The sequence below is a fragment of the Aeromonas sp. s8 genome, assembly GCF_040907785.1.
In the GTDB taxonomy this organism is placed as follows: domain Bacteria; phylum Pseudomonadota; class Gammaproteobacteria; order Enterobacterales; family Aeromonadaceae; genus Aeromonas; species Aeromonas veronii.
Genome location: NZ_JBFOCL010000047.1, coordinates 124,964 through 182,634 on the forward strand (window position 1 = coordinate 124,964; position 57,671 = coordinate 182,634).

General features: G+C 57.1%; 50 protein-coding genes, 3 tRNA genes and 1 pseudogene (1 of these 54 cut by a window edge). 39 read left to right on the top strand and 15 right to left on the bottom strand.

The features are described from left to right. Nucleotides 1-213: 213 nt before the first annotated feature. Nucleotides 214-603 carry a DUF6404 family protein gene (locus AB5Y86_RS16635; RefSeq protein WP_368193479.1) on the bottom strand — a complete coding sequence of 130 codons (390 nt, stop codon included), beginning with the start codon at nt 601-603 and terminating at the stop codon, nt 214-216. 195 nt (nt 604-798) lie between these two features. Here AB5Y86_RS16635 and AB5Y86_RS16640 point away from each other — a divergent pair, with 195 nt between their 5' ends. Beyond that, entirely contained in the window at nt 799-1,701 is a 903-nt protein-coding gene (locus AB5Y86_RS16640; RefSeq protein ID WP_005350862.1) for a LysR substrate-binding domain-containing protein, read from the top strand. A 171-nt stretch (nt 1,702-1,872) separates the two neighbouring features. Here the strand turns inward: AB5Y86_RS16640 and AB5Y86_RS16645 are convergent, their stop codons facing one another. From AB5Y86_RS16645 to AB5Y86_RS16660, 4 genes are all read right to left on the bottom strand, one after another. Further along, a complete protein-coding gene (locus AB5Y86_RS16645) occupies nt 1,873-2,106 on the bottom strand; it encodes a hypothetical protein (protein WP_005337550.1) in 234 nt (77 codons plus the stop codon). A 193-nt stretch (nt 2,107-2,299) separates the two neighbouring features. Then, nucleotides 2,300-4,276, bottom strand: coding sequence for a methyl-accepting chemotaxis protein (locus tag AB5Y86_RS16650; RefSeq protein ID WP_368193481.1), 1,977 nt, complete (start codon nt 4,274-4,276; stop codon nt 2,300-2,302). Between the two features lie 225 nt (nt 4,277-4,501). Then, nucleotides 4,502-6,004: a glycerol kinase GlpK gene (gene glpK / locus AB5Y86_RS16655; RefSeq protein ID WP_005337546.1), complete on the bottom strand. Its 1,503-nt coding sequence runs from the start codon at nt 6,002-6,004 to the stop codon at nt 4,502-4,504. A 54-nt stretch (nt 6,005-6,058) separates the two neighbouring features. After that, nucleotides 6,059-6,907, bottom strand: coding sequence for an MIP/aquaporin family protein (locus tag AB5Y86_RS16660; RefSeq protein ID WP_005350866.1), 849 nt, complete (start codon nt 6,905-6,907; stop codon nt 6,059-6,061). Nucleotides 6,908-7,396: 489 nt separating this feature from the next. Between AB5Y86_RS16660 and glpT the strand changes: the two genes are divergently transcribed. The 9 genes from glpT (at nt 7,397) to AB5Y86_RS16705 (ending at nt 17,310) form a co-directional block, all read left to right on the top strand. After that, complete coding sequence (gene glpT / locus AB5Y86_RS16665) at nt 7,397-8,755, top strand: glycerol-3-phosphate transporter (protein ID WP_115522284.1); 1,359 nt, start codon at nt 7,397-7,399, stop codon at nt 8,753-8,755. A gap of 102 nt (nt 8,756-8,857) precedes the next feature. After that, nucleotides 8,858-9,616: a DeoR/GlpR family transcriptional regulator gene (locus AB5Y86_RS16670; RefSeq protein ID WP_005347045.1), complete on the top strand. Its 759-nt coding sequence runs from the start codon at nt 8,858-8,860 to the stop codon at nt 9,614-9,616. Between the two features lie 319 nt (nt 9,617-9,935). Beyond that, nucleotides 9,936-11,423 carry a glycerol-3-phosphate dehydrogenase gene (glpD, locus tag AB5Y86_RS16675; RefSeq protein ID WP_005350869.1) on the top strand — a complete coding sequence of 496 codons (1,488 nt, stop codon included), beginning with the start codon at nt 9,936-9,938 and terminating at the stop codon, nt 11,421-11,423. 106 nt (nt 11,424-11,529) lie between these two features. Then, nucleotides 11,530-12,618: a glycerophosphodiester phosphodiesterase gene (glpQ, locus tag AB5Y86_RS16680; RefSeq protein WP_368193483.1), complete on the top strand. Its 1,089-nt coding sequence runs from the start codon at nt 11,530-11,532 to the stop codon at nt 12,616-12,618. A gap of 218 nt (nt 12,619-12,836) precedes the next feature. Then, nucleotides 12,837-13,319 (top strand): serine protease inhibitor ecotin, encoded by a 483-nt coding sequence (gene eco, locus AB5Y86_RS16685; RefSeq protein WP_005337529.1) that lies wholly within the window; start codon nt 12,837-12,839, stop codon nt 13,317-13,319. A 298-nt stretch (nt 13,320-13,617) separates the two neighbouring features. Then, entirely contained in the window at nt 13,618-13,989 is a 372-nt protein-coding gene (locus AB5Y86_RS16690) for a DUF413 domain-containing protein (RefSeq protein WP_005350885.1), read from the top strand. Then, nucleotides 13,989-14,861: an HTH-type transcriptional regulator HdfR gene (hdfR, locus tag AB5Y86_RS16695; RefSeq protein ID WP_005337525.1), complete on the top strand. Its 873-nt coding sequence runs from the start codon at nt 13,989-13,991 to the stop codon at nt 14,859-14,861. The genes AB5Y86_RS16690 and hdfR overlap by 1 nt, the downstream gene beginning before the upstream one ends. Before the next feature lie 171 nt (nt 14,862-15,032). Further along, a complete protein-coding gene (locus tag AB5Y86_RS16700; RefSeq protein ID WP_368193485.1) occupies nt 15,033-15,974 on the top strand; it encodes a hypothetical protein in 942 nt (313 codons plus the stop codon). Between the two features lie 145 nt (nt 15,975-16,119). Next, nucleotides 16,120-17,310 carry an amino acid aminotransferase gene (locus AB5Y86_RS16705; protein WP_005347039.1) on the top strand — a complete coding sequence of 397 codons (1,191 nt, stop codon included), beginning with the start codon at nt 16,120-16,122 and terminating at the stop codon, nt 17,308-17,310. A gap of 124 nt (nt 17,311-17,434) precedes the next feature. Here AB5Y86_RS16705 and AB5Y86_RS16710 read toward each other — a convergent pair whose 3' ends face one another. Together AB5Y86_RS16710 and AB5Y86_RS16715 are read right to left on the bottom strand one after the other, a co-directional pair. Next, the gene (locus AB5Y86_RS16710; protein ID WP_005359699.1) at nt 17,435-17,938 is read right to left on the bottom strand and encodes a DUF2062 domain-containing protein; all 504 of its coding nucleotides are present in this window, start codon (nt 17,936-17,938) and stop codon (nt 17,435-17,437) included. Beyond that, entirely contained in the window at nt 17,932-18,450 is a 519-nt protein-coding gene (locus AB5Y86_RS16715; protein ID WP_139411947.1) for a DUF2062 domain-containing protein, read from the bottom strand. Before AB5Y86_RS16715 ends, AB5Y86_RS16710 begins: the two co-directional genes overlap by 7 nt. A gap of 27 nt (nt 18,451-18,477) precedes the next feature. Here AB5Y86_RS16715 and AB5Y86_RS16720 point away from each other — a divergent pair, with 27 nt between their 5' ends. From AB5Y86_RS16720 to AB5Y86_RS16775, 12 genes are all read left to right on the top strand, one after another. Next, nucleotides 18,478-20,679, top strand: coding sequence for a DNA internalization-related competence protein ComEC/Rec2 (locus AB5Y86_RS16720; protein ID WP_368193487.1), 2,202 nt, complete (start codon nt 18,478-18,480; stop codon nt 20,677-20,679). Between the two features lie 104 nt (nt 20,680-20,783). Next, nucleotides 20,784-22,547 carry a lipid A ABC transporter ATP-binding protein/permease MsbA gene (msbA, locus tag AB5Y86_RS16725; RefSeq protein ID WP_075115539.1) on the top strand — a complete coding sequence of 588 codons (1,764 nt, stop codon included), beginning with the start codon at nt 20,784-20,786 and terminating at the stop codon, nt 22,545-22,547. After that, the gene (gene lpxK, locus AB5Y86_RS16730; protein ID WP_368193489.1) at nt 22,547-23,548 is read left to right on the top strand and encodes a tetraacyldisaccharide 4'-kinase; all 1,002 of its coding nucleotides are present in this window, start codon (nt 22,547-22,549) and stop codon (nt 23,546-23,548) included. The genes msbA and lpxK overlap by 1 nt, the downstream gene beginning before the upstream one ends. Before the next feature lie 120 nt (nt 23,549-23,668). Further along, nucleotides 23,669-23,857, top strand: a complete 189-nt coding sequence (locus AB5Y86_RS16735) for a Trm112 family protein (protein WP_005347033.1) — start codon at nt 23,669-23,671, stop codon at nt 23,855-23,857. Continuing rightward, the gene (gene kdsB / locus AB5Y86_RS16740) at nt 23,854-24,603 is read left to right on the top strand and encodes a 3-deoxy-manno-octulosonate cytidylyltransferase (protein WP_021229372.1); all 750 of its coding nucleotides are present in this window, start codon (nt 23,854-23,856) and stop codon (nt 24,601-24,603) included. Before AB5Y86_RS16735 ends, kdsB begins: the two co-directional genes overlap by 4 nt. 212 nt (nt 24,604-24,815) lie before the next feature. Continuing rightward, a complete protein-coding gene (gene uvrY / locus AB5Y86_RS16745; protein WP_005337448.1) occupies nt 24,816-25,460 on the top strand; it encodes a UvrY/SirA/GacA family response regulator transcription factor in 645 nt (214 codons plus the stop codon). A 127-nt stretch (nt 25,461-25,587) separates the two neighbouring features. After that, on the top strand, nt 25,588-27,441 hold the full coding sequence (gene uvrC / locus AB5Y86_RS16750) for an excinuclease ABC subunit UvrC (RefSeq protein ID WP_368193490.1): 1,854 nt from the start codon (nt 25,588-25,590) through the stop codon (nt 27,439-27,441). 199 nt (nt 27,442-27,640) lie between these two features. Further along, on the top strand, nt 27,641-28,195 hold the full coding sequence (gene pgsA, locus AB5Y86_RS16755) for a CDP-diacylglycerol--glycerol-3-phosphate 3-phosphatidyltransferase (RefSeq protein WP_031227442.1): 555 nt from the start codon (nt 27,641-27,643) through the stop codon (nt 28,193-28,195). A 181-nt stretch (nt 28,196-28,376) separates the two neighbouring features. Beyond that, nucleotides 28,377-28,452, top strand: a tRNA-Gly gene (locus tag AB5Y86_RS16760). Nucleotides 28,453-28,487: 35 nt separating this feature from the next. Then, nucleotides 28,488-28,561: transfer RNA gene (locus AB5Y86_RS16765), tRNA-Cys, on the top strand. A gap of 41 nt (nt 28,562-28,602) precedes the next feature. After that, nucleotides 28,603-28,689 (top strand) — tRNA-Leu (locus tag AB5Y86_RS16770). 161 nt (nt 28,690-28,850) lie between these two features. After that, nucleotides 28,851-30,164, top strand: a complete 1,314-nt coding sequence (locus AB5Y86_RS16775) for an integrase arm-type DNA-binding domain-containing protein (RefSeq protein ID WP_005350905.1) — start codon at nt 28,851-28,853, stop codon at nt 30,162-30,164. A 64-nt stretch (nt 30,165-30,228) separates the two neighbouring features. Here AB5Y86_RS16775 and AB5Y86_RS16780 read toward each other — a convergent pair. Next, a pseudogene (locus AB5Y86_RS16780) lies at nt 30,229-30,634 on the bottom strand (ATP-binding protein); the annotation flags it as partial. Between the two features lie 179 nt (nt 30,635-30,813). On the opposite strand from AB5Y86_RS16780, the gene AB5Y86_RS16785 reads away from it, so the two are divergent. From AB5Y86_RS16785 to AB5Y86_RS16850, 14 genes are all read left to right on the top strand, one after another. Further along, nucleotides 30,814-31,050 carry an AlpA family transcriptional regulator gene (locus tag AB5Y86_RS16785; protein ID WP_041980245.1) on the top strand — a complete coding sequence of 79 codons (237 nt, stop codon included), beginning with the start codon at nt 30,814-30,816 and terminating at the stop codon, nt 31,048-31,050. 10 nt (nt 31,051-31,060) lie between these two features. Next, nucleotides 31,061-31,393 (top strand): hypothetical protein, encoded by a 333-nt coding sequence (locus tag AB5Y86_RS16790; RefSeq protein WP_005350908.1) that lies wholly within the window; start codon nt 31,061-31,063, stop codon nt 31,391-31,393. Continuing rightward, a complete protein-coding gene (locus AB5Y86_RS16795) occupies nt 31,390-31,722 on the top strand; it encodes a hypothetical protein (protein WP_368193491.1) in 333 nt (110 codons plus the stop codon). The genes AB5Y86_RS16790 and AB5Y86_RS16795 overlap by 4 nt, the downstream gene beginning before the upstream one ends. Then, nucleotides 31,719-33,632 (top strand): DUF5906 domain-containing protein, encoded by a 1,914-nt coding sequence (locus tag AB5Y86_RS16800; RefSeq protein WP_368193492.1) that lies wholly within the window; start codon nt 31,719-31,721, stop codon nt 33,630-33,632. The genes AB5Y86_RS16795 and AB5Y86_RS16800 overlap by 4 nt, the downstream gene beginning before the upstream one ends. Before the next feature lie 646 nt (nt 33,633-34,278). Continuing rightward, nucleotides 34,279-34,830, top strand: a complete 552-nt coding sequence (locus AB5Y86_RS16805) for a hypothetical protein (protein ID WP_368193608.1) — start codon at nt 34,279-34,281, stop codon at nt 34,828-34,830. 43 nt (nt 34,831-34,873) lie between these two features. Next, nucleotides 34,874-35,248, top strand: a complete 375-nt coding sequence (gene rmuC, locus AB5Y86_RS16810) for a DNA recombination protein RmuC (protein WP_257687953.1) — start codon at nt 34,874-34,876, stop codon at nt 35,246-35,248. A 358-nt stretch (nt 35,249-35,606) separates the two neighbouring features. Continuing rightward, a complete protein-coding gene (locus AB5Y86_RS16815; RefSeq protein WP_257687952.1) occupies nt 35,607-39,053 on the top strand; it encodes a DEAD/DEAH box helicase family protein in 3,447 nt (1,148 codons plus the stop codon). A 42-nt stretch (nt 39,054-39,095) separates the two neighbouring features. After that, nucleotides 39,096-39,407 (top strand): hypothetical protein, encoded by a 312-nt coding sequence (locus tag AB5Y86_RS16820; RefSeq protein ID WP_257687951.1) that lies wholly within the window; start codon nt 39,096-39,098, stop codon nt 39,405-39,407. Beyond that, on the top strand, nt 39,404-40,957 hold the full coding sequence (locus tag AB5Y86_RS16825) for a class I SAM-dependent DNA methyltransferase (RefSeq protein WP_257687950.1): 1,554 nt from the start codon (nt 39,404-39,406) through the stop codon (nt 40,955-40,957). Before AB5Y86_RS16820 ends, AB5Y86_RS16825 begins: the two co-directional genes overlap by 4 nt. Then, nucleotides 40,957-42,156: a restriction endonuclease subunit S gene (locus tag AB5Y86_RS16830; protein ID WP_257687949.1), complete on the top strand. Its 1,200-nt coding sequence runs from the start codon at nt 40,957-40,959 to the stop codon at nt 42,154-42,156. The genes AB5Y86_RS16825 and AB5Y86_RS16830 overlap by 1 nt, the downstream gene beginning before the upstream one ends. Nucleotides 42,157-42,213: 57 nt before the next feature. Then, on the top strand, nt 42,214-43,656 hold the full coding sequence (locus AB5Y86_RS16835; protein ID WP_257687948.1) for a KAP family NTPase: 1,443 nt from the start codon (nt 42,214-42,216) through the stop codon (nt 43,654-43,656). Between the two features lie 269 nt (nt 43,657-43,925). Then, the gene (locus AB5Y86_RS16840) at nt 43,926-45,581 is read left to right on the top strand and encodes a DUF3696 domain-containing protein (protein WP_368193610.1); all 1,656 of its coding nucleotides are present in this window, start codon (nt 43,926-43,928) and stop codon (nt 45,579-45,581) included. After that, on the top strand, nt 45,581-46,495 hold the full coding sequence (locus AB5Y86_RS16845; RefSeq protein WP_257687946.1) for a hypothetical protein: 915 nt from the start codon (nt 45,581-45,583) through the stop codon (nt 46,493-46,495). The genes AB5Y86_RS16840 and AB5Y86_RS16845 overlap by 1 nt, the downstream gene beginning before the upstream one ends. 108 nt (nt 46,496-46,603) lie before the next feature. Then, entirely contained in the window at nt 46,604-48,490 is a 1,887-nt protein-coding gene (locus tag AB5Y86_RS16850; protein WP_368193494.1) for an NERD domain-containing protein, read from the top strand. A gap of 733 nt (nt 48,491-49,223) precedes the next feature. On the opposite strand, the gene AB5Y86_RS16855 is transcribed toward AB5Y86_RS16850, so the two are convergent. From AB5Y86_RS16855 to AB5Y86_RS16865, 3 genes are read right to left on the bottom strand one after another with little or no spacing between them, the layout of a single operon-like run. Then, nucleotides 49,224-50,756: a tripartite tricarboxylate transporter permease gene (locus AB5Y86_RS16855; protein ID WP_368193496.1), complete on the bottom strand. Its 1,533-nt coding sequence runs from the start codon at nt 50,754-50,756 to the stop codon at nt 49,224-49,226. Nucleotides 50,757-50,765: 9 nt separating this feature from the next. Next, a complete protein-coding gene (locus AB5Y86_RS16860; protein WP_005350923.1) occupies nt 50,766-51,197 on the bottom strand; it encodes a tripartite tricarboxylate transporter TctB family protein in 432 nt (143 codons plus the stop codon). Between the two features lie 11 nt (nt 51,198-51,208). After that, nucleotides 51,209-52,195 carry a tripartite tricarboxylate transporter substrate binding protein gene (locus AB5Y86_RS16865; RefSeq protein ID WP_005350924.1) on the bottom strand — a complete coding sequence of 329 codons (987 nt, stop codon included), beginning with the start codon at nt 52,193-52,195 and terminating at the stop codon, nt 51,209-51,211. Nucleotides 52,196-52,417: 222 nt separating this feature from the next. On the opposite strand from AB5Y86_RS16865, the gene tctD reads away from it, so the two are divergent. Then, the gene (gene tctD, locus AB5Y86_RS16870) at nt 52,418-53,092 is read left to right on the top strand and encodes a transcriptional regulator TctD (protein WP_005350926.1); all 675 of its coding nucleotides are present in this window, start codon (nt 52,418-52,420) and stop codon (nt 53,090-53,092) included. 43 nt (nt 53,093-53,135) lie between these two features. Beyond that, the gene (locus tag AB5Y86_RS16875; RefSeq protein WP_368193497.1) at nt 53,136-54,491 is read left to right on the top strand and encodes a sensor histidine kinase; all 1,356 of its coding nucleotides are present in this window, start codon (nt 53,136-53,138) and stop codon (nt 54,489-54,491) included. 65 nt (nt 54,492-54,556) lie between these two features. Here AB5Y86_RS16875 and AB5Y86_RS16880 read toward each other — a convergent pair whose 3' ends face one another. The 4 genes from AB5Y86_RS16880 to AB5Y86_RS16895 all read right to left on the bottom strand — a co-directional run bounded on the left by AB5Y86_RS16880 (nt 54,557) and on the right by AB5Y86_RS16895 (nt 57,044). Next, nucleotides 54,557-54,805, bottom strand: coding sequence for a GlsB/YeaQ/YmgE family stress response membrane protein (locus AB5Y86_RS16880; RefSeq protein WP_005350930.1), 249 nt, complete (start codon nt 54,803-54,805; stop codon nt 54,557-54,559). Between the two features lie 223 nt (nt 54,806-55,028). Further along, the gene (gene lpxH, locus AB5Y86_RS16885; RefSeq protein WP_368193499.1) at nt 55,029-55,763 is read right to left on the bottom strand and encodes a UDP-2,3-diacylglucosamine diphosphatase; all 735 of its coding nucleotides are present in this window, start codon (nt 55,761-55,763) and stop codon (nt 55,029-55,031) included. Continuing rightward, entirely contained in the window at nt 55,760-56,557 is a 798-nt protein-coding gene (locus AB5Y86_RS16890) for a DUF4269 domain-containing protein (protein WP_368193500.1), read from the bottom strand. The genes lpxH and AB5Y86_RS16890 overlap by 4 nt, the downstream gene beginning before the upstream one ends. Next, a complete protein-coding gene (locus AB5Y86_RS16895) occupies nt 56,547-57,044 on the bottom strand; it encodes a peptidylprolyl isomerase (protein WP_302246123.1) in 498 nt (165 codons plus the stop codon). The genes AB5Y86_RS16890 and AB5Y86_RS16895 overlap by 11 nt, the downstream gene beginning before the upstream one ends. Nucleotides 57,045-57,256: 212 nt before the next feature. Between AB5Y86_RS16895 and cysS the strand changes: the two genes are divergently transcribed. After that, nucleotides 57,257-57,671 carry the beginning of a cysteine--tRNA ligase gene (gene cysS / locus AB5Y86_RS16900; RefSeq protein ID WP_368193501.1) on the top strand. 962 nt of this gene lie beyond the right edge of the window, so 415 of the gene's 1,377 nt are visible here — the first part of the coding sequence; its start codon is at nt 57,257-57,259; its stop codon lies off the right edge, out of view.

Consider the following 57,671-nt stretch of genomic DNA (forward strand, 5'->3'; position numbering starts at 1 on the left):
GGGGGCGATGAGTCCTCATGGTGTATTGGTCAATTTGTAGTGGTCAACTAAATCCGGACACTGTGCCGGCGTTAAGTCTTTGATAGTTTTTAAGTTTTTAAGTTTTTAAGTTTTTAAGTTTTTAAGTTGATATTTTAATTACACTAGGGGCACAGCCTAGTTGCCGCAAGATCCCGCGCAGAAAACTCCACATAGTTCAGTTTTTCATGGATGTTAATGCCGTTTTTCTCCCTCATCATCAGCATCGGTGGGTTCAGCAAGTTGCTCCCACGGGGTCAGTTTAAGCTGCTTGCGCCGTAGCCAGAGCCAAGATGCCATGGTCAGGCCGCAGAATCCCGCAAACAGGGCTGTTTGGCGCAGGGCAAACAGCGGATCTATCCCCATGGGGTGCCAACTGAAAAACCACATCGCCATGCCCCATACCAGACCAATGCCTACCCCGAATACCAGAACGTTGGTTAGCCAACCTTCATACTGAGGCGGTTTGACGGGATAACCGAACCTGCGCAGCAGTCTGCACAGCGGTGGATTGTAGTTGGCATGCCATACCCCTTTGTTAGCCAGCTCCTGATGGGCGGCGGCCAGCCGCTCTTCAAATGTCATGGTATTCATCCTTGTGAAATAAGTGGTGCCATACGGTGCTTTTCAGGCTGCATTGTACTGACAAATCGCGGGCATGATGTGGGCTCGCGGTCACGTTCTTTTTCTGTAGAAAAAAAGAACTGGCCTCACCGCACGCTTGCCAATCCACAGCGGCTGCGCCTATAAAGGCCCATTACTCTTGTCCGGATAACAGCAATGAAGACCCATTCTGATGAACTGACCCTGTTTGTGGCGGTGGTGGAGGCGGGCAGTTTTCGCCAGGCGGCGGAGAACCTCGGCATGGACAACTCTGTGGTGAGCCGTGGCATCAAGCGGCTGGAGGAGAAGCTCTCAACCGTTTTGCTCAATCGCACCACCCGCCGAGTCAGTCTGACCGAGGAGGGGAGCTGGTTCTATCAGCGGGCGGTGAAGATCCTGACCGAGATGAGCGAGGCGGAGGGGCATCTGCTGATGCGCCGGGAACAACCCGAAGGGGTGTTGAGAGTCGATGCGGCCACCCCCTTTATCCTGCACCGGCTGGTGCCGATCATCGGCGAGTTTCGCCGCCGCTACCCTGCCATCGAGTTGCAGCTGCACAGCTCGGAGGGCTTTATCAATCTGATGGAGCGGCGGGTGGACATGGCCATCCGCATCGGCGAGCTGACCGACTCCTCCCTGCGCGCGCTGCCCCTTGGCCGTTCGCGGCTGCGGCTGCTGGCCTCTCCCGGCTATTTGAGCGAGCGCGGCACCCCGCGCCAACCGGCGGATCTGCTGAGCGGTCACGAGCTGCTCGGCTTTTTGCATCCCGATCACCTCAACCACTGGCCGCTGCTCAGTGCCGAGCAGGGGGATCGCTTTGCCATCACCCCCAGTCTGCGTGCCAGCAGCGGCGAAACCTTGCGTCAGCTGGCGCTGGCGGGGCAGGGGATCGTCTGTCTGTCGGATTTCATGACCGGGCCGGATCGGGAGAGTGGCGCGCTGGTGGAGGTGCTGGCGCGCAGCAACAGTGGCGCCTCGCGCCCCATCAATGCAGTCTTCTACTCCGATGCCCAGCGGGATATCCGACTGCGGGTCTGGCTCGATTTTCTCAAAGAGCAGCTGGGCAGCCATACTCTGTAGCACAGGTTGGTTTGTGCGGTTTGTTTGAACGGTGAGTCGCTGCGGTTTGCGTGGCGAAGAACAAGCCGCTCATTCGGTGCGGCCAATCAGCATTAGCCAGGTGGCAGATAAACAGACGGCCGACTTGAGGGTCGGCCGCCGGTTCGGGAAGGTGTGTGAGCTGAAGCGCAGTTAGCGGGGCAGTTTGCCCCATACTCGGCTGAGCAGGGCGCCACCGATCACCGGCGGAATGGCCAGCAGCAGGGTCCACTGCCAGGAGAGGCCGCCGACGGTGGCGGCCAGTACGATGCAGGTGAGCACCACCAGTTGGGCCACCATCATCAGGAAGGTGCCTTCGCGGGGAGTCAGGGTCTCTTTTTGAGTGGCGACGTGAGCTACGGGCGCTTGAGTGGTGGTCGGTTTCATGGCGATATCCCTCTGTTGAGTCTGATATCACTAAGCAATGGCCGTTCCACATTTTTTCATGTTAATTATCAATATCTTACGGTTTTTGTCGTCATTCCCGTTTCGAGAGCGCAGGCAAAATGATTTGCAAAATGAAAACGCCACCCTGTGGTGGCGTCTTGGTTATTGAGAGGGAGAGAGGGAAGCGCCGGGCCTAGCCAATCCGGTATTGGCGGATCTGCTCGTCGATGGCTTTGGCCAGTTCGAACAGTTCGCGGCTGGCGGCATTGCTCTCCTGCGCGTGTTCCCGCTGGTGTTCGGCCACCATGGCCAGCTCGTCAAGCGCCGTTCTGGCTTGCCCCATTTGTTGATTCTGCGCCTGCGCCAGCGCGCTGATCTCGTTGATCTCGAGGGCGGTCTGGTTGATCTGGCTGGTGGCATCAACCAGCACCTCTCTGGCCTGATTCATCCGGTTGTATCCCTCTTCGCTCAGGTTGCGGGAGTCTGCCATCGAGCTGCTGGCCTGCCGGGTTCCCTCCTGCAGGCGCAAGATAAGATCCTGCACATCCTTGGTGGCGGTCTGGGTACGCACCGCCAGTTGGCGTACCTCGTCGGCCACCACCGCAAAGCCCCGCCCCATATCCCCCGCCCGGGCCGCTTCGATGGCCGCATTGAGGGCCAGCAGGTTGGTCTGGTTCGAGACATCGCGGATGAGGTTCATGATCTGGGTGATGTTGTTGCTGTCTTTCACCACCTCATCAAGCAGGGCTGAGGAGCTGCCGATGCTGCTGCGCAAGGTGTCGAGTTGCGCGGCGCTCTGGGTCACATCCTGCTCGATGCTGAGCATATGGTTGGCGATGCGTTGGGTCACGTCGTTGACTCCTTCCGAGCGGCTGGCGATCTGCTCGGCGTTGTCGCCGATGGTGGTGACCACAGTGGTCAGCTCCTGAATGCTCTGGGCCTGCTGGCACGCTTCTCCTGCCAGTGCCTGGGCCTGCTGCATGGATTGGGACGACTGCGCGGAGAGGGCGCTGCCTGACTGCTGGAAGCGGGAGAAGCTCTGGTTCAGGCTCTGGATCAGCTGATTGAAACTCTGGGCCATCATGCCCAGCTCCGACTCGTCAGAGAAGTCGAGGCGGGTCGCCAGATCCCGATCGGCGGTGATGTGGTGCATGCCATCGGCTGCCTGACGAATCGGGCGACTGATGGAGTGAGCCAGCCAGGCGGAGGCCAGCATGGCGATCCCGCCGATGGCGAGCGACACCATGATGATGAGCTGGCGGGATTCCTGCAGTCCCTCTTCCAGCTCGGCGCTGTTTATCTCGCCAATCAGCAGCCGGTTGAGGGTGGGGATGTAACGCACCGCGATGAGGTAGGTTTGTCCCTCCAGTGTTAGCGCCTCTACGGCCACCTGTTCCCGGGCATTGGGAATAAGCCGTTTGACGGTATCGAGGAAGGATTGCTGGTGGTGGGCGGCCCCCTCCACCTCCTGCTCGGGGTGGATCTCGATATTGCCCTCCATGTCGGCCAGATAGACCTGACCGCTCTTGCCGATCCGGTAGCCGCTGATGAGCTTGCTCAGGGCGCTCATGTCGATGGAGGTGCCAGCCACCGCCAGGGTCTTGCCCTCGTGGGTGACGGCGGTGTTGATATAGAGGGAGGCGCGCTTGTCAAAATCCGAGATGTCGAGGTTCAGCTCATAGGGTCTGCTGCGTTTGAGAAAGCCGTAAAACCACCCATCTTTCGGGTCTGATTCGCTCAGCGATTTCTGGGCGATGGGGCCGCCGCTGAAGTTGATCAGGGTGTTGCTCTGGCGGGGTGCGATAAAGACGTTGCCGCCGATCCGCCGTTGCAGATCCTGAAAGTAGCGCTCCATGGCGGGCCACTCTTGCTCTGGCATGCCAGCGGTCAGCCAGTCGATGACAAAACGGTTGCTGGCCAGCGCTTGCGCCTCGGTCAGGTGCTGGATAAGCTGCGCTGTCAGCTGGTTGGCAATGCGATCCACGCTGCTTGGCAGCTCGTAGCGTTCGACCCGCTGCTGGGCCTGACTGTGGGATATCTGTTCGAGGATCAAGGTGATGCAGCTGATGGCGATGGCCATCAGTATCGCCACGCCAGCGAGGATCCGGGTGCGGATCCCGAGCCCTGACCAGAGTGAGTGCAGTGTAAAACGGTGTATCGCCCTCTCCATATCGCTCTCCTCATAAATAAGGTCGCATATGCGACCCAGATGATGATTATAGATAGAGAACTCAATTGCGTTGTGACGGATGGTAACAACAGAGGGCGGCAGAAAAAGGGAGGGAGCAATGAGCGGGGAAGGGGGCAGAAAGCGGCAAGGGAAAGCCTAAAAAGAGAGGCCGACATTGCGGTCGGCCTCTCTGGTGTTTATCTCAACGGAATGTCGGGTGCCCGATCAATCCTCTTCAGCCCAACGGCGTGAACGCTCAACCGCTTTCTGCCAGCCGCTGTAACGTTTGGCGCGATCGTCTCTGTCCATCTGCGGGATGAACTCGCGGTCCACGCTGAACTTGTCTTCCAGCTCGTCCGAGCTCTTCCAGAAACCGACGGCCAGACCTGCCAGGAAGGCGGCGCCCATGGCGGTAGTCTCGATGCGGGTCGGACGTACCACCGGGGTGTGCATCATGTCAGCCTGGAACTGCATCAGGAAGTCGTTGGCTACGGCGCCGCCGTCTACTTTCAGGGCTGCCAGCTTGATGCCGGAGTCCTGCTGCATGGCATCCAGCACATCGCGGCTCTGATAGGCGATAGATTCCAGCGCGGCGCGGATGATGTGGTTGCGGTTGGCGCCACGGGTCAGACCGACCATGGTGCCGCGAGCATACGGATCCCAGTAGGGCGCGCCCAGACCGACGAAGGCCGGTACCAGATAGACGCCGTTGGTGTCACCCACCTTGGAAGCGAAGTAGTCGGTATCGCGGGCATCGTGGATGATCTTCAGCTCGTCACGCAACCACTGGATGGTGGCGCCGCCCATGAATACCGCACCTTCCAGCGCGTAGTTCACTTCCCCTTTCGGGCCGATGGCGACGGTAGTCAGCAGGCCGTTGCTGGAGCGAACCGGCTCTGTGCCGGTGTTCATCAGCATGAAGCAGCCGGTACCGTAGGTGTTCTTGGCCATCCCTTTTTCAAAGCAGAGCTGGCCGAACAGGGCAGACTGCTGGTCACCGGCAATACCGGCGATGGGGATGCGGGAGCCGCCGCCACGGGTGGTGTAGCCGTACACTTCGGAAGAGGGTTTCACTTCCGGCAGCATGGACATGGGGATGCCCAGCTCGTCCAGCATCTTCTCGTCCCACTTCAGCTCGCGGATGTTGTAGAGCATGGTACGGGAGGCGTTGGTCGGGTCAGTGACGTGCACTTCGCCATTGGTCATCTTCCAGACCAGCCAGGTATCGATGGTGCCAAACAGCAGCTCGCCGTTCATCGCCTTCTCGCGGGCACCTTCCACGTTATCGAGGATCCACTTCACCTTGGTACCGGAGAAGTAGGCATCCAGCACCAGACCGGTGTTCTCGCGAACGTACTCTTCCAGACCGCGAGCTTTGAGCTCCTCGCAGATGGCGGCGGTGCGGCGGCACTGCCAGACGATGGCGTTGTAGATGGGCTTGCCGGTGGCCTTTTCCCAGACAACGGTGGTTTCACGCTGGTTGGTGATACCGATGGCGGCGATCTCTTCGCTGCGCAGGCCTGTCTTGGCCAGCACTTCGGTAAAGACGGAGGATTGGGTCGCCCAGATCTCCATCGGGTCGTGCTCTACCCAGCCCGCTTTCGGGTAGTGCTGGGTGAATTCGCGCTGGGAGGTACCGACAATGTTGGCATCCTGATCAAACACGATGGCGCGGGAAGAGGTGGTTCCCTGGTCCAGAGCGACGACATATTTCTTTTCAGCAGACATGATGTTCTCCACGTTTCTATTTTCCACGTTTTTATACGTTGGAGGGGGCCGCTCTTATGCGGCAGCCTCTTCTTTGGCGGTTTGGGTCGCTTGCTCGGTGGTGACGACACGGTTGCCCGGGACGCAGGGAGCCAGCACTTTGACATACAGAGCGGTACCAATCTGGGCGCCAACGATGGGGCCAAGGATCGGAACCCAGAAGTAGGGGTTGTCACGACCACCGGTCAGGGCAACATCACCCCAGCCAGCAAAGAACGCGAACAGTTTCGGACCAAAGTCACGGGCCGGGTTCATGGCAAAACCGGTTAACGGGCCAAGGGAGGCACCGATCACCGCGATCAGGATACCGATCAGCAGGGCGGCGGCGAAACCTTTGGGGGCGCCATTGTTGTTGTCACCCAGCGCCATGATGCCCAGCATCAGGACGGCGGTGATCACCAGCTCGACGGCAAAAGCTTGCATATTGGTCAGCAGGGCATTGGGGTAGGTGGAGAAGATCCCGGCGGTGCCGAGGCTCTCGACGCTACCGCGCACTACGTTATGGGTCACTTCCCACTGGGTGAAAAGGTTACCATAAAGGAAATAGACAAGGGCCGCGAAGCAGAAGGCACCGGCCATCTGGGCGATGATGTAGGGCACCACCTTGCGCTTGTCGAAACCGCAGAAGGTCATCAGCGCCAGGGTTACAGCCGGGTTCAAGTGGGCACCTGAAATGCCGCCGGTCACATAGATGGCAATGGCCACACCCAGACCCCAGGTAATGGAAATTTCCCACTGCCCGAAGTTGGCACCTGCCAGCACCAGTGCCGCCACACATCCGACGCCGAAAAATATCAGCAGGCCGGTTCCGATAAACTCGGCGATGCACTCGCCAAGCAGGGTATTGGGTCTTTGTATGCTCATACTTTTGTTCCTTATATCCACCCGTAGAGGTTTGATGTTCCGTTTTATCTTTTTGTGTCTATCCGTTGCTGCCGAAAACGTTTCCTTGTTGTTTTTGCGTCTTGCGCAAACGTTATGCTCGTTTGCGCTCGTTATCGGTCGTGACAGAAAATAACCCTTCCCAATAATTTCACCATCCCCCCTCCATAGGAAATGTGGACAAGATCCCACTCATTGCTAAGAAAATGTGACGTAAAGCATCTTGATAACCGCCAGTTACCACTTAGGGGGTAGCTCGCAACCCTTGCCACACAAGGGTTGGCGCTTGCTGAGTGATTTCTCATTTGGAGCTTTTATTTGTAATAAAACTGCAATATTTGAGCATGCATCACAGATTAAATGAGCGCATATGAGCACAATAGGCTCGCTTACGAATTAGTGGACTCACATGATTCGTTGGAATGGTCAGGGCATCCTCAACCGCCCATAACAACAATAAGGAAGCAGAACATGCTTAGTCTCTTCAGGCCTGCGGCGCACATCGACAGGCTCCCGGCTGACAAGGTCGACCCCTTCTACAAACGCATGCGTTGGCAGGTGTTTTTCGGGATCTTCTTCGGTTACGCCGGCTACTATCTGGTACGGAAAAACTTCAGTCTGGCGATGCCCTATCTGATCGAGCAGGGCTTCTCCCGTGGTGATCTCGGTTTCGCGCTCTCCGGGGTCTCCATCGCTTACGGTTTGTCCAAGTTCCTGATGGGGAACGTCTCTGACCGTTCCAACGCCCGTTACTTCCTCTCCGCCGGTCTGCTGCTCTCGGCTGCCATCATGTTCATGATGGGTACCATGCACTGGGCCACCTCCAGCATTGCCATCATGTTTGTGCTGTTGTTCCTGAACGGTTGGGCACAGGGCATGGGCTGGCCGCCCTGCGGTCGCACCATGGTGCACTGGTGGTCACAGAAAGAGCGCGGCGAAGTGGTTGCGGTCTGGAACGTGGCTCACAACGTGGGTGGCGGCATGATTGGCCCGCTGTTTATCCTCGGGATGGGCTGGTTCAACGACTGGCGCAGCGCCTTCTATGTGCCTGCGGCAGCGGCGGCCGCCATCGCGGTGATCGCCTTCTTCGTGATGCGTGATACCCCGCAATCGGTCGGTCTGCCTCCCATCGAGGAGTACAAGAACGACTATCCGAAGGATTACAACGAGAGCCACGAGCAGGAGTTTTCCGCCAAGGAGATCTTCGTCAAGTACGTGCTGCACAACAAACTGCTGTGGTACATCGCGATCGCCAACGCTTTCGTTTACCTCATTCGTTACGGTGTGCTGGACTGGGCGCCAACCTACCTGAAAGAGGCCAAGCACTTCACCGTCGACAACTCCTCCTGGGCTTACTTCCTCTACGAGTGGGCCGGTATTCCGGGCACCCTGCTGTGTGGCTGGATTTCTGACAAGATGTTCCAGGGCCGCCGTGCGCCAGCCGGTATCCTGTTCATGGTGCTGGTGACCGTGGCTGTGCTGGTCTACTGGTTCAACCCGGCCGGTAACCCGACCGTCGACATGATGGCACTGGTAGCTATCGGCTTCCTGATCTACGGCCCTGTCATGCTGATCGGTCTCTATGCCCTTGAGCTGGCACCGAAGAAAGCAGCCGGTACTGCGGCAGGTTTCACCGGTCTGTTCGGTTATCTGGGCGGCGCCGTGGCAGCCAACGCCATGCTGGGTTATACCGTTGACCACTTCGGTTGGGATGGCGGCTTCATGGTGCTGACCGTCTCCTGTGTGCTCTCCATCATCCTGCTGGCGATGACCCTCAAGCATGAGAACATTGCCGTTGCGGCCAAGAAAGCGGCTGCCCATAAGGCATAAAACGTGATCCTCAGCTTATTGATCCCAAAGGGGATCAGGTAAACTGCCAAAAGGCCCCGCATCTGCCGGGGCCTTTTTTTGTCTCATCATCGGAGTGCAAGCGTGAAGCAAACCCAACGACATCTGGAGATCCTGGACGTCCTGACGCGGCAGGGATTTGTCTCGACCGACGATCTGGTGACCCACTTTGACGTCAGCCCCCAGACCATTCGCCGGGATCTGAACGATCTCGCCGAACAGAACAAGATCCGGCGCCATCATGGCGGTGCCTCCCTGCATTCGAGTACCGTCAATACCGCCTACAGCGCCCGTAAAGTGATGCAACTCAAGGAGAAAGAGCGCATCGCCCGCGAGGTAGCGGCCAATATTCCCGACGGCTCATCGCTCTTTATCGACATAGGTACCACCACCGAAGCCATTGCCCGCGCCCTGCTCGATCACCGTGAGCTGCGCATCGTCACCAACAACCTCAACGTGGCCAGCATCCTGACGGCCAAGGATGACTTCACCGTCATCATTGCCGGCGGCGAGATCCGCAACCGCGATGGCGGCATCGTGGGGGAGGCGACCCGCGACTTTATCGGTCAGTTTCGCATGGACTATGGCGTCATCGGGATTTCGGGGATCGACAACGACGGCTCCCTGCTCGATTTCGACTATCACGAGGTGAAGATTGCCCAGGCCATCATCGCCCACTCCCGTCAGGTGTTTCTGGCCGCCGACCACACCAAGTTTGGTCGCAACGCCATGGTCAATCTGGGCAATCTCAGCCAGATCCACGCCCTCTTTACCGATCAGGAGCCACCGGAAAAGCTGACGCGATTGATGGCGCAACACCAGATCGCCTGCCACATCTGCTGACGGCGAAACACGCCAAGGCTGTGCCGGTCGCCCGTCAGGGCGGCCTCCTTTCTTTTTTTTTGTCTCCCATCCCTGCACCCATCTCACCCCTTTCTGGGTATTGCCAAAACCACTATTCAATCTGGTTTTTTTGGCTATTAACCCGCCGATGTTGGCCCGACGCCATTTGCTCAGCTGACCTGTCCTCTTTGCCACCTCTGGCGGGCTGTGGCGATCACACTTTCGCCATAAAATGTTCGTTTGTTGTATTTTCATGTTCTAAAATGAGCGAAATCAAACATTGCTGTTATAGCAATCATAAAAATGAAAGTAGGTGAACATGAGCGAACATTATGATCTGGTCGTCGTCGGTGGCGGCATCAACGGGGTCGGCATCGCAGCCGATGCGGCAGGACGGGGTCTGAAGGTTGCCCTGTTTGAGGCGCAAGATCTCGCCTCTGCCACCTCGTCCAACTCCAGCAAGCTGATCCACGGCGGTTTGCGCTATCTCGAGCATTACGAATTCCGGCTGGTGAAAGAGGCGTTGGCGGAGCGTGAGGTGCTGCTCGGTATGGCGCCTCACATCGCGCGTCCCATGCGCTTTCGCTTGCCGCATCGTCCGCACCTGCGTCCGGCCTGGATGATCCGCGCCGGTCTGTTCCTCTATGACAATCTGGCCAAGCGCGACAAGCTCAAGGGGAGCTGCGGCGTGCGCTTCCTGCCGCAGGATGGCTTGACCGCGGGGATCAACAAGGGATTTGAATACTCGGATGCCTGGGTCGACGACGCCCGGCTGGTGGTACTCAACGCCATGATGGCCCGTGATAAGGGGGCCGATGTGCAGACCCGCACTCGCTGCATCAAGGCGGTGCGCGGATCCAAACACTGGACGCTCACTTTGGAGCGGGAAGGGGGCGAGCAGTTCACCGTCACCTGTCGTGGTCTGGTCAATGCGGCGGGCCCCTGGGTCAAGACCTTCTACGACGAGAGCCTGCACGAGAAATCCCCCCGCGGCATTCGCCTTATTAAAGGCAGCCACATGATAGTGCCGCGCATCCACGAGCGCGAAGAGGCCTATATCCTGCAAAACGAAGACAACCGCATTGTCTTCGTCATCCCGTATCAGCAGGACTACTCCCTTATCGGCACCACGGATGTGGAGCACCACGGCAGCCCGCGGGAAGCGAAGATCAGCGAGGCCGAAATTACCTACCTGTGCAAGGTGGTCAACGCCCACTTCACTCGCCAAATTGCGCCGAAAGATGTGATCTGGACTTACGCCGGGGTGCGCCCGCTCTGTGACGACGAGTCAGATTCACCGCAGGCGGTGACCCGCGACTACACCCTCGAGCTCTCTGGCGAGTCTGACGGCGCGCCGCTGCTCTCGGTATTTGGTGGCAAGCTCACCACCTATCGCAAGCTGGCACAGGCCGCCTGCAACAAGCTCAAGCCCTGGTTCAGCCAGATGGGGGATGACTGGACGGCGACCAGCCGTCTGCCCGGCGGCGAGTTTGACTGCTCGGTACGCGAGCTGGCCCGCGCCTTTGCGCTGGAGTTTGACTGGCTCGATGATCGCAGCGCCCTGCGCATTGCCGAAGCTTATGGCGCCCATGCCCGTCTTTGGCTGAAAGAGGATCGCGGCATTCACTTCGGTGGCGGCCTCTACGAGTCGGAAGTGCGCTATCTCATCGAACGGGAGTGGGCCTGTTCACTGGACGATATCCTCTGGCGCCGCAGCAAGCTGGGGCTGCGCCTGAACGAGTCAGAGCAGCAGATGCTGCAGATCTGGCTCGACCAATACCATCAGGCTCTGCGCAAGGCGAGCTGATGTGTGACGGTGGGCAGTACGCTGCTGCCCACCGCTTTCCACCGTAAATATGCAACAAACCTCTGATAGAACAATTACCTACACACAATAATAAAGAGCATCACATATGAAAAAACTCGCCGTTTCCCTCATCGCCTTGAGCCTTGGGGCATCCCTCTCATTACCCCTGTTGGCTGCCGATGAAGGCAAGGTGGTGATCGCCCACCGTGGCGCTTCCGGCTACCTGCCCGAGCATACCCTGGAGTCCAAGGCGCTGGCCTATGGCATGGGGGCTGACTATCTGGAGCAGGATCTGGTGATGACCAAGGATGACCAGCTGGTGGTGATGCACGATCACTTCCTCGATGGTATCACCGATGTGGCGGCGCGCTTCCCCGGTCGTGCCCGTCCGGACGGCCGTTATTATGTGGTGGATTTCACCCTGGACGAGGTGCGTTCCCTGCGCATGACCGAGCCGTTCCAGCTGGTGGATGGCAAGCAGGTGCCGGTCTATCCGGCCCGCTTCCCGCTCTGGAAGTCAGACTTCAAGATCCACACCTTCCAGGAGGAGATCGAGATGATCCAGGGGCTCAACAAGAGCACCGGCAAGAACATCGGCATCTATCCGGAGATCAAAGCACCCTGGCTGTTCCGTCACGAAGGTAAGGATATTTCCAAGGCGGTGCTGAAGGTGCTCAAGGAGTACGGCTACACCGGGAAGGATGACAAGGTCTATCTGCAGTGCTTCGATGCCGATGAACTCAAGCGCATCAACAGCGAGCTGATGCCCGCCATGGGTATGGATCTGAAACTGGTGCAGCTGATGGCCGAGACCGACTGGAACGAGACCATGGTCTACGACGCCAAGGGTAAGGCGACTCCCTACAACTATGACTGGATGTTCAAGCCGGGGGCGATGAAAACCATCGCCAGCTATGCCGAAGGGATTGGCCCGTGGAAACCGATGATCGTCACCGAGCCGGGCACTTTGGGCAAACCGGTCTTCACCGGCATGGTAAAAGAAGCCCATGCAGCGGGCCTGAAAGTTCACCCCTATACCTTCCGTCAGGATGAGGGGCAGATCCCGGCCTATGCCAAGGACTTCACCGATCTGCTCAACATCTTCCTCTATCAAGCCGATGTGGACGGGGTGTTCAGCGACTTCCCCGACAAGGCGGTCGCCGTCATCAAGGCCTATGAAGGGGCGGCTAAATAACCGCCAGGCGCCATTTGAATGCAAAGCGAGGCCAATTGGCCTCGCTTTTTGTTTCAGGTTCCCGTAACGGGAGTGTGCGCCCTGTCAGAAAATAGCCAGATCACGTCATGGTGTGCCGGATCTGCATCATTTTACGCAGTTTTTACGTAGCAGATCGCTGGCATGAAATCGGCAGAGCGGTTAGTCTAGCGGCGTTGAACCAACCCCATGAGGTACAGATGAAAACCGTATTGCGTTTTAGCCTGCTGGGCGCCTTGTTGCTGGGTGGCCATGCCTTCGCCGCCGAGCCGAAAAAATTTGATATCAGCATGTTCCCAGCCGCTGACGTGAATCAGGAACGTGTGGTGATCCGCCTGCCTGAAGTCGAGAAAGAAGCCGACATGATGGTCGAGCTGCAGGTCGGCAAAAAGATGATGGTTGATTGCAACGTACCGCGTTTTGCAGGCAACCTGGAACAGCACAGCGTCAAAGGCTGGGGCTACAACTACCTGAAACTGGGCAAAGTCTCCGACCCCATCAGCACCCTGATGATGTGCCCGGATAACCAGCAGAAAGAGACCTTCGTCCAGATCTACGGTCAGGGCTTCTTCGTGAACTACAACTCAAAACTGCCGTTCGTGATCTACGTGCCGCAGGAGTATGAAGTGCGCTACCGTCTGTGGCGTGCCGACAACCTGGCCCAACCGGCCATGATTGAGTAAGCATGTTTGAACCAAAGGTTCAGCTGGTTCACCTGATGTGATAAATAAAGCGCCGTATGGCGCTTTATTTTTGCCTGCGCAGTCCAAAAAGTGACGTGCAAATTGGCTGCACGTTTACATAAGTTTATTATTTATCAACGTTTTTTGTGTGTTATGCCACAAAATCGGCGTCAACGATGGGGCAAAGTGACTTCGATAAAAGATATTTATTAACATAGTGAGAAAATTGATTTTGCACTCGGCGATGGCCTGATGATACTTGCCCGCAAAGGTCAAACTAACCAGAAAAAAGAGCACTATGAGCTTCGAATCAGACAAGCGTTTCAACGACTTCAAACATTTTCCCCGTGGCCTGCGTCGCAGTGGCGAATTCACTGTGGCCGAAGCGGACAGTCTGGAAAAGTATGGTACCGCCATGCTGGCACTCTACCAGGGCAACCTTGCACCCCGTGACGATGTCGAGTCCGCCTTCGTCGAGCAGGTCAAATCCGGCGAAGCCGGTGCCAACCCCCATGCCAAGGTGTGGTTCAAATACCTCAAGGTGATCGGTCCCAAGCGCGTTCATCGCCTCTGCACTGTCGTTGGCGGCGCCAGCGAAGAGAGCAGCGGTGGCGGCAGCTTTGATGTCGGTGGTGGCAGCGGCGGTGGCAGTGACGAGTCCATCGATTAATGGATACCGAGCTGCTTCGGACCTTTATCGAGGTGAGCAAGACCCGGCATTTTGGCCGGGCTGCTGAAAATCTCTACCTGACCCAGTCGGCGGTGAGTTTCCGGATCCGCCAGCTAGAGCAGCAACTGGGTGTCAGTCTGTTTGCCCGTCATCGCAACAACATCCGCCTGACCGCCTCCGGTGAGCGTCTGCTGCCCTACGCAGACGCCATCTTGCACACCCTTGGTCGTGCCAAGCAGGATGTGGCGCTCTCGCCAGGATTCAGCCAGCAGTTGGCCATCGGCGCGCCCGCTGTGTTCTGGGAGCTCGATTTCAACGACTGGCTCAATCACATCTATGCGCTGGCGCCCGGTTTGGCGGTGCGGCTGGAAACAGCTTCCCGCGAGCATCTCTGCCGCCAGTTGCTGGAGCGCTCCCTCGATCTGGCCCTGCTCTCCGAGCCCACCAAGATCGACGAGATTGCCCTGCATCCCATCGGTGAGCTGGTGTTCGAGCTGGTGAGCCGGGATCCGGCCGCCAATGCCGACAACCTGATGCAGATGCCGCACATCCACCTCGACTGGGGCACCAGCTTCGAGCCGCAACCCAGCCGCTTGCAGAGCCTGCAAAAGACCCCGGTGCTGCACTCCAGCTCCGCCAGCATGGCGTTGCAGTTCGTGCTGGCCAACGGTGGTGCTGCCTACCTGCCACGGCGGATGGTCAGCCCCTTCCTCGAGAAGGGGGCGCTCCATCTGGTGGAGGGGGGCCAGCCGCTGAGCCGCCCGCTCTATCTCGCCTATCTGGAGAAATCCGATCGCCGGGAGCTGATCGATCAGTTGCTGACCCTGCCACTGGGTTGGCACGATGCCGAACTGCGCCTCAACGTCGAATGAGCGTCGAGTGTTATCCAAGGAAGAGCCCACCCCACGGTGGGCTCTTCTGTTTGGGGAAAATTGCAGGGAGCGAGGTCACGTAATTGGCGCGGGAGGCTTGGCGTCATCGGCCTGTAACGGTACCTTTTCAGGCTGTTTATCCGATTGAGCACTGACAGGGATGGATTGTAATTGATCGACTTTAGTCACCCCGAATGGCGGGCACTGGCGCAGCAGTTGCTGAGCCACTCACCAGTGGTGATCCGTGGCCGCCAGTGGCAACCGCTGGTGGGCTTGCTCAAGGATAACCAGCTGCTGCTCGCCCATGGCAGCCACAGCTATGAGCTCACCCCGGCCGGGCGGCGCTATCTCACCCGCGAGCTGATGCTGGCCGAGATCGCCACCGCTCCCCCCGAGCCAGAGGAGTGGTTGCATGCTCAGGGCTGGCAATTGGGGGAGCAGGTCAACGAACGGGTGCTGGCGGCGCTCTATCGCAAGTCAGAGGTGAACTTCACCCCCAACGAGCAGATCGATTTCGAGGACAAGGGGATCCGGCTCTGTGCCGATCAGCTGTTGCGCTTGCGCGCCGCCCAGCCGTTCAGCCTCTTTTTTAGCGGCGGCACCCTGATCGACGCAGCCCCCTGGTTGCAGGCGCTGGGAGAGGTGGCACTACCCGAGCGCACCCTGGCGGGTCTTGGCAAGATCCTGTGGGGGGAGGGGAGCATCGAGCGGGTGATCACCACAGACAGCGTCGGCGCCTTTGCCGAGCTGCCTCTTGAACCCAGCACCTTGCTGGTGTGGGCACCCCCATCGGCTCCTCTAGCCTTACAGCAGGTGGTGGCCGCCTTGCCCCCCAATGTGTTGTGGAGTCATCTCACCGCCCTCGACCCTGCCGGGGTTGATCGGCTGCAGGCGCTGGCCCAGCGCTTGGGTCGTCCGGCCAGCTGGTGGCTGCCTCGTGATCTGGCCCCCATCCTCAGTGCGTATGCCCAACCTTTGACTGAGGCCCGGCCCTGGGAACCGAGCCGGATCCCCAAGTCATTGTTAGCAGTTTGTAGCGGTTTGGTTGAGTCCAATGGTGGCTTGTCGGCCGAGGTGTGTGCGCTGGCGCCAGCGTGGCATGCCGTTGGTTGAAATTGGCCTGAAAGCGAGCCAAAAAGCGGTTTTCCCCCATTGAACGCGGTGATATAAAGAGTTGACGAAGCGCTCGCCAGATGAGCGCTTTTGTTTATCAAGCCGCTTTGCCACCCAACGAACTCAACGGAATACAGGGAATACCATGTTTGAAAAGGTTGTTGCCGCCCCAGCGGATCCGATCCTGGGCCTGACCGAAGCCTTCCGCGCTGACTCTCGCAGCCACAAGATCAATCTGGGCGTAGGGATCTACAAGGACGAGTCCGGTGCCACCCCCATTCTTCACTGCGTCAAGAAAGCCGAACAGAAGCTGCTGACCGACGAGAAGACCAAGAACTACCTCGGTATTGAAGGCAATATCGAATATGGCCGCATCGTGCAGCAACTGCTGTTCGGGCAGCACTCTGCGCTGGTTGCCAGTGGCCGCGCCAAGACCGCGCAAGCGCCGGGCGGTACCGGTGCCCTGCGTATCGCGGCCGAATTCGTGGTGCGCAACGGTCTGGCCAAGACCATCTGGATCTCTGATCCCACCTGGGCCAACCACGTCAGCGTGTTCCAGGCCGCGGGCCTGACCGTCAAGTGGTACAAGTACTACGACGCCGCCACCAAGGGGCTCGACTTTGCCGCCATGCAGGCTTCGCTGGCCGAAGTGCAGCCGGGTGAGCTGGTGCTGCTGCACGGCTGCTGCCACAACCCGACCGGTATCGACCCCACTAGCGATCAGTGGCGCGCGCTGGCCAAGCAGAGTGCTGCTGCCGGCTGGTTGCCGCTGTTTGACTTCGCCTATCAGGGTTTTGCCCGTGGTATCGAAGAGGATGCCGAAGGCCTGCGTATCTTCGCCGAGTGCCATGACGAGCTGCTGGTGGCGAGCTCTTTCTCCAAGAACTTCGGCCTCTACAACGAGCGGGTCGGTGCCTTCACGCTGGTCAGCGCAACCAAAGAGATCGCCGATGTGGCCTTCACTCAGGTCAAGACCGTCATTCGTGCCAACTACTCCAACCCGCCGTCACACGGCGCCGCTGTAGTCACCGCCGTGGTGAGCGATCCGGCTCTCTATGCCGAGTGGGTCGAAGAAGTGGCTGCCATGCGGGTGCGTATTCGCGAGATGCGTGAACTGCTGGTCGAGAAGCTGGCGGCCCTCGGCGTGAGCCAGGATTTCAGCTTTATCCGCGAGCAGAACGGCATGTTCTCCTTCTCCGGTCTCTCCAAGGATCAGGTTGAGCGCCTCAAGAGCGAATTTGCCATCTACATCGTCGGCTCAGGCCGGATCAGCGTGGCCGGGATCACCCGCGCCAACATCGATCCCCTGTGCGAGGCCATTGCTAAGGTGCTGTAATCGCATCGCCTGATGCTCTGGCACTATGCGGCACTATGCCATGAAAAAGCCCGTCACCTTGGTGACGGGCTTTTTTGATCGCCAACGGCTGATCGTCAAACAGTCAAACAATGGGAAGGGGGACTCACTGGTGGCGGGCACCTTGCCACAGTTTGCGCAGTTGCAGCAGCAGCGCAGTCAGGGCGCCGCCGCTCAGGGCGGTGAGTACCGCCAGCAGCAGGCTGCCGAGCAGGAAGGGGGGCACCAGAGTGGCCGCCTCCTGCTCCAGCCAGTGGAGGGTCCAGCTGAGGTGGAAAGGCTCCGGTGTCTGGTGCAGTACCAGACAACCGGTGCGATAGGCGTAGAGGTACATGAACGGCAAAGTCAGCGGATTGTTGAACCAGACCGCCAGCAGCGCCAGTGGCAGGTTGAGGCTGAATGCCAGCGCCAGACCGACTGCGATGAGCGAATGCATCGGGATGGGGAACCAGCAGGCGAAGATCCCGGCCGCCACCGCGCCACTCAGGGCGCGGGTGCCCCCTTGCCAGAGGGCAGGGGCAAGCAGTCGTTCACCAAACAGGGCAAACCACTTCTGCTGGCGCAGGGTGTCGGGATCGAGCTTGAAGCGGGCAAACCAGCGACTCAGCATGGGCGGGCCATCTTGCGTTTTTGCCACTGGCGCACCGTGCTGATCCGCCAGAAGGTGCGGATCAGGGTGTAACCGATAAGAGAACTGAGCAGGGCCAGGATCAGCGAGCCCAGCAACAGCGGCGGTGCCACTGTGCCCAGTACCGAGACCAGCCACTCCCAGGTGAATTCAATCTCGATCTGCTGCGCCGAATGTCCCAGCAACTGGCAACCCATCAGATAGGCGCCATAGAGCAGGGGAGGCATGGTAAAGGGGTTGGAGAGCCAGACCAGCGCCACCGAGAGCGGCAGATTGACCCGGCACAGGATGGCGCCACCGGCAGCCAGCAGCATCTGGCAGGGGAGCGGCACCCAGGCCATGAAGAGGCCCACCGCAAATGCCCCGGCGGCCGAGCGGCGGTTGAGGTGCCAGAGGTTGGCATCGAGCAGCAGTTTGCCGAACAGCCGCAGGTGCTTGTGTTCTTTCAGGGTTTGCTGATCGGGCATCCAGCGTTTAATGAGTCGTTTGGGCATATTGAAACCTTGCTAAATACTTGCTCCATGGATCTGCGTCTGTTGTCGTTTGCCCTAGGGGCAAGCTCCTCACTGCTCTGGCCATGGTTACCTTCACTCGCATGGGGGGGCCTGTTGCTGTCCCTGCTGATCCCCCTTGCATGTTGCCGTGCCTGGCGGTGGCTGTTTCTCCTGCTCGGCATCCTCTGGATGCAGGCCAATCTTGCCTATCGGCTGGCCTGGCTGGAGCGGTTGGGCGATCAGACGAGCCACATGATAACCGCACAGTTGCAAAGTGCAGAGCCCGAGGGGGATAAATTTGTCCGGCTGCTGCTGCGGGTGAGCTCCCTCGACGAGCAACCGGTGACGCCTGAGCCCCTGATCAGGGTCAATGCCTATCAGGCATTACCAGCCATGACGGTAGGCAGCCGGATCACCCTGGTGACCTCGTTGAAACCGGCTCACGGTCTTGCCAACGAGGCGGGGCTGGATGGGCGGCGTCTGCTGCTGGGCAAGGGGATCACCGCCACCGGCAATCTGCGTCGGGTGATCGACATTCAACAGGCACCTGCGGGTTGGCGTGAACGTTGGTTGGGGGCCGCGACCGAGAGTTGGCGCCCACTTGATCATGCCCCCTTGCTGGCGGCGCTCACTTTTGGCGAGCAGAGCGGCATCACGGATGCCCAGTGGGAGCTGTTTCGCGGCAGCGGCCTGACCCATATCATCGCCATCTCAGGGCAACACATCGCGCTGGTGGCGGTGCTCGGGTGGTGGCTGGGCAGGCTGTTTGGTCTGCGCGGCGCCATCATCACCTCCCTGCTGTTTGCCGCCGTCTACAGCGCGTTGGCCGGATTTGCGGTGGCCACCGAGCGGGCCCTGATCATGGTGCTGGTGTGGAGTGTGCTGCGCTGGAGCCGGCGAGAGTGGCCGGCTTGGCGCATCTGGTTATGGGCCTTTGTGGTATTGACCCTCTGGGATCCCTTCGCCCTCTATTCGGCCGGCTTCTGGCTTTCGTTTCTGGCGGTGGCCATCCTGCTGCTGGTGGGATATGTCCACGACAAGCCGGGGCTCTGGCAGATCCAGCTCTGGCTGCTGCTCGGTCTGCTGCCGTTGCAACTGACGTTGTTCGAGGGGATAGCGCCCCTTGCCATGGTGATCAACCTGTTGGCGGTGCCGCTCTTTTGTATCGCCATCATCCCGCTGGCCCTGATCGGTGTGCTGCTGGCGCCGCTTTCCACCTCGCTTGCCTATGTCCTGTTCTGGCTGGCGGGTCTGGGGCTCGGGTGGGTGCTGACGCTCCTGAACTGGCTGGCCGATCAACTGCAACTGTGGTGGCCACTACCCGCCTGGTGGCTGCCACTCTGCACCCTGCTGTTGCTGCTCTGGTTCGCCGCACAGTGGCGCCCGGCACGCTGGCTCTGGTTACCGGGCGCCCTTGCGCTGGTGTTGGCGTGCTGGCAAACGCCTGCCCGCTGGCAACTGCGGGTGCTGGATGTGGGGCAGGGGCTGGCGGTGCTGATCAGCAAGGGGGAGCGCGCCATCCTCTATGACACTGGTGATCGCTATCCCGGAGGCTACAACATGGCGGATGCTGTGATCCTGCCCCAGCTGAGCCATCTGGGGATCCGGGTCATCGATCGCCTCATCATCAGCCACAAGGATCGGGACCATGCCGGCAATCGCAAGCGACTGCTCAGCGCCATGCCGGTGCGTCACGAGCTCTCCTCTTATCCCTTCAGTGAGGGAACGACGCTCTGCGAGCGTGGGCAACAGTGGCGCTGGCAGGGGCTCTCGTTTGCAGTGCTCTGGCCCGAGCGCCCCGGTGGCGGGCGCAATAACGATGGCTGCGTGGTGCGTATCAGCGATGGCGAGCTCAGTGTGCTGCTCAGTGCAGATATCGAGCGGCAAGCCGAGCAGCGGCTGGTGGCGCTGGAGGGAGAGGGGTTGGCCAGCACCTTGCTGGTGAGCCCCCATCATGGCAGTCGCACCTCCTCCACGCCCCCGTTTGTCGCGGCGGTGGCGGCAAAGGAGGTGATCCACAGCGCCGGTTTTATGAATCAGTGGGGCTTTCCCCGTCCCGATGTGGTGGCCCGCTATCGGGATGCCCGCCAGTGGATCACCGGTCAGCAAGGGGCGATGCTGGTCAAACCCACCGCAGCGGGCTTGAGCGTCACTGCCGAGCGAGATTCAGGCCCTTGGTACCTACGCAGTGGCGAGTGGTGGCGACCGCGAGTGTGGTTTGAGCAATAATTGGCCATTTCTGCCGTGTAGGAATGCGATATAGGTGGCGGCGCTTGGTGTAAGCCTGCGCTTTGGCTAGAATAGCCCGTCATTTCCATTACTAACGGCTATTCATGCAACAAGAAACCTCACAAGAGAGCTGGCCAGTATTCAAACGCCTGCTCGGTTATGTCCGTGATCGCAAGCTGGGCCTAGTCGGTGGCATCATCGGGATGCTGGGCTACGCCGCCGTGGATACCACCTTTGTCTACTCCATCAAGCCGCTGATCGATCAGGGCATCAATGGCAACGACAGCACCGTTTTGAAATGGATGCCCTTCTTCGTCCTCGGCATCGTGGCCCTGCGCGGTGTCGCCAACTTTCTCTCCAACTACTGCATGGCTTGGGTTGGCAACCACGTCGTGATGCGTCTGCAACAGCAGGTGTTCAATCACATGGTGGCGATGCCGATGAGCTTCTTCGATCGTCAGAATACCGGCCACCTGCTCTCCAAGGTGACCTATGACGCCAGTCAGGTCTCCTCGGCGGCGAGCACCACGCTAGTGACCCTGGTGCGGGAAGGGGCGACCGTGGTCGGTCTGCTCGGCCTGATGTTCTGGCACTCTTGGCAGCTGTCGGTGATTTTCCTGGTGGTTGGCCCGCTGGTGGGTGTCATCATCGGCCTTATCAGCCGCCGTTTCCGCCAGATCAGCCGTCACATTCAGCAGGCGGTAGGGGATATCACCACCTCCACCGAGCAGATGCTCAAAGGGCACAAAGAGGTGCTGATGTTTGGTGGCCAGAAGGTGGAAGAGAAGCGCTTCTTCCAGGTCAGCAACAACATGCGCCAGCAGACCATGAAGATGGTCGCGGCTGATGCCATCGGCAGCCCTGTGGTGCAGATGGTGGCCTCCATCGCGCTGGCTGCCTTCCTCTATGTAGCTACCATCGACAGTGTGCGCAGCGAGCTGACTGCCGGTACGTTTACCGTCATGATCACCTCCATGATGATGCTGCTCAAGCCGCTGAAAAGCCTGACCGACGTCAATAACCAGTTCCAGCGGGCCATCACTGCCTGCCACAGCCTGTTTGGTCTGCTCGACACCGAGCCGGAGCAGGATACCGGCACCCGCACTCTGGAGCGCGCCCGTGGCGAGATCGAGTTTCGCAACGTCACCTTCACCTACCCGACCAAGGACACCCCGGCGCTGCACAACGTCAGCTTCAAGGTGGAGGCGGGGAAATCGGTGGCGCTGGTGGGCCGTTCCGGCTCTGGCAAGAGTACCATTGCCAGCCTGCTGACCCGCTTCTACGACATCGATCAGGGCGAGATCCTGCTCGACGGCATCAACATCCGCGAATACAAGTTGAGCGAGCTGCGCAAGCAGTACGCGCTGGTCTCCCAGCATGTTCACCTGTTCAATGACTCGGTGGCCAACAACATCGCCTACGCCGCAGAAGACAAATACAGCCGCGACCAGATCGTGCAGGCCGCCCGTATCGCTCATGCCGACGAGTTCGTCAGCAAGATGAGCAACGGGTATGACACTGTGGTTGGCGAGAACGGTGCATCCCTTTCCGGCGGTCAGCGCCAGCGTGTTGCCATTGCGCGCGCCCTGCTGCGCGATGCGCCGGTTCTGCTGCTGGATGAGGCCACCTCGGCCCTCGATACCGAGTCCGAGCGCCACATTCAGGCGGCTATCGACGAGCTTTGCAAGGCGCGTACCTCGCTGGTGATCGCCCACCGTCTCTCCACCATCGAGAAGGCGGACGAGATCCTGGTGATCGACGAAGGTCATATCGTCGAGCGCGGTAACCACGAAGCATTGATGGAGCAGCGCGGCACCTATGCCCAGCTGCGCGCCATTCAGTTTGGCAACGCGGGAAGCAAGGCCTGATGCTGGAACGGCTCTGGTATCGCAAAAGTGGCTGGCGCTGGTTGCTGGCCCCCTTTGCCCTGCTGTTTGCCATCATCAGCGGCACCCGCCGCTACGCCTATCGTCACGGCTGGTGCAGGGGGTATCGCTCCTCCTTGCCGGTGATCGTGGTGGGCAATATTTCGGTGGGGGGCAACGGCAAGACGCCGGTGGTGGTCTGGCTGGTGGAGCAGTTGCAAGCCCGCGGCTATCGCCCAGGGGTGGTGAGCCGTGGTTATGGTGGCAAGGCGCCCCATTACCCCTATCGGCTGGATGAGACCAGCACTACGGCGCAGGCCGGAGATGAGCCGATGCTGATTGCCCGGCGCTGCGGCTGCCCGGTGGTGGTTGCCCCGAAACGGGCCGACGCGGTACGACTGCTGGAGCAGAGCGGTGAGGTGGATATCATCATCACCGACGATGGTCTGCAGCACTATGCGCTGGCCCGCGACATCGAGCTGGTGGTGGTGGACGGAGCGCGCCGTTTCGGCAACGCCTGCCTGCTGCCGATGGGGCCGCTGCGCGAGCCGGTCACTCGTCTCAAACGGGTGGACGCCATCATCTGCAACGGCGGCGAGCCGGGCAAGGGGGAGTACCCCATGCAACTGGTTGCCGACACCCCGCGCCGGGTGCGCGACGATGCCCCGCTGGCCGCCCCCTTGTCGGGGCCGGTCGATGCGCTGGCGGGGATTGGTCATCCGCCCCGCTTCTTTGCCACCCTAGAAGGGCTCGGCTATCAGCTGGATCAGCAGGCCGCCTACGGCGATCATCACCCCTTCGATCGGGATGAGCTGGTGGGGCGCTTTGCCAGCAAGCCGCTGCTGATGACCGAGAAGGATGCGGTCAAGTGCCGCCCGTTTGCCCTCGATAACTGGTGGTATCTGCCGGTCAGCGCCGAGTTGCCCGCCTCCTTGCTCGATACCTTGTTGCACAAGCTGAACACGAGTGGAAAGGCGCAAGGCATAACCAAGGCACAAGATTAATCTCTCTCGCCTCGGCGGGGGAGCAGGGGGGAATATGCCCCGCATGGAATAGCTGGTTGCTCGACATCCATCGCTGGCGTGATGAAGCCGCCAGCGCGACATCGTTGAAGGAGTATCGTTTTGGCTTTGGACATCAAGTTGCTCGACATCATCGCCTGCCCGGTCTGCAAGGGTAAGCTGCATTACAACAAAGCAGTTCATGAACTGGTCTGCCGCTTCGACAAGCTGGCCTATCCGCTGGAAGAGGGGATCCCGGTACTACTGGAGAACCGTGCCCGTCCGCTCAACAGCGATGAGCTGCCGTCATGAGTTTCGTCGTCGTCATTCCTGCCCGCTATGCGTCAACTCGTCTGCCGGGCAAGCCGCTGGCGGATATCCATGGTAAACCCATGGTGCAGCACGTGGTGGAGAAAGCTCTGCAATCAGGTGCCGATCGGGTGATCGTTGCCACCGATGACGAGCGGGTACAGCAGGCACTGCAGAGCACCGGCGTCGAGGTGTGCATGACCTCACCGGATCACCAGTCCGGCACCGAGCGTCTGGCCGAGGTGTGCCGTCACTACGGCTTTGCCGCCGATACCATCATCGTCAATGTGCAGGGGGATGAGCCGCTCATTCCGCCCGCCATCATTCGTCAGGTAGCGGATAATCTGGCCGCCGCCACGGCGCCGATGGCGACCTTGTCGGTGCCGATCAAGGATGCCGAAGAGGCGTTCAACCCGAACGCAGTGAAAGTGGTGACTGACAAAGATGGCTACGCCCTCTACTTCAGTCGCGCCAGCATTCCCTGGGATCGGGATCGCTTTGCCAACAGTCACGAGCAGATTGGTGACCACTACCAGCGTCATATCGGTATCTACGCCTATCGCGCCGGCTTTATCCAGCGTTACGTAGACTGGGCACCGAGCGTGCTGGAGCAGGTCGAGGCGCTGGAGCAGTTGCGGGTGCTCTGGTACGGGGAGAAGATCCACGTCGCCCAGGCCCTTGAAGCGCCGCCGGTCGGGGTGGATACCCAGGCAGATCTGGAGAAGGTGCGCGCCTTTTTGGCCAAGTGATGGCCACAGCACTAACGTCATGAAAAACGGTGTCGCAAGGCACCGTTTTTTGTTTTGAAAATTTATATAATTATTTGATTTTAAACGCTAAACATGGGTTTTCTCAAACTTTTGGCGTGCATGGTTTGCCAAAGCGACGAGTTTGGTTATGATGCAAGACGCCCTGTTAACCCTAACCGGGCGGCTAAAACGAGATAAAACGGGGTGTTTGGGTGATAAATGTATTCCTGGTCGATGATCATGAGCTGGTGCGTACAGGGATAAGACGCATTCTTGAAGATGTGCGCGGGATCAAGGTGGTGGGTGAGGCACAGAGCGGCGAGACAGCAGTCACTTTCTGTCGCCAACACCATCCGGACGTGATCCTGATGGACATGAACATGCCGGGTATTGGTGGTCTGGAAGCGACCCGCAAAATTCTGCGGATCCGCCCCGATGTGCGCATCATAGTGCTGACCATTCATTCAGAAAATCCGTTCCCCACCAAGGTGATGCAGGCCGGCGCCGCCGGTTACCTGACCAAGGGGGCTGCCCCCGACGAGATGATCCAGGCGATCCGGCTGGTGCACTCCGGTCAGCGCTACATCTCCCCGGAGATTGCCCAGCAGATGGCCCTCAGCCAGTTTGCCTCCGCTGACGAGAATCCCTTCAAGTCCCTTTCCGAGCGCGAGCTGCAGATCATGATGATGATCACCAAGGGGCAGAAGGTGACCGATATCTCCGAGCAGCTCAACCTGAGCCCGAAGACGGTCAACAGCTACCGCTATCGGCTGTTCAGCAAGCTGGGGATCAACGGTGACGTGGAACTGACCCATCTGGCCATTCGCTATGGCATGCTGGATGCCGATACCCTCTAATCTGGTGGCATGTGGTCTCAAAGGCGGCGAGTGCCGCCTTTTTGCTTTTTTGCCCCTTTGCTTTTCGGGCGGAGGGGGCAGTATGCTCTGCCCGTCAATTTTTGCCTTTGTGTGAGCCGAGTAGCTGATGACCTTCTCTCCCGAACCTCTCTTCGACAGCAAGGCGTTTCTGAGCGCCGTCACCCATCAGAGCGGCGTCTACCGCATGTATGACAGCGGTGGCACCGTGATCTACGTGGGCAAGGCCAAGGATCTGAAAAAGCGGCTCGCCTCCTACTTTCGCACCAACGTCGACAGCATCAAGACCCGCACCCTGGTGCGACAGATCGCCGATATCCAGGTCACCGTCACCCATACCGAGACCGAGGCGCTGATCCTCGAGCACAATCTCATCAAGCAGTACCAGCCCCGTTACAACGTGCTGCTGAGGGACGACAAATCCTACCCCTGGATCATCATCACCGCGCACCAGCATCCACGCATCGGCGTCCATCGCGGCGCCCGCAAGATCAAAGGAGAGTACTTCGGCCCGTACCCCTCTGGCGGCGCGGTGCGTGAGAGTTTGCATCTGATGCAGAAGATTTTTCCGGTACGCCAGTGCGAGGATGCGGTCTATGCCAACCGCACCCGTCCCTGTCTGCTCTATCAGCTCAAGCGTTGCGCTGGCCCTTGCGTACCCGGGTTGGTGAGCGAGGCCGAATATGCCCAGCAGGTGGAGCTTGCCAAACTGTTTCTGGCGGGCAAGAACCAGCAGGTGATTGGCGAGCTGGTGGGCAAGATGGAGTCCGCCAGCGGCGATCTGCGCTTTGAAGAGGCGGCCCGCTATCGTGATCAGATCCTGGCGCTGCGCCGGGTTACCGAACAGCAGTCGGTGAGCGGCAACGTGCTGGACGAGCTGGATGTGGTGGGGGTCGCCTTCGAGCAAGGCGCAGCCTGCATCCACGTGCTCTTTATCCGTCAGGGCAAGGTGCTCGGATCGCGCAGCTACTTCCCGAAAGTGCCTGCTGACACCCCGCTCGATGAGGTGGTGCAATCCTTCTTGCTGCAGTTCTATCTGTCGGGGCAGGGGGGGCGGCAGATCCCGAGCGAGGTGCTGCTCGATGTGGCCCTTGAGGACGAGAGCGTCATCGCCGAGACTCTGAGCCAGACCGCAGGCTACAAGGTGCGGGTGGTGAGCCGTACCCGCGCCGAACGGGCCCGCTTTATCAAGCTCGCCTCCATCAACGCAGAGACGGCACTGCGATCACGGCTGGCTCACAAGAGCACCATGACTGCTCGCTACGACCAGCTGGAAGAGCTGCTGGAGCTGGAGCGTCCCATTGCCCGCATGGAGTGTTTCGATATCTCCCACACCATGGGGGAGCGCACGGTGGCCTCTTGCGTGGTGTTCAACCGGGAGGGGCCGCTCTCATCGGAATATCGTCGTTTCAACATCGACGGCATCACCGGCGGTGATGACTACGCGGCGATGGAGCAGGCGCTGGAGCGCCGCTTTGGCAAGCAGCAGGAGCCGGACAAGGTGCCTGATGTACTGTTTATTGACGGCGGCCTCGGCCAGTTGCGCCGCGCCGAAGAGATCCTGGCCCGTCAGCTGGAGTTTCTCGGCGGCAAATATCCCCTGCTGGTGGGGATTGCCAAGGGGGTCACCCGCAAGGCGGGGTTGGAAACTCTCATCATGGGGGAGAGTCACGAAGAGTTGCATTTGCCGGCAGATATGCCCGCTTTGCACCTTATTCAGCATATTCGCGATGAATCCCACCGTTTTGCCATTACCGGCCACCGGGCCAGACGGGCCAAGGCCCGCACCAGCAGCAGTCTGGAGGATATTCCGGGGGTGGGGCCAAAGCGACGGCAGGCGCTGCTCAAATATCTGGGCGGTCTGCAGGAGGTCAAAAAGGCGAGCGTGGATGAACTGGCCAAGGTACCCGGCATCAGTCAGGAGCTGGCCCAGACCATCCACGATGGCTTGCACAGCGCCTGAGCAGGGTTAGCAGCATGGTAAAATCGCTAACTCCTTGATGCACAAGAGCCGTGACGCGGGGGGGCCGTAAATGCCATAATGGCCCTCGCATTTTGAGAAGATTGATGGATTAAAAAGACCAAGACGGGCGCCAGTGCGGTTGCATCGCAAATCGGCTTTGGCGCACTATGTAGCGACGTACAAGAAGTGGCTGAAAATAATGACAAACATACCTAACCTGTTGACGTTTTTCCGGATTTTGCTCATTCCCGTCTTCGTCATCCTGTTCTATCTGCCTTATCAATGGTCCTATCTGGCTGCCGCCATCATCTTTATTCTGGCCGCTGCCACCGACTGGTTTGATGGCTATCTGGCTCGCAAGCTCAATCAGTCCACCGCCTTTGGCGCCTTCCTTGACCCGGTTGCCGACAAGATCATGGTTGCCGCCGCACTGGTGGTTATCGTCGAACACTACAACACCATCTGGGTGACCATCCCCGCCATGACCATGATTGGCCGCGAGATCATCATCTCCGCCCTGCGCGAATGGATGGCCGAGCTCGGCAAACGCTCCTCGGTGGCGGTCAGCTGGATTGGCAAGTGGAAGACCATGATCCAGATGGTGTCGCTCACCGGTCTTATCTGGCAATACAACGTCTGGATGGTGTGGCTCGCCTATGTGATGCTCTATGTCGCCACCGTGCTCACCTTCTGGTCGATGTTCCAGTACATGAAGGCCGCCTGGGGCGATTTGACCCACCACGCCAACCTGTGAGTCACTTGCGCCGCAAGGTGAGGTTTCCGCTGATTTGAGGCAGGAAACGGCCAAAGGCGCTAAAACTGTTCAAAAAGGGCAAAAAATGCCCGAACGATCAGGTAATTAAATATTTCTGGTTGACTGGGCGAGGAACATCGCTAGAATGCGTCCTCGTAGTCAGGCAGTCAGCCAGATCAATGCGGGAATAGCTCAGTTGGTAGAGCACGACCTTGCCAAGGTCGGGGTCGCGAGTTCGAGTCTCGTTTCCCGCTCCAAATTCAGACAATAGAGAGCCAACTCTCTTTTGCATGGCGCGTTAGCAAAGCGGTTATGCAGCGGATTGCAAATCCGTTTAGTCCGGTTCGACTCCGGAACGTGCCTCCATATTGACAAGCCCGCCACGCGAGCTTGATACCGATTGCGGTGCCCGAGTGGTGAAATCGGTAGACACAAGGGATTTAAAATCCCTCGACGTTCGCGTCGTGCCGGTTCGATTCCGGCCTCGGGCACCATTAATACTTCCAAAGTATTCCGAAAAAGTTCAAAAAACCCAGTGAATTCAACGTCTCTGGGTTTTTTTACGTCCAGAACATTCCGAGTCATTCCTAACACATCCGCTATAAATTGGTATACGCTTAGGTATACATCGATTCGATAAAGGAGTCGTATACCAATGCCGCGAACCACCAGACCCTTGTCTGATACCGAGTGTCGCAATGCCCGCCCGCGAGAAAAAGACTATTCCCTGTTCGATGGGAATGGCTTGCACTTATTGGTCAAAAAGAACGGTACCCGTTCGTGGCGCTTCAAGTTCACTAAGCCTGATGGTAAGGCCGGGCTGATGGCGTTTGGTGATTACCCCATCCTGTCGTTGACGGAGGCCCGTGCCAAACACGCTGCCGCACGAAATTTGTTGGCCAAGGGTATTGACCCTGTCGTCCATAAGCAGCAGGTGCGTAACGACATTACCCGCAAACAAGTGAATAGTTTTGAGGCTGTTGCCCGTGAATGGCATGCAAATAATGCTGGCAAGTGGTCCTCCGATCACGCTTCACGCATCTTGACCCGGCTTGAAAAAGACGTGTTTCCATTGATTGGCCATTGCCCCGTTGCCGAACTCAAGACTCGTGACCTGCTTGTTCCACTGCGTAAGATAGAGCAGCGAAATGCGCTTGATTTGGCAGGACGAGTGCGGCAACACATCAATGGCATAATGAGTTATGCAATGCGAACTGATTTGATTGAGGCCAATCCTGCCGCTGATTTGACGGGGGCGTTGTCGGTTCGCAAAGTCCAGCATCATCCCGCGCTGCCGCTGCAGGATATTCCCGAGCTGGTGCGTCGTCTCGATAGTTATTCGGGACGTCTGCTGACCAAGATGGCGGTGAAATTCACCTTGTTAACCTTTGTCCGTTCGAGTGAATTGCGCTTCATGCGCTGGGATGAGCTCGATATCGAGCGAGCAATCTGGACGATCCCGGCGTCCCGCGATCCCATTGAAGGGGTTAAACATTCACATCGTGGTGCCAAGATGCGAGAACCGCACTTTGTGCCGTTGTCACGCCAGGCACTGGCCATCATTGAGGCGATCCGCCCTTTGACCGGGCGTTTTGATCTGGTATTTGCCGGTGACCATGATGTATCAAAACCCATGAGTGAAAACACCGTGAATAGTGCCTTGCGCCGCCTGGGTTATGACACCAAGGTGGAGGTATGCGGTCATGGCTTCCGGGCGATGGCCTGCAGCGCGTTGCTTGAATCAGGCCAATGGAGTGCGGATGCCATTGAACGGCAGATGAGCCATAAGGAGCGTAACGGTGTGCGGGCGGCTTACATTCATCGGGCCGAATTTATCACCCAGCGGCAACAGATGGTGCAATGGTGGGCTGACTGGCTGGACTGTTGCAAGCATCACTATGTGCCACCCCATGAATTTACCGGGTTGGAGAGCAATGTAATTCACTTGCCAAACAGTCTGTCTGTATAGACGGATCGGGTTGTCAATCAGCATCGAAAAATGACCAGGGATCAGCGTCCAACATTGACCAGGGTTAGCTGGCTGATTTCATCCTCTGTTTGAAGCGATAGGCGTCGTTGCCTGTCTCGATAAACTCACATGATCCTATCTAGCATCACCGTTGTCATCTTCTCCACTTGCTGAAGGCCAGGTTGGAGGTCAGGAGCGGGCTGGTGCGCTTGCGCAGCTTGCTGATCAGGTGAAACAGCAGAGCGCCTCCGCTTTCGGCAAACGGCAGATAGCTCAGTTTGCCCAGAATCACTGCATCGACATTGACCAACCGAATGGCAAGCAGCCCGGCTTTGCCTGCCACCTTTTCCTGCTCCAGTTCGCTGACCAGTACACCACTGTATAGAAACGCACTCGCTTGACCCGGCCCTCAGCATTGCATCCCAAGGCGATGCCAGGTGGGTTTGACCCGTCCCGGTTCCGCCGTTCAACAGCAGATTTCGTTGCTGTTCCAGGAAGTCATCCACACCTACTCGCCATTTAATTTCCCTTGTCAAGTGCGTCTCTGACGGGGTTTCCCCCTGTAGGGTTAGGAATTGGTGACGAAATGATAAAAATAAGGAGCCATGCTGGTGCATTTCGTTCCAGTACATGACAGGGAATGACTAACATGGCTAAAGAAAGCAAACCCACTCTGACCATTATTCGCCGTAATGAGGTTGAAGCCCGCACCGGGCTGTCCCGCTCTACCATCTACGCCAAAATGCGTCCCAATCCGAAGTACCCCAATGTTTATGACCCGACCTTTCCCAAACCGGTGTCCATCGGCGCAAAAGCCGTTGGTTGGATTGAAGAGGAGTTGGAAGCATGGCTCATCGCCCAGATCCAGAAGAGCCGTGAGGCGTAAGGAGGCGAGGATGACAGTCACCAATTACGCAAAAAAGAGCCGCCATGGTACGGCGGCCTCTTCGGTTAGCATGTTTGATATTGGCCAGATAATTAAACCTAGCGCTGAGAGCGTAGCACCTGCGCGCTCGCTGGCAAGCAAAAGCCTGTGCCGCGCAAAGTCGGGGATAATTAGCAGGGATGTTATTTGTGGCCAGTTCGCCCTGTATGGTGCTTCCCCTAGCACCAACAGCGCGCGCATCGAGGAAATGCACCGCCTTCAGGAAGCCTATGAGAACGATGACGGCGTGTCACTGTTCGATCACAAGCGTGCCATGCTGCGCGTGGTAGGGGGTACGGTATGAACGCAACCCTGCAAGCCAAGGCTGCAAATATCGAGGCCAACGGTCACGCTGTCATTCCGTATCAGGACAACGGCAACCCGAAACCCTATGGCAATGAGCAGCGCTACCCGTCCTCCATGGTGCGTGAGGATGACACCCTGTTTGGTGTTCGCTTGGATGAAATGGTCCTGCTGGACCTGGACGGTAACAAGGTACCCGAGGCGCCGCACCCCAGGGATCTGCTGGCGATGCTCGGATTGCCCAATCAGACGCTCCCGATCCAGTACCGGATGCTCACCGACACCCTGCCTGACGGTTCGTATCACTGGCTGTTCCGCTTGCCAGCTTGAAGCAGAGCGTCAACAACGCGAATGGACTGGCCGGCGTAGATGTAAAGACCGGCAATCAGCTGATCTACATCAAAGCCGGTAAGGTGCTGCGCGGCGATACCATCCCCCAACTGGCCGCTCTGCCGGAGGCTCCTGCCATCTTGTTGGGGTGGATCACCAAGCCCAAACATGAGCCAAAGGTGATTGCCCCCATGGTCAGCTCCGCAGAGACCAGCCGCTATGGAGAGAGAGCGTTGACGAGTGCCTGTGAGGCGATTGTCAGCGCGCCGATGGGGAGCCGGAACGAGACGCTCAACCGGGAGGCGCTGGGGGTGGCGCAACTGGTCGCTGGTGGAGAGATCTGCCACGCCGACGCTGAGCGTCAGTTGTTTGCTGCTGGCATGGCGTCTGGCCAATCGGTACAGGAGGTCAAGGCGACTATTGCCAGTGCGCACCAGAAGGGGATACAGGAGCCACGCCAAGCCCCGCCTAAAAGTAAGCTGTTGGCCGATAAGAAGGGCAGCCAAAAAACAGGTTCTCTGCTGGCGGCTAATGTTGTTTCTCTGCGCCCTGAGCAGGACGACGCGGCGCTGATGCTGGATCAGATGAGTGCCTGCCAGCGCGGGGAGGCACTGGTTTCTAGTCTGGGAACCCTGGCCATCAATGTCGACACGAGCCAGGTGTACCGTTACACCGGCAGCCTGTGGGAGTCGATGCCGGATGCGGTGCTTGCGCGCTGTATGACGGCAATGTTTAAGCAGCAAGGCGCCAAACACAGTGCCCGGATAATCAACACTGCTGTGGATACCATGAAACTGGGCCTTGATGAGATACCGCGTCCGGCGCTCAACCTGATTGGTTTTGCCAATGGGGTCTATGACTTAGTGCTCCGCGCGTTTCGCCCGCATTCCCTCGTCGATGGTTTGCTGACTCACAACGGGATCGAGTACAGCGAGCCGCTGGTGGGGGAAACCCTGGCGCATTGTGCCCCCCACTTCATGAAGTGGCTGAGCTACGCAACCGACAATGATGCGGCCAAGATGGATCGCATTAACGCGGCGCTGTTCATGGTGCTGGCGAATCGCTACGACTGGCAGTTGTTCCTGGAGGTGACGGGGGAAGGCGGCAGTGGCAAATCGGTCATGGCAGGTCTGTGCGAGCTGCTGGTTGGCCAAGAAAACGTGGGCAGTAGCTCGATGAAACTGCTCGAGAGCAACTTTGGTCTGGAGAATGTCTGGGACAAACGCCTGATCTTGTTGCCGGACCAACCTTCGTATGTTGGCGATGGCCACGTGCTCAAGGCGATCACTGGTGGCGATAAAGTATCGGTCAACCCTAAAGGTAAGGCGATTTTCAGCACTCGGATCCCAGCTGTGTTGCTGGCCACCAACAACGTGCCGATGGTGTTTAACGAGCGCAACGGGGGGATCGCTCGTCGCCGGGTGATCTTCCACTTCGGACGAGTGGTGGCATCGGCTGATCGGGATGGGGCCCTTGGCGACAAGATTGCCGCTGAGTTACCGGTGATCATTCGCCATCTGCTGACCCGGTTTGCCAACCCTGACCAGGCCAAGCGTCTGCTGGAGGAGCAACGGGATGGTGCTGATGCGCTGGCGGTGAAACGCGAGGCTGACCACGTACTCGACTTTTGCGCCACCTTGGCGTTTCTGACTGAGCCGAAGGGGCTCTGTATGGGGGGAAATGTCGCTTTGATGAAGGAGCCGAGAAAATTCCTTTATCACCTCTACCTGGCTTACCTGGAGTACCAGGGCTTGAACCGCCCACTTTCGCTTAATTCATTCAGCAAAGCCGTCAAACAGGCTGCAAAGGAGCTGGGCGCAGAGTACAAGACGCGCAAGACCAATGGTCAAACTCAAACCAATGTTGCGCTCACCGAGCTGGCAGAGGAGTACCTTCCGCGAGCCCTGTAGGCCGATATGATTTAATGAGGCCGAACGGCGGTGACAGCAAGGCCCCCTTTGGGGCCTTTTTTTTCTAACATGAGGGGAGGGGGAAATACCATATTTCATGGTCACTGTTTGTCACTGGGTCACTGCCCTGATGCTTCTTGGTGGATGACAGATGGGAGATGACGTAATGAGTGGATCAGTGAAAGCAGTGCTCAAAAGAGTGATGTGAGTGACTCCCAGAGACCATGAAAAATCAAGGTCACTTGCTGCTAGCCCAATGATGGCGGGATGTTTATCAAAACAGTGACCAAGTGACTATCACAGACAACTTCTTGCCACACACAGCTGCGTTTGCACTGACGGGACTCCCCCTGTAGGGCTGGATACCTACCTGCCTCCTCGTAAATACTGGTCGCCTATGATCTATTCCCCTATGCATTCAACAGATTCCCCAGACTGGCACGGTATCGAACTCGCGTACTGTGCTGGCCGCCAGAGTGTGCGCCAGATAGCGCTAGATCACGGCATTTCACATACCGCCATTAACAAGCGGGCCAAGACGCACAAATGGTCAAGAGTCACAACACCCGTTAACGCTACCTCATCTTCAGGTATACCTCAGGCACCGATCAGTGGCGCTGAACATGTGAATGCCACAACTGAAGTTATGAGCCCAGTTGTCACTCCTCAGGTTTCCACTGTGGAAACCAATACGTCGAATCCCAAGACGGTAACAAGAGGCCGTCGGAGCGCATACACAAGCGAGTTGGGGGAGGGCATATGTAGCGCCATTGCTGATGGGGTGAGTCTACGCGCAGTGTTGGCTCGTCCGGGTATGCCGTCCAAATCCATGGTGATGCGCTGGTTGGCTGATGAACGCTACGTAGAATTTAGGGACCAGTACGCGTGCGCACGCGAGGATCTGGCCGACAAACTGGCCGACGAGATCCTCCAGATTGCCGATGACGGCAGCAATGACACCTTCCTCGACGCCAACGGGAACGTGAAAGTTAACCATGATGTGATTGCTCGTGCCCGCCTGCAGATCGATGCTCGTAAATGGCTGGCCGCAAAGCTGGCTCCCAAGAAGTATGGCGATAGGGGGCGGCGAGAAAATTCGGGCGTAAACCACGGGAGCATGCAGGTGAAGTCGACAGTAACGTTTGTGAATCCATCCAACTGGGACGAAGGAGGTCGAGGTTTACAGGGAACTGTTTGAGTATTGGTACAACAAGGGCATCGTACTGGTCTCGCATACAACCTTGATCCGTATTCTGCGTACGGTATCTAATCTGTGGATGATCGAACGCAGCAATACTGAGGCCCGCGAGGTCAGTGAAAAAGCCAGCGATATCTACAACCAGATCTGCCTTGTGGCTGAGCGTTTAAGTATTTTGGGCTGCACGCCGAACACGGCCAGCGATCACTACAACAACACGATTAAGGCGCTGGTGGGTAAACAGGGGCTCTATGGCAAAGTGGATCGATTCAACAAACTCTCGGCAAAGGCCAGCAAGATGCTGCCGCAACTGGAGGCCATGCATATGGACTTTGAACAGGATCGGCTGTCATTGATTGTCGAGGTACTGGATGAGCCCGATACACTCGCTATAGAGGAAACAGTGCCGACGGCATAGCCTTTTAACGGAGCATAACCACGGAGACAATCAAGGCAGCCACGGAGCCTTGATTGTGATAGTGCTCAGTTTATCAAGGTCTCGTATATGTGAGACTCGATAGGGTTTTATTGCTTTTAAAGTGGTAGCATCGTCAATATTTATCAATCAGTTAACGATGAAATGACTTCAACCAATACATTGGTTGAAGAGGGCAGGACGGTAGCTAAATGGCGAGGCTACCGGTCAGATTGGTTTAGTCAGTAACCAGGCTTTGTTCAAGTTGAGTGACAACTGAGTGCTAAATGCAATTGATATGTGATAACCCGTAAGTTGACAAGATATCTGATGAATAGGAAGTAACTAAGGGCATTACTGTATGAAGTCCATGAACTTTGAACATCTCAGGCAACATTGGCCAACGTTGGCCGACCTCGGCGGATTTGCGGAAACGTACGCCCATAGCGATCCGCAAAGTGCCCTGGTCAAATTGCGTTGCTACGTTGAAAAGTTGGTTGGCGTTATTTACAGCGAACTCAAACTGCCTGCAGAAGCCAATGCCACGTTTATGGACAGATTGAACAACGGCAGTTTTACCGCCGTTGTGCCCAAGGTGATCCTCGACAAGCTCCATGCTATCCGTATTCACGGCAATAAGGCTGCCCACGAAGGCAATGTTTCAGCCAGTAATGCCGTTTGGCTGGTGCAGGAGGCCTATTACCTGGGATGCTGGCTGTTTATCGCCCAAGGAGACGGCAGCCGAGAGCAGTGCTCTGAGTTCCAGATGCCGGAGCAAACCCCGGTGTCTTCCGCCAAGTCAGAATTAAAGCAAAAAAATAAGGCACTGCAGCAAAAACTGTCAGCACAAGCAGCCCAGCTTGAGAATGCCTTGAAAGAGCTCGAAGCCGCGCAGCAAGCCGAGCAGCAAGCACAGCGTCAGGCTGCGCAGCTTAAAGCCGTCATTGACCAGACCAAATCACAGGCGTTTGTGCAGGCAAGTAACAAGGCCACCAGCACCCTTGAACTTAATGAAGCTGAAACCCGCCGCCGTCTTATCGACAGCGAACTGCGCCTCTCTGGTTGGGATGTATCCCCAAATGGTAGCAATACCGAGCAAGTCACTCTGGAGCATGAAGTCACTGGCCAGCCAACAGCATCCGGGATTGGTTATTGCGATTATGTGCTGTGGGACGACAACGGCAAACCGCTGGCAGTAGTCGAAGCCAAGCGTGCGCGTGAGAACCCGGAAAAAGGGCGTCAGCAGGCCAAGCTTTATGCCGATGCACTTGAAAAAGCTCATGGGCAACGGCCAGTCATTTTTTACACCAACGGTTACGATATCTGGATTTGGGATGACGTTCTTGATTCAGTGCCACGCAAACTCTATGGCTACTACAGCAAAGACAGTCTGCAATACCTTATCAGCCAGCGCAAACTGCGCCAGGATCTCAACACCACACCGATAGATATCGGCATCGCTGGTCGGGATTATCAAATCGAATCCATTACCCGTGTCAGCGAGCGCTTCAGCGAGGGACATCGCAAGGCCTTGATCGTACAGGCCACCGGCACAGGTAAAACCCGAGTCTCCATCGCCCTTACCAAAAAGTTACTCGATGCCGGTTGGGCCAAGCGGGTACTCTTTCTGTGTGACCGTAAAGAGCTGCGCAAGCAGGCCAAAAACGCCTTCAGCGAATTCAGTAAAGAGCCGCTGTACGTGGTTGGCCGCAGCAAAAAGCAGGATCAGCACAATGCCCGTATTTATATCGCCACTTATCCGGGCATGATGGGCATTTATGAACAGTTTGATGTGGGCTACTTTGACCTGATCATTGCCGACGAATCCCACCGCTCGGTGTACAACGTCTATGGCGATCTGTTTAAGTACTTTGATGCCCGTCAGGTTGGTCTTACTGCCACACCGGTAGAAATGATTAGCCGTTCCACCTGCCGTCTATTTGGTTGTGACTATAAATTGCCTACGGCTAGCTACCCACTGGAGCGCGCCGTAGAAGAAGGCAATCTGGTGCCGTTCCGGGTCGTCACCCATACCACCCAGTTTTTGCGCGAAGGGATAAAGGGTCATGCCCTCAGCGATGAGCAGATAGCCGAACTTGAAGAGCAGGGTATTGACCCCAACGACCTCGATTTCAATGCCGCCGATATCGACAAGGCGGTTTATAACAAAGACACCAACCGTGCCATCTTGCGTAACTTGATGGAAAAAGGCCTGCGCGATGTTGACGGTCAGCTGCCTGGCAAGAGCATTGTCTTTGCCCGCTCTATTCAGCACGCCGAATTGCTGGCAACCCTGTATGGTGAAATGTACCCCCAGCATGGCGGTAATTTCTGCCGCGTCATCCACTCCAAGTACGAGCGCGCTGAAGATCTTATCGATGACTTCAAAAAGACCGATGGCTCCAAGGACCAAATCACCATCGCCCTCTCAGTGGATATGCTCGACACCGGCATTGATGTGCCCGAGGTAGTCAACCTGGTGTTTGCCAAGCCGATCAAATCCAAGGTCAAATTCTGGCAGATGGTGGGGCGTGGCACCCGTTTGTGCGAAGGGCTTTATGGCCCGGGCAAGCCCAAGAGTCATTTTTTGATTTTTGACCATTGGGGTAACTTCGATTATTTCGAGATGGACCCACCGGAAGATGAAGGCAGGACCGATAAATCCTTGTGTGAAAAGCTGTTTGAGGCCCGTATCAATCTGGCGGAAACCGCACTGAAAAAGGCCGACATGGAGGTATTTAACCTCGCCATCACCCTTATTAAGGCCGATATCGATGCGCTGGATGATCGCTGCATTGCAGTGCGCGACAATTGGCAGCTTAAAGCCAGTTTGAGTGACTCTAAGCGGCTTAACAGTTTTGCCCCTGATACCCGGCAGCTACTGCGTGCAGAGCTAGCGCCATTGATGCAGTGGCGCGACATTCGGGGCGAGTCAGAAGCTATTCGCTGGGATCTCGAGCTCACTGAGTTGCAAGACATTCAGCTGACCAAGCCGACAGCGCTGGATGTGGCCAAGCTGCCGGTGTTGACCAAGGTCGGTAAGCTCTCCATGCATCTCAATCCAGTACGCGCCAAAGCCGAAGCAATCAAAACCATCCAGCAAGACAGTTTCTGGCAGCACGTCAGCATTGACGCGTTGGAGCAGCAGCGCCTCGCGCTGCGTGGTATCATCCACCTGCGCGACAAAGACAGCACGCCGCCGCCCACTTTTTTGCCGGTGCTGGATATCAGCGAAGATAGCGCCACCTACGAGATAAACGACAGGCCGACGCATATCGTCACCGTGGATTACCAGATTTTTCGTCAGGAAGTGGAGCGCACGCTCTCGCCGCTGTTTGCTACCGATCCCGTGCTGGCCAAAATCCGTAAAGGGCAACCGGTCACCGATGCCGAGCTCACGCAGCTTAACGCCCTGGTGCATATACAGAACCCCAATCTGGATCTGCATACCCTCAAGGCGTTTTTCCCTGATTCGGGCGCAAGCCTCGACCAGTTGCTGCGAACCCTCATCGGCATGGATGAAAACGGCGTCGAGCAGGCCTTTACCGCCTTTGTGCAGCAGCACCATATTCATCTAAATAGCCGTCAGCTGCGGTTTATTGGTCTGCTGAAAAGCCATTTGTGCAAGTTTGGCACCATTAAGGTGGCTCAGCTTTATGACCAGCCCTTTACCGGCGTGCACACTGATGGCCTCGATGGCGTGTTCACCGATCCGGCCCAGGCCGATGCGCTGGTGGCTCTGATAAACACATTCGGCGTGGAGCTAGGCACCCCAAAAAACCGGGCCGCTTCACCCATCTCAGCCTGAGTCACAGGTAACAACTTTGATAGAATGACTGGAAAACTGCGAATGGATGAGTTGTTGTGCCGCAAATTGCGGCTAACCCATAAGAATGGTCAGGTTCTCTATCCCGTGCGGATTAAAAATAATGACACAGGGCAGGTGGCCTTTCGCCTCTCCAAAAAAGGCAATACCAAGGCCGAAGGCATCGAAGTCACCGATGAACAGGAAATGATCCTTAAAGTCACCACCCAAGGCTACAAGGTGCGTGCCCGCACTGAACAACCGCCATCACAGGGTGGAATAGCCGGGCTTTATGCGCTGGATCAACGCTCGATTAGCCACTGGCAAAAAATTGAAACCAAAGAGAAAAATGCATGATCACCGGCGAACTGAAAAACAAAATCGATAAACTCTGGGAAGAATTCTGGACCGGCGGCATCGCAAACCCGCTCACCGTGATTGAGCAAATCACCTTTTTGATGTACGCCCGGTTGCTGGATATGAACGAGCGCCGCGACGAAAAGCGCGCCGAGCGTACGGGGCAGGACTTCAAGCGCCGCTTTGGTCAGTTCGATCAGGACATCCGCTGGGAGCAGTTCCGTCATCTGCCCGCCGAGCAGATGTACAAACTGGTTAAAGATGAGGTGTTCCCTCATTTTAAAGATTTAGCGGGCGAGGGCACCCTGTTTGCCGAGTTTATGAAAGACGCCCAGCTGATGATCCAAAAGCCAAGCCTGCTGGTTAAAGCGGTCAACATGATAAGTGAGCTGCCGCTTGATAGCAGTGACACCAAGGGCGATCTGTACGAGTATTTGCTCAGCAAGCTCACCACCGCCGGTATTAACGGCCAGTTCCGTACCCCGCGCCACATCATTCGCGCCATGGTCGAAATGCTCGACCCCGAGGCGAGTCATCGCATTGCCGATCCGGCCTGCGGTACCGCGGGTTTTCTCTCCGTCAGTTACGAGTACCTGCTGGAAAAATACAGCTCCCCCGAAGGGGTCATTCGCGAAACCATTACGAATGAGCAAGGCAAACAGGTAGATCAAACCATTTTCCTGGGCGATTTGCTGCATGAGCACCGCAAACATGTTGATACCGACATGTTCCATGGCTTTGACTTTGACGCCACCATGCTGCGCATTGCCGCCATGAACCTGGTGATGCACGGCGTCGCCGAGCCCGATATCCATTATCAGGACACCTTAAGCCAGCGCTTTACCGAGCGCTTCCCCAAGGATGCCAGCGAAGGCTTTGACCTGATCCTTGCCAACCCGCCGTTCAAGGGCAGCCTCGATGAAGAGGATGTGGATCCTAAACTGCTGCGGGTAGTTAAAACAAAAAAGACCGAACTGCTGTTTGTTGCCCTTATCTTGCGGATGCTTAAGCTTGGCGGTCGCAGCGCCACCATTGTGCCAGATGGGGTGTTGTTTGGATCCAGCAAGGCCCACCAGCAGTTGCGTCAGCACCTGTTGGATGACAACCAGCTAGACGCCGTTATCAGCTTGCCAAGCGGGGTATTTAAACCTTATGCCGGTGTCTCCACCGCTATTTTGATTTTTACCAAGGGTAGCCAAGGCTGCGGCGGCAGCGATTACGTCTGGTTCTATGACGTGCAGGCCGATGGTTTTTCACTCGACGACAAGCGTCAGCCCATCGACGCTACCGATCTGCCTGAGCTCGTGAGCGCCTTTAAGGCCCGCGATAAGGCCAGCGCAACCACCGAGGCTAATGATCGCTCAAGTAAAGCCTTCTGGGTCAGTCGCGACGAAATCGCCGCCAACAAATACGACTTGTCGCTAAATCGCTATAAAGAGCAAAAGTACCAAGCCGAAGAGTACGATGCCCCGAAAGACATTCTGGCGCGCCTCAAGGCGCTGGAGGCCGAGATCCAGCAGGATCTGCAAGCGCTGGAGGAGATGCTTTAATGGCCTTTAGTGAATTCCTTCTTGGTGACCTTTGCGAAAGAGTATCCGTAGGTCATGTTGGTAAAACATCTGAACACTATACGGATGACTCCGGCGTTCCTTTTCTTCGCACCCAGAATGTATCGTCTTCTGGATTGTCGTTAGATGACGTGAAGTACGTTACACCTAAGTTTCATGGGAGCCTGAAAAAGTCGCAGCTAACCGCTGGCGATGTTGTTTTATCCAGAGTGATTTCTACCCAAATCAATTGCGCGATTATCCCACCCGAGTTAGAGGGCGCAAATTGCGCTAACATCATTCTTGCTCGACCTATTAAGGAAAAATTGGATGCATCATATTTGTTGCACTACCTTCGCTCCGAGGTTGCCCAACGTAAGCTATTAAGCAGACAAGTCGGTTCTGCTCAGTCAGTAGTAAACACGAGCGTTCTTAAATCTTGGCCCATCCCCCTCCCGCCACTGGTCGAGCAAAAGCGGATCGCCGCTATCCTCGACAAGGCCGACGCCCTGCGCCGCAAACGCCAGCAAGCCATCGACCTCGCCGACCAGTTCCTGCTCAGCCTCTTCCTCGACATGTTCGGCGACCCAGTCACCAACCCAAAGGGATGGGAAGAACGAACTCTCTCGGATATTGCGCAGGTACGCTCGGGTGTAACAAAAGGCCGAAAGCTTGAGGGAAAGAAAACGGTCTTGGTGCCCTATATGCGCGTTGCCAATGTTCAAGACGGTCACATCAAACTAGATGATGTCCAAGAAATAGAAGTACTTGAATCAGATGTGGAACGTTATTCACTTGGCCCTGGCGATCTTTTGCTAACCGAGGGTGGTGACCCAGATAAGCTGGGCCGTGGGGCAGTGTGGCATGGGGAAGTAACACCATGCATCCACCAGAATCACATCTTCTGTGTGCGAGCGAATGCATCGATTGTTCATCCCGAGTTTTTAAGTGCACAAATCAGCTCTCAGAGAGGAAAGCGATACTTTCTTAAGGTTGGTAAGCAAACGACTGGCATCGCCACAATCAACAAGACGGTATTAAGCGCCTATCCCGCGATTGTTCCACCGATGGATAAGCAGATTAAATACGTTGCTGTCGTCGAGAAGGTGAGGTCTAGCCTCTCGCATGCAGTTGCTAGCGATGAGGAAATCAGGGCACTTTTTGATTCCCTTTCGCACCAAGCCTTTAGCGGCAAGCTTTGAAGCACCAACTAATCACCAGCCAACATAACGGAATTTATCAGCCATAGGGATGTGACCATGTCAGACAGCTGCACCAACTCAGATATGAAATCAAATACCACGATACCTCTGAGATTCGGTCAGCTTAGCATTGCTGGTGGAGATTGGCCGTGTGCGGCTGACAAGCTAGGCCGCAGTGAGGAAATTGAAAATCTGACCCCCGTGCTGTTGAATGCCGAGGCGCCGCTGGTGTTTGCCATCGACGCGCCTTGGGGAGGCGGCAAGACAACCTTTATTAAGCTCTGGCAGCATTATCTGAAAAAGGAGGGCAAGGTCAGCCTCTACCTCAATGCGTGGGAAAGCGATTTTGCTGACGATCCACTGCTGCCCATGTTAGCGGTGCTGGATGATTGGCTAAAAGAGCAATCCAGTAGACCAGTTATAAAAGAGGCGTGGGATAAAGCTAAAGCCTGCGCTCCTGGCATTATCAAGGCGACAGCTGTAGCTGCCGCCAAAGCCGCCACATTTGGCGCATTGGATCTTGATAAAGAATACGAAAAACTCGCTGCCGACCTGACCGGCGATGCGGTAGGTGGCCTGATAGATAGCTTTAATGTAAAACAGAAGGCGCTGGCCAAGTTCAAACAGCAGTTGTCGGCGGCTCTTGATGCTTTACCTGATGACCAAGCTAACCTGATCGTGTTTGTCGATGAACTCGACCGCTGCAAGCCTACCTATGCCATCGAGGTGCTGGAGCGGATCAAGCATTTGTTTGACATTGAGCGCTTGGTCTTTGTTCTGGCCGTAAATCGCGACCAGCTCAGCAAGAGTATTCAGGGGGTCTATGGCCCAAATTTCGACGGACTCAACTACCTGAAACGTTTTATCGATCTCGACTATCACCTGCGAATTCCTGACCGAAATACGTATATACGAGCACGGCTACAGCAGCAGGATTTACGAGCTCGCTTTGCCAAACGCAAGGATGGGCGTGATGAGATTAATACTGTTGAAAGCATGTTGTGTTGGCTATGCGTGCGTTTTGATTACACCTTAAGAGATATAGACCAATTGATCACCAGATGGCGTTTGATTATCCGCTCAATACCCAGTGATCACCATTTGGATACAGTCGTGCTGCTGAGCATGTTGGTGCTTCGACAAGAAAAGAATGCCCTCTATCAACGATTTGTGCTGGATGTGATGAGCACCAATGAGGTGATTGAGTTTTTACTGGGGGGCGATATTAAAACCACACCTTTCCCAAAATCATTTGGCTTTATATGTGGCTGGCTTATCAAGTCAGGATACGACGAAGATAAAAATTCCGATTTGGAGCCATTGATTGCACCTTGGGAACAATTGATAGGTGAGTTGCCTGACGATAATCACAAGCAAAGGGAACTGGCGAACTTAGTCCACATCACTAGACATAGAGACTTTCGGAGGAATTACTCTGGTTTGCGCGAAGCTGCTTTTAACCGGATTGAGATGGTAAGTCAGATAGATATCGCCGATTAGTGGTGCTTGTTTGCTGAAATCGGCCGATGTTGGCTCAAAAATAGCCGTGTTAAACAGCACCAACTTATCAGTAATCAAACCTTCAGGAACCTCAGCAATATGGACGTTGCTATGCCAAACAGCTTCACCCACACCATAAAAACAACCACCAGTAGCCGGCCACACTGCCGGCATGTAAGGGGATAGACATGCGCATAACAGCTCTCGAACTTACCAACTTCCGCTCGTTCTAGGCGACGCAGCGTATCGAGTTTGCACCTGTTACCCTGCTGTTTGGCCCTAATAGCGTGGGCAAAAGCACGGTTTTAATGGCTCTGTTTTACCTACAGCAGATTTTGGAGAAGGGCCACTGCGACCCGATGCGCCTAGATGCCTTGGGCGGCAAGCACATTGGTGGCTTTAAAAATCTGGTCAATGGCCGCGCTCTTAATAAGCGCATCGTGCTGAAAGTGACCCTGGATAAGCAAGGCGAGATTGGCGCAAGTTACAACCAGGTCTCGGAGTTACTGGATGAAGGGCTGGGCTTAACCGTTGATAGCCCCACAGCAGATGCAGACCGGGTAGCCATTGAGTTGCATATCGGCTTTTCCCAAAAGATGAGAACGGCGTATGTGGCCTGTTACCGGTTATGGTTGGATGACCAGTTGATTGCCGAGTTGACTAGCGACGATGGCCTGAAACAGCCGGTGATTAGCTATCTGAACTACCGTCACCCGGCACTGCTTTGTGATGAAGATGAGACCTTTGCCGTAGAAGAGGGTGATGGCAGGTTTGTTAGCCGTTTCCAACAGTGGCTTAATTTGTCGCGACTGGTGGATGGCGACGTCACTGCCAAGGCCAGCGAAGGGATCAGCGAAGTAATGACCCATGTTCCCATTAGCTTTTACGGAGCAACCGGCGCGTTACCGCCACTAAATAAGTTACTGCAAACTTCGTTAGATGCAGAGGATCGTCTGTTGGCAGTCCGAGTGCATGAAATACTCTCGGATGCCCTTGTGGCTCCTCTTGATAATTTATTGGCCTTGCTCAAAGACAGTTTATGCATTGGGCCATTGCGGCTGGTGCCCGATGCCTTGCATCAAATTAACCCATACCCAGAGCAAAAAGACTGGTACTCGGGGGCTGCGGCCTGGGATTTGCTTGGTCACGATAGCAGAAAGTTTTATGCTATTAATCGATGGATGGGATCTGGTGGCAGTTTAGCCTTAGGTTATTCCATCCGTCGTAAATCTATTTTTAGCAAGGTGGGTTACAGCGGTGGTGATGATCGTTTCAAGGAAATGCTTGAGATGATTGATTTGATTGAGCGGTCTGGTTTGCAACCGCAGTTGCGTCTATCTAATGAGCCCTTATGTGATAATCCCTCTGCACAGAGTACAGCGATAGATATCAACAGTATCAAAAACATGCTGCTGAACAGCATTGAGCAATCAAGCGGCTCAGCAACTGATCACGATGAGGTCACCCCCACCTCCAAGACAGTGCTGTGGGATGAAACAAATAATATTGAAGTTTCATCTACAGATATTGGAGTCGGTGTGTCGCAATTGTTGCCATTGATCGTCGCAGCGGTTGAAAAAAACAAAGGCATCATCGCTTGTGAGCAGCCAGAGTTGCATGTACACCCGCGCATTCAGGTAGGTATTGGCGATTTGTTGACCCAGAACGCTGATAACAAAACCTTTTTAATAGAGACTCACAGTGAGCATTTGATCCTGCGTATTTTAAAACGGATCCGTCAGACTTCAGATGGCGAGTTGCCTGAAGATATCAATCCGGTAAATCCTCAAGATGTAGCCATTGTCTATATGGAACCCACCTCTTACGGCACTAAGGCTTGGCGTATAGAGATCGATGAGGATGGCGAGTTCAGGCAGCGCTGGCCCAATGGCTTTTTTGCTGAGCGGCGAGAGGAGTTACTGTAATGATACATGAATACGCCCTCGACCCCGAACTGCTTAAAGCCTGGGCTGAGGATGACCGTGATTATCGTGAGTTTTTTCGTGAATACGGCCTAGGTACACCGAGGCTCTCCAGCTCATTTCCTAGGCAAAAAAAATCGAAATACCGCAGTTTTTATCTGGAAAGAAGCCCGGCGGATACTCAATCTTTGCCGGCGCAGCGTTATGTGGAAATGGTTAATTACCTGGCTGAGGCCTTGGTACACCGGGATGGTTTTGAGTGTACTTCAGCCGACTGGTGTGACAATGTGCAGGCGGAGGATGCGAGGTTGCCCTTTCATGGTGTGCTGGCTGCGCGTCAATTGCCAAGCCCCCGCAGCCTGACGCCAGCAACCATGTATTCCGAGGGCAGTCTTTGGAACCACCCACATCAGAGGCTGGTGGCCAGAACCTATGAAAGCTGTTCCCCGGTATTAAGGGATATATTGCGACTGGCGAAAGATAAAATTCTGTTTGTGGACCCCTATGGCTGGAACCAGCGCGCCATAGAGTTTGTCGGTCGACTTATTAATGACGCCTTGAACGGCAGGGTTCACAGCGCCATGCCTGAGCTTATCCTCTGTTATAAACCAAAGCGTGAAGGCGGTTCGCCAGGTGCCGCCTATGTCAAGGCCCAGATTCAAAAGCGGATTGTGAGACAATTGCCCGGATTACAGCTTCAGGTAAATGAGCTCGAAAATAAGGACGGGCATGATGTGTTTCACAACCGCTATTTACTGACAGAGCTCGGCGGTGTGAGCCTTGGGCATGGCCTAGACCTTTCTGAGAATGAGGCCCACTCCGACGACCTGACACTGCTTGAGCGAAAAGTTTATGATGAAAAGTGGCACCGATATATAGAAATGAAGACCTACTTTACGATTTTGTCACAGGCTTAAACGTGAACTGTTTCTCGCCTGAGACGGCTGGATTTGCCGTCTCTCATGTAAAATTTATAAAAAAATAGAAATTCTGTGGTGTGAACCAAAAAAGATAAGGACGGGCAGATGACACGATTTGTATCTCCGCCTAAAGCGGAACACCATAAACTTCGCCAACCGCTTACTCCGGGGGAGAGGATGGTGTTTGAGTTTTTTGATACCCATTTGCCGGAACATTGGGATATCTATCTGCAGCCTCATCTGAATGGTTTACGGCCCGATATTGTGTTGCTGAGCCCCAAAATCGGCATTGCCGTGTTTGAAATTAAAGACTGGGATCTGGACGCCATGCAGTATTGGGTCGAAACACAGCCCAATAAAATGCCCAAACTGATGGGGTATAAAGATGGCAAGTCCTTTTCATTGCAAAGCAAGAATCCAATTGAGCAAGTTTACCGCTACAAGCAGGAAATTTTTGAACTCTACTGTCCGCGTCTGGAAAGCAGAAGAGGATTTGGCGCCATTACGGCGGTGGTGATATTTCCGTTTGCCGATGACACGCAGATTACGCATTTATTCAAGCCATGCTTAGTGTATAGGCAGATGGACCAACATCCCGAAAACTACCCGATTAGCGGTCGCAACGCGCTATGTCAGGGGGATATGGCAGCGGTGTTCCCCAGAGGGAAGTCTATTTACTCTCCTGTGATGAATGACTGCATGTACAAAGATTTACGCAACTGGTTGGTGGAACCAGATTTTTCGGAGACGCAAAGGCGACCGCTGGAGCTGGATAAAGAACAGCGGGCATTGGTGACCAGCAGAACCGCCTCCGGATATCGACGGATAAAAGGCGCTGCGGGTTCGGGTAAATCTTTGGTCTTGGCTGCGCGGGCGGCAGAATTGATAAGCCAAGGTAAGCAGGTGCTTGTGGTGACCTTCAATATTACTCTGCTGCATTATTTGATGGATGTTGCTGTGCGCTGGCCCGGTGCCAATGGCAAGACCCGCTCCAGTGTTACCTGGCTTAATTATCACGCTTGGTGTAAGCGGGTGTGTGAAGAAGCAGGTTTTATTGATGACTATCTAGCACTCTTCCCTCGCGATAATTCAAAAGTCGATAAAATCGTATTGACCCACCATGTACCAGCCTTGGTTGAGAGAGTTATTCAGCAGGATAGTAATGGTGTGGTTGCCCGTTACGATGCAATCTTGGTCGATGAGGGGCAGGACTTTTTGCCTCACTGGTGGAGTGTACTGAGACAGGTGCTTCATCCCGGTGGCGAAATGCTGCTGGTGGCGGATTCTACCCAAGATATTTATGACACGGCATCCCGTTGGACAGATGAATCCATGAATAACGCTGGTTTTCGTGGTGCCTGGTCAGAGCTCAGTGTCAGTTACCGATTACCGCAACAAATTCTGGATCTTGTTCAGGAGTTCGCTCAGAAGTTTCTTCCTGCCGAATCAATCAATTTGCCAAAAAACCAACAGCTGGGTCTGGATTTGGAGCAGTCCTTTTTAAAGTGGGTGCAAGTTGATGAACATCAGATAGTAGACATCTGTTGTACCGAACTCATGAACTTCATCAAGTATGACGTGAGTCAACCGCTAGCGATGGCGGACCTGACATTTCTATGTAGTCATAAAGCCACAGGAAAGCAGGTGGTTGATTCACTCGCCAAAAAACGCATTAAGGTTATCCATACCTATAACGACGATGAACGTGAATGCCGGCGACAAAAGGTGGGTTTTTACATGGGTGACGCTCGGATAAAGGCGACAACCCTGCATAGCTTCAAAGGCTGGGAGTCTCGCGCTATCGTGATATGCATCGGTGGGAAACTGACAAAAACAGATTTGGCGCTGTTTTATACCGGCCTTACACGGCTAAAGAGACATACAGAGGGGAGTTTTTTGACAGTGGTATCGAGTGCGCCGCAGTTGTGTGAGTTTGGGGAAAAATGGCCGGTATTTGAGTCGCTTGAGAACGTCAAAGCATTAGCAATCTGAAAATGGTAGTGAACAACGGGAAATCCAAGGATGGAATACTGGTGTCATACAGGTATGCCGCCAGATATACGCCACTAGGCCCTCAATCCATGAAAGGGAATCAGGTGGAGATTGCAGCTATAGATGTAGGTGTCAATCTATGTCGATACATCTGTCAGGATGTTCGCGTTGGCAGGAATGTCTGTTCAACTTCGCCGGTTTACGCAGCACTAAAATATTATTGGTATACGGATAGGTATACGATGAGTTTTTTATAATGCGCATTCGTTGATTTTAGAGGCTTTGGTGCGTCATCTTCGATTCCGGCCTCGGCACCATTAAAATCAAAGAGTTACAGAAGGCCACTAGAAATAGTGGCCTTTTTCTTTTTCCTCCGAGTCCACATTTGAGCCACACAGGTGTAGTCCGGTAGAGCCTCAGGCGTTTAATTGCCAGTTCAAGCTCACTATCAGGCTTGCCCACCCCCTGACTCGGTGGGGAATACAGATCTAGAACAAGGGATACAGCGGCCAGTCTGAATATTTCCTTGTCACGTAGCGGCTTGCTCATAACACTGGTTGAATGACGTCAGTTTGATGTTCTTGAGGTGTCAGAGAACGCGGGGCGATTAGCGTTGATATATTGGATGTTTTTATACCGTTAGTGACAGATGGATGCGGTCTGTTAAAAAGGGCGAGATCGTTCAGATCTCGCCCTTTTGTATCAATAAACCCGTCATCTCTGTCTTATCAGGTCAGGCACCCTGCTCCGGACGGGCGTCCGGGATCAGCGGATCGGCTTTGCGGCGGCGCAGCAGGCGTACCAGCGGGGGTAGGGTGATTACTGCGATGGCCAGTACCAGAAGGGTCTGGCTGATGCCGCTGCTCCACAGGATGGCGGTGTCGCCATTGCTGATGGAGAGGGCGCGGCGCAGGTTCTGCTCCAGCATTTCACCCAGCACGAAGCCCAGAATGAGCGGTGACATGGGGAAGTGCATCTTGCGCAGCAGATAGCCAAAGACCCCGAGGCCCACCATCAGCAGCAGATCGAAGGTAGTGCTGTGCACCGCATAGACACCCACCGCCGAGACGCTGGCGATGGCGGGCACCAAAAACCAGAGCGGGATGGAGAGCATGCGGGTAAAGAGCCCCACCATGGGGATGTTCATCACCAGCAGCATGACGTTGGCCAGCAAGAGGGCGGCGATCAGTCCCCACACCACATCGGGCTGTTCGGTGAACATGGTGGGGCCGGGGGTGATGTTATAGAGGGTCAGCGCCCCCATCATCACTGCTGTGGTACCCGACCCCGGCACTCCCAGTGTCAGCATGGGGATAAAGGAACCACAGGCTGAGGCGTTGTTGGCCGCCTCCGGTGCGGCCACGCCGCGAATGTCCCCCTCGCCGAATTTGGCATTGGGCCCCGCCAGTCGCTTCTCGGTCATGTAGGTGATGGCACTGGCGATGGTGGCACCGGCGCCGGGCAGAATGCCGACGAAGAAGCCGATGGTGGATGAGCGCAACATGGTGCCGGTGCAATGGACCAGCTCCTTGAAGTTGAACAGCATCCGCCCGGTGGTGCGCACCAGCTTGCCGCCACCGCTGGTGTGCTCCAGCATCAGCAGGATCTCGCTCACCGAGAAGAGGCCGATCACCACCACGATAAACTGCACTCCGTCCGAGAGGTGAACGCTGTCGAAGGTGAAGCGATAGACGCCGGTGTTGGCATCCACCCCGACGGTGGCGAGCCCCAGCCCAATCAGCGCCGCCATAAAGGATTTGAGCGGGTTCTGGCTCATCATGCTGCCAAGGCAGGCGATGGCGAACACCATCAGGGCGAAATACTCCGCCGGGCCGAAGGCGAGGGACCAGCGCGCCAGCGCCGGGGCGAACAGTATGATCCCGCCGATGGCGAGCATGGAGCCGACAAAGGAGCTGACCGCCGAGATGGAGAGGGCCACTCCCGCCTTGCCCTGCTGGGCCATGGGGTAGCCATCCAGCGCGGTCATGATGGCGGCGGCATCCCCCGGCACGTTGAGCAGGATCGAGGAGATCCGCCCGCCATACTCGCAACCGATATAGACGGTGGCGAGCAGAATGATCGCCGATTCGGGGGGCAGTTTCAGGGCAAAAGCCAGCGGCAACAGGATGGCGACCCCGTTGATGGGGCCAAGGCCCGGCAGCAGGCCGACCACGGTGCCGACAAAGCAGCCGATCAGGGCGATCACCAGATTTTCCGGGGTGAGTGCCACCGCAAAGCCCTGGGAGAGGTACATCCAGGTATCCATATTGACTCCTTAAGAGAACCAGACGCCGAGGGGCAGGGTGACATCCAGCAACCGGTCGAAGGCGAGATAGAGCACCAGACCGCCGACGACGCCGGAGAGCAGGGCGGCTTTAGCAGAGGCGCCAAACAGGCGCCCCAGTACAAAGGTGAGCAGGGTGGTGGCCAGCGGAAAGCCCAGCCACTCGAAGCTGGCACCGTACCCGGCCAGCGCCACCACCATGATGGCGAGGTGGCGCAGGGTACGCAGCGGCGGCCAGCTGACGGTGTCCGGCTGGCGGCGCAGCAGCAACAGGGCGCAGAGCGCCATCAGGCCGATGATGCCGAGCGGGAAGGGGCGCGGCCCCAGCGGCTCATAGCTGTATTCGCTCTGGATCTGCCAGGCGATAGCGGCGCCTGCCAGACAGAGCAGCAGCCAGATGGCGGCGAAGATGCGATCGCTCATGGCTGCGGCTCCTATTTGGCCAGACCGAAGGCTTTGGCCTGCTCGCGATATTGCGCCACCTGCTCCTTGACGTAGCTGTCGAGCGCCTCGCCGGTGAGGTCAAACTCGAACAGGCCGCGCAGATCCCGCTGCGCCTTGAAGGTGTCGGTCTTCACCAACTGATCGAAGGTCTGCTTCCACCACTGGTATTCGCTGTCGCTCACCTTGGGGCCGACATAGAAGCCGCGGATCACCGGCCACACCAGGTCATAACCCTGCTCCTTGGCGGTGGGGATGGTGGCCAGCTTGCCGGGCAGCCGCTCGGCAGAGAACACCGCCAGCACCCGCAGTTTGTCGCCGCCGATATAGGGCACCATCTCGCTCAGATCGCCGGAGACCGCCTGCACATGGTTGCCAAGCAGCGCGGTGACCGGCTCGCCACCCCCTTCAAAGGCGACGTAGCGCATCTTGTGCGGGTCAACCCCGGCCTGTTTGGCCAGCAGAGCCGTCTTCATCCAGTCCTGACTACCGATGGAGGCACCCGCGCCGATCACCACGCTATTGGGATCGCGTTCCATGGCGCTCACCAGCTCCTTGAGGTTCTGATAGGGGGCATCATGGCGCACCGCGATCATACCGTAATCGGTGCCAACCGCCGCCAGCCAGCGCACATCGTCCACCCCGTAACGGCCAAATTTCCCCTGTGAGAGGTTGAGCAGGGAGCCACCGGAGAAGGCGACCACGGTCCCCGCCTCGGCGGGGCGCTGGGCCACGATGGCGTTGTAGGCCACGGCGCCGACCCCGCCCGGCATATAGGTGACTCGCATCGGCTTGTCGATGGTGCCGGTCTCCTGCAGGCTCACCTGCAGCAGCTTGCAGGTGAGATCGAAACCACCGCCCGGTTTGGCCGGTGCGATGCATTCGGTACGGCTCGGGGTCGTGGCACTTTCGGCCGCCTGCAGTGGCAGGGCACCGAGCAGGGTCAGCAGGGCGAGGGCATGACGTGTGCGTTGCTTCATGGTTGTGTGCTCCATCTTGTCGTTGTTTTTCCTGGGTGTGACTCCGTCGATAGACGAAGTGATGCGAAATTGTTAAAACAACAACCTTTCATTCACCTTTCAATCGCTGACCAAGAGCCGGGAGTGTGACCCTGATCGCACCTTCTCCCGCAATGGCAGTGACGAAGGGATGCAGTTGAAGCAGTGCGGCTGAATGCCGTGGTTAGGAACAAGGGGAGAGGGATGCGCTTGCTGTTGGCAGAAGATAATCACGAACTGGCCCACTGGCTGTCGCGGGCACTCACCAGCGCCGGTTTCGCGGTGGATTGGGTGGCTGACGGAGCTCAGGCTGACCACCTGCTGCGCCACGAACAGTACGCGCTGGCGGTGCTCGATATCGAGATGCCCAAGCTCGACGGGCTGGCGGTACTCGGCCGGTTGCGCAGTAGGGGGCAGGGGGTGCCGGTGCTGCTGCTGACCGCCCGCGGCGCGGTGGAGGAGCGGATCTGCGGTCTCAATGCCGGAGCCGATGACTATCTGGCCAAGCCGTTCGATCTGGGGGAGCTGGATGCCCGGTTGCGAGCCCTGCTGCGGCGCAGCGAAAGCGGGGGTGCCGAGCTGCGGCTGGGTCGTCTGACCCTGCATCCCGATGGCTATTTTCTGCTGGCCGATGCCCGCCTTGCCCTGACTCCGCGCGAACTGGCGCTGCTGACAGCGCTGATGTACCGCCACGGGCGGCCCGTCGCCAAAGGGCAGCTGTTCGAGCAGGTGTTCAACCTCGATGACGAGGTAGGGCTCGACAGCATCGATCTCTATATCCACCGGCTGCGCAAAAAGCTGGTGGGCAGCGGGGTGGTGATCACCACCCTGCGCGGTCTCGGCTATCTGCTGGAAGCGGCGCCGGAGGCCTCCCATTAGTCGCTCCCTGCTCCATCAACTGCTGCTGTTTCTGGGTGGCCCCTTGCTGATCCTCTGGGCTGCCTCGGCCTGGTACAGCTACTACGGCGCGTTGGCGGCGGCTACCTCGGCCTATGATCGCACCCTGCTCGCCTCGGCCCGCACCGTCGCCGAGCGGCTGACGGCTGCCGAAGGCAGCCTCAGGGTGGATGTGCCCTACGTGGTGCTCGATAGCTTCGAGCGAAACATGCGCGATCGCCTCTTCTATCAGGTGCGCGGCATCGACGATAGGGTCATCTCCGGCTTTGACGACTTGCCCCCCATGCCGGACGGTACGCCCCTGACCGACCGCTATCCGGCCCTTGCCTACTTCTATGACGGGCTTTATCAGGAGGCGCCGATCCGCGCCGTGATGCTGCTGCAACCGGTGGGTGAGGGGGGCGTCAACGGCATGGCCCGCATCACGGTGGCGGAAACCCTGCTCGGTCGCCAGCAGCTGGCGGAGCAACTGCTCTGGTCGGCCCTGCTGACCCAGGGGGCGCTGGTGGTGCTCACCCTGCTGCTCGCCTATCTGTTGCTCAAGCGGCTGCTCACCCCGATGCGCCGTCTGTCGCGGGAGATCCTGCGCCGCGATGCCGCCAATCTTGCCCCCTTGCCGGATTTGCTCCCCTGGCAGGAGACCCGGCCGCTGGTGCAGGCGTTCAACCGCCAGCTGGCCCGATTGCGCCAGCTGGTGGCCCGGCAGGAGCGCTTTAGCGCCGATGCCGCCCATCAGCTGCGCACCCCGCTCACCATCCTGAAAACTCAAGTTGAGGTGGCGCGCGGCAGTGGCGGTCCGGCCCTGATGAGCGAAAGCCTCGATGCCATGGCCGTGCGGCTCGATCACACCATCGCCCTGACCGAACGGCTCCTGCTGCTGGCGCGACTCAAATCAGACGAGTGCTCCGGGCTGCGCCAGCGTGAGCCCATGGAGTTGACGGCGCTGGTGCAGCAGGCCTGTCTGTCACGGTTAGCGCAGGCCCGGAGCAAGGGGATCGATCTCGGTTACGAGGGGGAGGAGTCCGCCATCATGGTGGCGGGGGAGCCGCTACTGCTGGGGGAGCTGTGTGCCAACCTGCTCGACAACGCCATCAAATACACCCCACCCCACGGCACCGTGACGGCGCGGGTGGTGCAAAGCAACGGGCAGATCTGGCTGGAGGTGGAGGATAGTGGCCCCGGCATCGCCCCCGAGCTGGCGGAGCGAGTCTGGCAGCCGTTCCAGCGTCTCGAGCAGGGAAGCGAACAGCCGGGAGCGGGGCTTGGTCTGGCGCTGGTGCGCGATATCGCCCACTACCACCACGGCGAAGTGGTGTTGCTGCCGGCGAACCAGCTGGGGGGCTTGCTGGTGAGGTTGATCTTGCCGCTGGCAACATCGTGAGGGCGATAAAAAAGAGAGGGCACCTCGCGGTGCCCTGTTTATCTACACATAGATGGCGTTGGGGGTCAGCTGCGGATCTTGTTGAAGACAAACAGGACGATAAGGGCGCCCACGGTCGCCAGCGCAATGCTCGGGATATTGAAACCGGTCACGGAGCCCAGCCCCAGCAGGGTACCCACGTAGCCGCCAACCATGGCACCGACAATCCCCAGCAGGGCGGTCATGAAGAAACCACCACCGTCGCGGCCCGGCATGATCCACTTCGCCAGAATACCCACCAACAGTCCCAATACGATCCAGCTGATAAAGCCCATGGATTAATCCTCTCTGTGTGTTTGAGCCCGCATTATAGGCAGGGATGCCGGGATGCGAAGGGTCGGATGGCGCTGGCTGGTCACAAGCTGTCGGACTTGTTATGACGCAGGAAATGCGGCGACGGCAGCGCCTCTTTGAGCCAAGCGCCTGTTTTGCCCATGAACAAGGGGCGCGTCACTGCTGACGCGCCCCTCTCTTTACAGATGCCTTGTGAACCTGTTGTCAGCGTGCGGCTGCCAGCGGTCTTGTCTCCAGCAGTTGCTCGCCTGGGCGGCAGATCAGTACCGAGCCCTGCTCGAACCAGTCTCCCAGCACGATGCGGCGGGCGGGGTGGCCATCGAGGGTGAAGTCGTGGATGGCGGGTCTGTGGGTGTGCCCGTGGATCATCATCCGGCAGTCGTGGGCGCGCAGGGTGTCGTCTACCGCCGCGGGCGTCACATCCATGATGATCTGGCTCTTGTGGGCATTCTCCATCTGGCTTTGGCCGCGCATCTTGCAGGCGATGGCCTGACGGCGGGCGAGCGGCAGTCGCAAAAAGAGCCAGCGCAGCCACTTGAGCTGGGTGATGCGGCGAAACTTCTGATACCCCTCATCCAGGGTGCAGAGCAGATCGCCGTGGCTCAGCACTACCCGCTCCCCATAGAGGTCGATCACGCAAGGGTCACCCAGCAATGTCATCCCCGCGCGTTTGGCAAACTGCTGGCCCAGCAGAAAGTCACGGTTGCCGTGGATAAAGTAGATGGGCACGTTCTGCTGGCTCAGGGCCAAGAAGGCGTCGGCCATCTGTTGATGAAGCGGATTGGGGTCATCGTCGCCAATCCAGAATTCGAAGAGATCCCCTAGCACATAGAGGGCATCGGCGCCGGGGGCGTCGTGCTCGAGAAAGCGCACCAGTGCCGCGGTCATATCGGGCCGCTGGGCAGAGAGGTGAATGTCACTGATAAAGAGGGTGCTCATGATGTGGGGATCGGGCTCTCGGTCGAAACAGGGCAAACAGGGGTGGCAGAGATAGTAGACACAACGGGGGACGAATAGTGCGCTGCGGGCGCCGCCGCGCCAGTTGAGGTATGGATATCGTCACGGGATGGCGGCTGCCATGACAGCTCGGCCAGATTGCGTCCCTCCAGCGTCAGCAGCGCTTCATAAGGATCGCCCGCCAGCCCCAGCAACCGGCACATGGCTGCTTCTCCTTTCAGACCCTCTTCAAGGCGCAGGCGCAGCACTTCACGGTAGAAAGCATCGCCAAACCGCTCGAGCAGGGCCGCCATCAGGGTGAGGTGGCGCCAGCCATTCAGCGTCTCGATGGGGGCGGGGGTGACATAAAGCTCCAGCGGCCAGCAGGCATCGCTCTTGTCAGAACCGCTATTAGCGCAGCTCTGGTCGAGACAGGAAAAGATGCGCTCCAGCAGCCAGATATTGCCGCCCTTGTCGCTCGCCTGCCAACCTTGCTCTGCAAAAGTAGCGGCAAAGGCCGCAGGATCGGGATGCTGGCAGAGAATATCGAGATCGCTGCCGGGCCGATCGAGGCCGATGGCCAGCGTGCTTACCAGCGCCAGATCGGCGCACTGCGCTGCCAGCTCATCCCACACACCGGCGGTGAGCAGGGCATGGGCCGAGCGCTGACGCGGGTTGCCGTGGGCCAGATAGTCGAGGCGGCGCCAGTTCGGACTGGCTGTGGGGGAGGCAGATGGAAAAACTGCGGCCGGGGCCGCAGTTTTGTCAGTGCCGAGTCGGCAGAGATCAGTCAGCAAGGGTCACCTTGGTGATCACCACGTCTTCTACCGGCACGTCCTGGTGGATGCGGCCGTAGTTACCGGTCTTGACGCCCTTGATCTTGTTGACCACGTCCATACCGGCGGTCACTTCACCGAATACGCAGTAGCCAAAGCCCTGAGTGGTAGCGGATTTGAAGTCGAGGAAGTCGTTGTTGTTCACGTTGATGAAGAACTGGGCGCTGGCAGAGTGCGGCTCCATGGTGCGAGCCATGGCGATGGTGCCGACCTTGTTGGAGAGACCGTTGGCCGCTTCGTTCTTGATGGGAGCGCGGGTGTCTTTCTCTTCAAAGCCAGGAGCATAGCCGCCGCCCTGGATCATGAAGCCGTCGATGACGCGGTGGAAAATGGTGTTGTCGTAGTGACCGTCACGGCAGTATTGCAGGAAGTTGGCCACGGTTTCCGGGGCTTTTTCAGCATTCAGGGTGAGGGTGATGTCGCCGTGATTGGTGTGCAGAGTGACCATGATATGTCCTTTCATTTGGTGCGGACGACGAAGTGCCCGCAGGTGTATGGCATAAAGTGGTGGCAATTCTAGCCCATCAGGGGCTGGCGGCATAGTCTCTCAGGCGCCGTAACCGTGCTGGCAGGCGGGATTGGCCCGCTTTTCTGCCTCGTTTTCTGCCCCTGAACGGGGTATTATGACCAACCATTTTACTCACAGGCAGTGGTTAGAAGATGCTGAAGATATACAACACACTCACTCGTCAAAAAGAAGAATTCAAACCTATCCACCCGGGCAAGGTGGGCATGTATGTGTGTGGTGTCACCATCTACGATCACTGTCATATCGGCCACGGCCGCACCTTCGTCGCCTTTGATGTGGTCGCTCGCTACCTGCGTTACGCCGGTTATGACCTCACCTACGTGCGCAACATCACCGACGTGGATGACAAGATCATCAAGCGCGCCGCTGAAACCCGCGTCACCTGCGACGAGCTGACCGAGCGTCTGATTGGCGACATGCACGCCGACTTCGACGCCCTCGGCATGGTGCGACCGGATATCGAACCGCGCGCCACCCAGCACATCGAAGAGATCATCGAGCTGGTGCAATCCCTGCTGGAAAAAGAGCACGCCTACGTGGCGGATA

Excerpts from the sequence above, each read along its gene's own strand:
- msbA (WP_075115539.1), top strand. The coding sequence starts at position 20,784 with ATGCAACAAGAAACCTCACAAGAGAGCTGGCCAGTATTCAAACGCCTG.
- AB5Y86_RS16795 (WP_368193491.1), top strand. The coding sequence starts at position 31,390 with ATGAACGCAACCCTGCAAGCCAAGGCTGCAAATATCGAGGCCAACGGT.
- AB5Y86_RS16715 (WP_139411947.1), bottom strand. The coding sequence starts at position 18,450 with ATGCCCAAACGACTCATTAAACGCTGGATGCCCGATCAGCAAACCCTG.
- AB5Y86_RS16855 (WP_368193496.1), bottom strand. The coding sequence starts at position 50,756 with ATGGATACCTGGATGTACCTCTCCCAGGGCTTTGCGGTGGCACTCACC.
- AB5Y86_RS16880 (WP_005350930.1), bottom strand. The coding sequence starts at position 54,805 with ATGGGCTTTATCAGCTGGATCGTATTGGGACTGTTGGTGGGTATTCTG.
- AB5Y86_RS16850 (WP_368193494.1), top strand. The coding sequence starts at position 46,604 with ATGACACGATTTGTATCTCCGCCTAAAGCGGAACACCATAAACTTCGC.
- AB5Y86_RS16825 (WP_257687950.1), top strand. The coding sequence starts at position 39,404 with ATGATCACCGGCGAACTGAAAAACAAAATCGATAAACTCTGGGAAGAA.
- uvrC (WP_368193490.1), top strand. The coding sequence starts at position 25,588 with ATGACCTTCTCTCCCGAACCTCTCTTCGACAGCAAGGCGTTTCTGAGC.
- lpxH (WP_368193499.1), bottom strand. The coding sequence starts at position 55,763 with ATGAGCACCCTCTTTATCAGTGACATTCACCTCTCTGCCCAGCGGCCC.
- AB5Y86_RS16835 (WP_257687948.1), top strand. The coding sequence starts at position 42,214 with ATGTCAGACAGCTGCACCAACTCAGATATGAAATCAAATACCACGATA.
- hdfR (WP_005337525.1), top strand. The coding sequence starts at position 13,989 with ATGGATACCGAGCTGCTTCGGACCTTTATCGAGGTGAGCAAGACCCGG.
- AB5Y86_RS16785 (WP_041980245.1), top strand. The coding sequence starts at position 30,814 with ATGGCTAAAGAAAGCAAACCCACTCTGACCATTATTCGCCGTAATGAG.
- AB5Y86_RS16650 (WP_368193481.1), bottom strand. The coding sequence starts at position 4,276 with ATGGAGAGGGCGATACACCGTTTTACACTGCACTCACTCTGGTCAGGG.
- AB5Y86_RS16720 (WP_368193487.1), top strand. The coding sequence starts at position 18,478 with ATGGATCTGCGTCTGTTGTCGTTTGCCCTAGGGGCAAGCTCCTCACTG.
- AB5Y86_RS16790 (WP_005350908.1), top strand. The coding sequence starts at position 31,061 with ATGACAGTCACCAATTACGCAAAAAAGAGCCGCCATGGTACGGCGGCC.
- AB5Y86_RS16710 (WP_005359699.1), bottom strand. The coding sequence starts at position 17,938 with ATGCTGAGTCGCTGGTTTGCCCGCTTCAAGCTCGATCCCGACACCCTG.
- AB5Y86_RS16820 (WP_257687951.1), top strand. The coding sequence starts at position 39,096 with ATGGATGAGTTGTTGTGCCGCAAATTGCGGCTAACCCATAAGAATGGT.
- AB5Y86_RS16705 (WP_005347039.1), top strand. The coding sequence starts at position 16,120 with ATGTTTGAAAAGGTTGTTGCCGCCCCAGCGGATCCGATCCTGGGCCTG.
- AB5Y86_RS16895 (WP_302246123.1), bottom strand. The coding sequence starts at position 57,044 with ATGGTCACTCTGCACACCAATCACGGCGACATCACCCTCACCCTGAAT.
- kdsB (WP_021229372.1), top strand. The coding sequence starts at position 23,854 with ATGAGTTTCGTCGTCGTCATTCCTGCCCGCTATGCGTCAACTCGTCTG.
- tctD (WP_005350926.1), top strand. The coding sequence starts at position 52,418 with ATGCGCTTGCTGTTGGCAGAAGATAATCACGAACTGGCCCACTGGCTG.
- AB5Y86_RS16865 (WP_005350924.1), bottom strand. The coding sequence starts at position 52,195 with ATGAAGCAACGCACACGTCATGCCCTCGCCCTGCTGACCCTGCTCGGT.
- AB5Y86_RS16845 (WP_257687946.1), top strand. The coding sequence starts at position 45,581 with ATGATACATGAATACGCCCTCGACCCCGAACTGCTTAAAGCCTGGGCT.
- AB5Y86_RS16805 (WP_368193608.1), top strand. The coding sequence starts at position 34,279 with ATGAGCCCAGTTGTCACTCCTCAGGTTTCCACTGTGGAAACCAATACG.
- AB5Y86_RS16690 (WP_005350885.1), top strand. The coding sequence starts at position 13,618 with ATGAGCTTCGAATCAGACAAGCGTTTCAACGACTTCAAACATTTTCCC.
- glpD (WP_005350869.1), top strand. The coding sequence starts at position 9,936 with ATGAGCGAACATTATGATCTGGTCGTCGTCGGTGGCGGCATCAACGGG.
- glpT (WP_115522284.1), top strand. The coding sequence starts at position 7,397 with ATGCTTAGTCTCTTCAGGCCTGCGGCGCACATCGACAGGCTCCCGGCT.
- AB5Y86_RS16830 (WP_257687949.1), top strand. The coding sequence starts at position 40,957 with ATGGCCTTTAGTGAATTCCTTCTTGGTGACCTTTGCGAAAGAGTATCC.
- AB5Y86_RS16860 (WP_005350923.1), bottom strand. The coding sequence starts at position 51,197 with ATGAGCGATCGCATCTTCGCCGCCATCTGGCTGCTGCTCTGTCTGGCA.
- AB5Y86_RS16775 (WP_005350905.1), top strand. The coding sequence starts at position 28,851 with ATGCCGCGAACCACCAGACCCTTGTCTGATACCGAGTGTCGCAATGCC.
- glpK (WP_005337546.1), bottom strand. The coding sequence starts at position 6,004 with ATGTCTGCTGAAAAGAAATATGTCGTCGCTCTGGACCAGGGAACCACC.
- AB5Y86_RS16645 (WP_005337550.1), bottom strand. The coding sequence starts at position 2,106 with ATGAAACCGACCACCACTCAAGCGCCCGTAGCTCACGTCGCCACTCAA.
- AB5Y86_RS16815 (WP_257687952.1), top strand. The coding sequence starts at position 35,607 with ATGAAGTCCATGAACTTTGAACATCTCAGGCAACATTGGCCAACGTTG.
- glpQ (WP_368193483.1), top strand. The coding sequence starts at position 11,530 with ATGAAAAAACTCGCCGTTTCCCTCATCGCCTTGAGCCTTGGGGCATCC.
- AB5Y86_RS16640 (WP_005350862.1), top strand. The coding sequence starts at position 799 with ATGAAGACCCATTCTGATGAACTGACCCTGTTTGTGGCGGTGGTGGAG.
- AB5Y86_RS16660 (WP_005350866.1), bottom strand. The coding sequence starts at position 6,907 with ATGAGCATACAAAGACCCAATACCCTGCTTGGCGAGTGCATCGCCGAG.
- pgsA (WP_031227442.1), top strand. The coding sequence starts at position 27,641 with ATGACAAACATACCTAACCTGTTGACGTTTTTCCGGATTTTGCTCATT.
- eco (WP_005337529.1), top strand. The coding sequence starts at position 12,837 with ATGAAAACCGTATTGCGTTTTAGCCTGCTGGGCGCCTTGTTGCTGGGT.
- lpxK (WP_368193489.1), top strand. The coding sequence starts at position 22,547 with ATGCTGGAACGGCTCTGGTATCGCAAAAGTGGCTGGCGCTGGTTGCTG.
- AB5Y86_RS16635 (WP_368193479.1), bottom strand. The coding sequence starts at position 603 with ATGACATTTGAAGAGCGGCTGGCCGCCGCCCATCAGGAGCTGGCTAAC.